Below are 54001 nucleotides of genomic sequence, written 5' to 3' on the forward strand. Positions count from 1 at the left end.
GACCCGGGCACTGAGTGACGCCCTGCTGGGCTGTCTTCGCGTTGTTCTGTCCATCGCCCCACCGGTTCAGTGGTCACCAGGGGGCGCGTGGGGAGCCGGGCAGGGCCCGGAGCAGGGTCAACTCGCGCAGCAGGGGCGGCGGATCGAGGCGTGCGAGCGAGCCGGCCAGGCCGTCGAGGAAGACGACGCGCCCCTGGTTGTTGTGCACGTAGATCAGGTTCCCGCTGATCTCGTGGCCTCGGAGCCGGCGGCGCACCCACACGACCTCCCGGGTGCCGGGCCCCGGCTCCGCGACCGCCCCGACCACGTCGTCCCAGTCGGTCACGTCGACCGGCTCGAACTCCGGGAAGTAGCGCCGCCCGAGCCGCTCCCACCAGCCGGGGGCCTCGTGGAAGGCGCGCCAGGGCAGGGCCGAGACCGGTGTGCCGTCGATCCCGCAGTGCACGGCCACGAGACAGCCCCGCGCGTGCAGGTGCTGTCCCCTGATCCGCTGGGCGGTCACGGCCGGCGGTATCGGCCCCAGATCGGCGAGGGGGTCGCTGGGAGAGGGGTGGAACGGGGTGCCGCCGTCCTTCGGCACCACGACCGAGGCCGCGAGCATGGGCGTGTCGGAGAAGCCGGGCTGGGGGACCGTCCAGCACGGCATCAGCCAGGCGGTGGCCGTCTCGTACACGGGCGTCCGGCTCGGCCCGGCCAGTTCCACCAGACCGCCGTAGGTGCTCCGCAGCCACGCCTCGGCGCGCTCGCGCGTCTCGTCGGGCTCCGGTACGCCCCACGTTCCCGCGGCCCGCTGCGCCAGGTACTGCTCGGCCGGCAGGTACGTGGGCGACCAGTGGGCCCCGGTACCGTCGTGCGGCACGACGACGAGGGCGCTGAACGGGGCCTGCGCCCGATCCCCGGTTTCCAGGTGCTCCCGGAAGTCGAAACAGACCGTCCAGGCGTACGGGTACCACGTGGCCGTCTCCGGCCGCATGACGACGGACTCGGCGCGCTCCGGGTACATCTTCGTCCGCAGCCACCGTTCGGCCGCCGCCACGGCTTCCTCTCGGGTCCCCATCAGGCCCCCTCCTCTACGATGCGGCGTCATGTCCATACCCAATACCTGGGGCACACCGTACGGCGGCCACGCCGCCCCGCCCCCCGCGAAGGATCTACGGCCCCGGCGTATCTGGTACGTCGTGGCGGCACTGCTCGGCGTCGTCCTGGCCGGCGCCGGCATCACCTTCATCGCGCTGACGGTCAAGAACACGGTGCACGCGGTCGACAGGGCGCACACGTTCTCCAGCGGCGAGCAGCGCACGTTCGACTTCACCCAGGGCAGGACCCGCGCGATCTACGTCTCCCAGTCCGTACCGGGCCACGTCGACTGCCGCGTCCCGCGGGCGCTCGCCGACTCCCTGACCCGGCCGCCCGGCACCTTCCGCGTCACCCTCGGCACCCGCTCCTGGGAACGTGTCTTCGAGTTCACCCCGAAGACCACCGGCGACTACCCCGTCAGCTGCACCTCGGACATCCCGGCAGCCGACTTCGCCCTCGGCGACAAGCCGCAGGTGCGGAACATGGCCGTCGGCATCCTCGCGGCCGTCGGCTGCTTCCTCACGGCGGCGGTCGCGGTCCCGGGCATCTGCGTCATCACGGCGGTCCGCCGCGGCCGATGCCGCCGCCGGCTCATGGCCCCGCCGACGCCACCGGCGTGGGGACCGCCGCCGATGGGGCCACCGCCGATGGGCCCGCGGGCCTGAGCGCGCGGGCGAGTCAGTCACCCATCGGGACGGTGATCTCGGCCCACACGGTCTTGCGCGGTACGACGTCCGACGACACGCCCCACCGGTCGGCCAGCGTTTCCACGATGACCAGTCCGCGCCCCGACTCCGCCTCCGTGCCGGGATGTTGAGCCTTGGGCAGGCGTTCACGGCAGGTGTCGGTCACCTCGATGCGGAGCGTGCTGCCGACGACGTTCAGCGTGAGCTGGAAGTTCCGGCCCGGCACTCGGCCATGGGTCGCGGCGTTCGCCGCCAGTTCGGCGATCACGTGCGTGGCCGCGTCCGAGAGGATTCCCCAGCTGCGCAGCTGCTCCGTGGCGAGCAGCCGGGCGAGCCGGGCGCCGCGGGGGGTGGGGGACAGGAGCAGCATGAAGTCGCGGGTGGTGGCGACGGTTTCTTGGTTCACATCACTCAGCGTGGCGGGAGGTGGTTCGCTGAGTAAGCGACAGTGTCCGTACGTACGGTGACCGTCTCGGCTTTGTCTCGGCTGTCTCGGCTGTCTCGGGCGTTGTTCACGAGTACGAGCGAGCGCGCGCCGGAGGAGGAGCTGTGAGCGAAGGTGTGGACGAGACGGGTTGGGACGTCGAGCCGGGCGACGAGATCGAGTCGATCGTGCAGGCGGTGGGGCGCTTGCTCAAAGTCTGCCGGGAAGCAGCCGGGATGACCGTACCCGAGCTGGCCGTGGCCATGGGGTACGGCGAGGACATGATCCGCAAGATCGAGCGGGGAGCACGCATCCCTCGGCCGGAGTTCCTCGACAAGGTAGACACGCTCCTGAAGGCGCAGGGGCATCTTCGGGCCTTCATGGAGGACATGAAGAGGGCTCGGTACCCGAAGAAGGTCCGGGAGCTGGCGGAGTTGGAGGGGCGGGCGGTGGAGATGTCCCTGTACAGCAACCACAACATCCACGGCCTGTTGCAGACAGAGGAGTACGCGCGAGCGCTCCTGCGCACTTGGCGTCCCGCCTACTCGCCCGACCAGCTGGAGCGCATGGTGGCGGCACGAATGGCCCGGAAGTCCGTCTTCGAGCGGGCACCTTCGCCGGAGTTCAGCTTCGTCCAGGAGGAGGTGACGCTGCGCCGCCCGATCGGGGACACAATGGTGCTGCGCCGACAGCTCGAACACATGCTGGAGGTAGCCAAGTTGCCGTTCGTGGAGCTTCAGGTCATGCCGACCGACCGGGCGAATCACCCCGGGACGGGCGGTCGGATTCAGGTGATCAAGTTTGCCGATGGTACGGGAATGGGGCGTACCGACGGTGACTTCTCGGGCCGCCCGGTCTCAAGCCCCAGGCAACTCCGGTTCCTCGACCTGCGCTATGGCATCATCCGGGCTCAGGCGCTCACGCCAGAGGAGTCTCTGGCCTTCATCGAGCAAGCGCTGGGAGAACTATGAGCACCCCGGAACTCCATTGGTTCAAGAGCAGTTACAGCGACAGCAGTAACGGCAACGACTGCGTCGAGTTTGCCCCCACCCTCACCACCATCCACATCCGCGACTCCAAGAACACCGAGGGCCCCTGCCTCACTGTCGCCCCCACGACGTGGACCGCCTTCATCGGGTACGCCGCGGAGGCCTGACGGACGGCCGCCGACTTCACCATCCTGTGAGCTTGTTGTTAGCGTGACGGCTGGCATACAAGATCATTGAACGGGGGGTTGGACGTGTCGGGAAGCAGTGGGCCGGACCTCGCGCACTCAGCCGCTGACAAGCAGAGCGCCGCGAACGCCCTGAGCACGGACATCGGGCCGCACACGACCGACGCGGGGCGCTGGGCGGACGACGAGACCGGCGCCGTGGTCAAGGCGTTCGACGCGAAGGACGGGCACGGCTGGCTCACGTCCGGTGCCGTGAGCAAGGCGCACAAGACCTGGGGCGAACAGGTCCAGAACCTGGTGAGCAGGCTGGGGAACGACGAGTCGGCCATCCGGGACAGCAGCACTCTGCTGACTGGCAGGGACGTCGGAGCGGGTGCCGGTGTGCGCAGGGTGTCGATCTTCGACGCGTACTCACCGCCAGCTGATCACTGACCGACTTCACGGGGGAGCCATGCCGACGTACCACGAGATCCTGACGACCGACCTGTCCACGCTCACCACGGCCGCCGAACGCTGGGACGGCATGGCGAAGGAGATGGGCAAGCAGGAGACCGCGTACCGGAAAGGCGTCCACGGCGTCACTCTGCGTCCGACCTGGGCGGGGGCACCAGCAGGCCGCCAACGCGCGCTTCGGCGTGAGGCTCACGGAGTACCAGAGCGCCCAGGCCGAGGCCAAGGCGATCGCCTCACTCCTGCGTGACGCGCACACGCAGTTCGTGGACCTGCGCAAGAAGGTGGAGTCGGCCCGGGACGACGCGGTCGCCAAGGGCATGAAGGTGTCGGACCAGGGCGTGGTCTCCTTCGACACCGAGAAGCTGAGCCAGGGTGCGCGGATGGCCTACGTGCACGACCCCTCCTACCAGGACAGCATCCGCAAGGACGTCGCTTCCTGGCAGGCCCGCATAGACCGGTGCGTGAAGGACGTGGACGACGCCGACAAGGGCGTCGAGGTCGCCTTCGCCGCCGTCGTGAAGGGCCCCGACATGGGCGACAGCACGGTTCCCGGCTTCAACGGCAAGGCCCAGGGCGACATCGAGAAGTACGAGGCCCAGGAAGCGGACGACATCGCCCGGCGGGTCGCCAAGGGCGAGAAGGTCTCCGCCGCCGACCTCGCCGAACTGCGGCGCGCTTTCCGGGACAACAAGGGCGACAAGGCGTTCGACCAGACGTTCCTGAACGGACTGGGGCCGGACGGCACGCTCAAGTTCACGAACAGGCTCGATGACCTGGCGTACTTCGACGACACCAAGAACAAGAGCACGTACCTCGAGATCAACGGCGGCCTCGCGGACTCCCTGGCGGTCGCCACAGGGGTGCCGGATTTCAAGGACTCCGACGGCAGACATCTGCGCTTCGGGAGCGACGCGTACAACCAGGCGTTCCAGGCATGGACGAAGACCGACGACGCCCGGTTCTACAACAAGTGGCGCGCGGGACTTCGTCAGCACGGCGGGGACGAATACGACCTCGAAGCGGTCGGGAACAAGATTGCCGTCGGGTACGGGCACGGTCAGAAGGCCCGCGGCTACCAGAGCCTCGCCACGCTCATGCAGCAGGGACACGGCTACTCGCCCCAGTTCGTCGCCGACGTGACCGACGACATGATCGCCATGGAGAAGAAGAACCCGGATGTCTGGGACCTCTACGGCAAGTTCGGCGAGAAGGACGGTGACGGCTGGTTCGCGAACGATCCCGTCGACGGTGCGCTCGAAGTCATGTCACGCGATCCGGAAGGCGCGGCCGGCTACCTCGACCCCGGCACGTCCGCCGGAAAGGAGCGCTCCGACTACCTCCTCGGCCACGGGCACGGCAGCCGGGACTGGAACGTCGTCAACACGACGAACGAGGGTGCCAAGACCGACTATGTCGGCCCCGATGCGCTGGACCCTGACGATCGCAAGGGGCTGGGCGACGCCCTGGCCGCGGCAGCCACGGGCGTCGACCCGAACGGTCCCCGTCCAGGGGCGCCGACGAAGCACACGGACGCCAACAACCGGGTGTTCGTGCATGCGTTGGACGTCCTGTCCGGCCAGGGCGATGACATGCCGGCCTCCCTGCGCGACGACATGGCGAAGATCATGACCAACCACGGTCATGAGACGTATGTGGCGATGAGTGACCTGACCGGTGCTCGGCGCCCCGAAGTCGGCCCGGACCTGGACCGTGGCCAGGTGCTGGAGATGACGAAGCAGATATCCCGAAGTGAGGGGTCCTACAACATGCTGCACACAGGGATGAACTACGCCATCATGGACGATATTCATGACCCTTCGCGTCCTCCGGCAGACACCCTCCACTCGGCTGGCGCTGCGGTCGGTTTCATGGAGCGAGGCCGGTATCTGGCACTTAAGGACGAGCAGCACGACTACACGTGGGACAAGGCATGGAGCTACCACCTCTCCGGTGGGATGCTGAACTTCGTCCCCGTCTACGGCGACGCCGTGCAGCGCGGAGCCGACGTGATCACCAGTGCCTGGATCATGGACGAACAGAAGCATCAGGCGGACAAGCTGACGAGCGACAGCAAGGTGACCTTCGTCCATCGCCAGGAGCAGCTCAACACCATTGCCAAGCAATGGGCCGCGGCCAACCCCCACTGGCACAACGACGACTACTCGCACAGCCAGGGCATGTACGAGCAGATCAACATTGCGGCCAATACCGGCAATGCGCTGGCCAGCGGCATTGCGGGAGCTCAGTGATGACAACGAGACGCCTGGCGGCCGCCCTGCTGTGCACCGCCGTCATGGCAGTGACGGCGGGTTGCAGCACGCCCGCCACCGTTCCTGCGGACTTCTGCAAGGTCCCGGTGTCGAAGACGGCCCTGGCACCACTCATTCCGCACGACGGACCCGTGAGGCAGACGTACTACGCCACCGAGGGTCAGCCGGGTGCGGGCTGCGCCTTGAGTGCAGGCGGTCACCGGGTGCTGTTCGTCGCCTTCGCGACGTGGGACCATGACCCGGACCCGGGAGCCTGGAAGGGCTCGGCGGCACCGTACAAGTACGCCGCCGAGCGGCCCGTGTCCTTCCCGGGGCGTGCGGCGATCGGAAGCAATGGCGCCTCGGTTCGGGCCCTCTGCACCTCTCCAGACACATACATGACTTTCGGAATATATTTCTTCGGTGACCGCGTCGAGAACACTCCCAACGGCTACAAAAAGCTGCGGCCGTTCATCGACGATTTCGTGCCGAAGGAAACCAAGAAATTCGGCTGCACCCGTTGACCGCGCCTGAAACGCCCTCCCGCCGCCCGCGGCGGCGGCATCTCGTCGCCGTCGTCGTCTGCGCGGCGGCCGCCGGCCTCACAGCCTGGCTGCTTCCCGACTCCGGCCGGCAGACGGGTACATGCGAGGACCTGCTCGGTGACAAGCGCGTGCGCACGGCGCTGGGCGGCGGCTACCGGTCAGGGATGAGCTGTTCCGCACTGGGGTCGGCCGTCGTCAAGGCCACCGTGGATGCCGCCCCGCACCAGCACTCGCTCCAGCAGGCGCAGTCGATGAAGACCGTTCTGGTGGCCGTCGGCGAAAGCCTGGCCAGGACGGGCGGGCGCATCGACACCCCGCTCCGGACGCCCCTGGCCGACGCCCTCGCCGACTACACGCCGGACACCGCGTCGGTGCTGGGTATCGCCGACGCCGAATACGTCGTGCACGCTGTGCCGGCCAAGCCGGCCTGGAAGGACAAGGACGGGGTCCACATGGCGGTGACGCGCGGCACACTGCTCCGCGTCCTGCGGGGCGTCTCGCGGGACCCGGCCGCCTACGCCACGGTCCGGGCGGCCTCGACCCGGTACACAGCCGAGCAGCTCGCCGCGGTGCCGCGCGGCGCGACGGGATACGCACTGACCGTTGCGCCCGCTCGGGTCTCGCGGCTGCTCGGCTCCCTGGACGCCGTCGCCGACGGTGTCCGCCGTGACCTCGGCGACGCGCGGACGAAGGAATGGGAGCGAGACGTCTTCGCCCAGGAGACGAAGCGTGCGGCCACGCCGCCCTCGTACACGAAGGACCCGGTCGAGCACCTTGTCGGCACATGGTCGAGCACCCTGCGCGCGGGTGGTTTCCCGGGCGGCTCGGACGCACTCGAACAGCAGAGCGGCGAGATGGTGGATGAGTGGGCCAAAGCTCTGGGAGTCACCGCCGGAGTCCGGAGCACGTTGCGTGAAAACGCGCTGAACGATTCGTCCGGCGCACGTGGCGACGCGCTGCGCGATCTTTCCTGAAGGCTCCACCGGGCCGACACTGCCAGAAGGTATTCGATGTCTCACGAGCAAGAAGAAGGAAGTCGCCCTCCTCGCAGAGGCACGGCCCTGCGGGGCCGGCTGGGACTCGGCAGCCGTCGCGGTCTGATCAGCGCGCTCGCGCTGGCGGTCAGCGGTGTCCTCCTCGGCGCGGGCGTCGTCGCCTGGCAGAGCGGTACGTGGCCCTTCTCCGGATCTCCCTGCTGGGGTTCCATGCCCAGTCAGGATCTCGACGCGCTCTTCGGCGACGGGCACACCGACGCGTCGGAGATACGGCCGTCATGGACTCCGAACGGGGCCAAGGGCCAGGGGTCGCTGGACGGCCGTTGCCGCATCATGAGCGGGACCGGGCCGTACGGCCGTCAGGTCGACATACACGTCCACCGGCTCGCCGGCGATGTACGGACGGACAACGTCCCCTGGTCCGACGAGTTCCTGTCCGCGGCGCTGACCCCGCTCGGCGGCGGTGTACTGGGCATGGCCTCCGACACCCGGGCGTGGGCGGCGTTGCCCTCCACCTGCGTCGACCCCGTTACGTCCGGGGGCTACGCCGTCGTCGATGTCCGCATGGGCTACGACGGGTTCTGGAAGAACGACTCGCTGACCAGGAGGAACGCGCGTCAGAAGGCGCTCTCCCGTACCGTCGTCCATGTCGTGAACGGCACCATGGCGGCGCTCGGCTGTTCCGGGACGCTGCGGGAGCCCGGTTCGCCGGAGGCCATGCCGGTTCCCCGGCCGGTGCACGCCGGCGGCCCGGTGTGCGGGGTGCCGGGGGTCCGGCTGCCCGATGAGACGGGGTCCGATCCCCAGGCCAGGGTGTCCGTCGGGGACGAGCGCCCTGCGCGCACCTGCGACATCCTCACGGGCGTGGGCGACCACCCGCAGTACCGGCTCCAGACGGTCCAGGACCCGAATCTCGCCCAGGCCGTCGGTGCCGGTGTCCACACAGGTCCCGGCATCACGAGGAAAGGCGGGCGAGAGGCGATCGGGACCTATTCGCCGGCCATCGCCGACGTGTCCACCAAGTGCCGCGGCCGTACCGTCCTCTTCCTCGCCCAGCAGACCTACGGTCTCTACGGCTACACCTTCATCCGCCGCGCCTTCCCCGCCTACGTCACGGCGGAGGCGAAGCGGCTGGACTGCGGCCCGCTGGAAATCCGGATCCCGGACTGACCCCCTCCCGGTTCCCCTTGGACCGCCCTCGTCGCGTACGCACGCCGAGAACCGGCCATGCCTACCCGACTCGGCCCGGACGCGCATGAGTTCAGGTACTCAGCCGCCATGGTTCCTGCAACGGAACTGGCGGCAGTGACGTCCTGTTAACTTAAGAGATTCATATGGGATTCATACCTCGCACGCGGGCACGCCGTTGGTGAGACGGCCGGAAAGCGGGCGACGGGGCACGGGGGAGGACGACGGGCATGTCCTGGGACGAATGGGAACAGCTGAAGGCCGATGCGGCCGCGCGTTCCGGTTCCACTCGAATGCGGTTGAACCACCTGCCGGACGCCGGCGGCGGCGGCGGTTCGTCCGACGGCGGCCCGGACCCCCTGAAGTCGGACCGGAAGGTCTGGTCGACCGCCGGCGGCGACGTCGCGGGCCTGCGGACCGACGTGAGCACGGCACTGGGGAAGCTGGACCACGGGCAGTCCGGGCTGGGGGACGGCGCCGGGTGCGAGTCGGCCGCGGCGCAGAAGGAACTCTTCGACTCCTGGAAGAAGTACGTCGGTGACGTGAGCGGCCGCTGCGGGAAGTTGGGCGGTCTGCTGGAGCGCGCGGGGCGCGATCTGTCGATGACCGACCAAGACGTCCGGGACGGGCTGAACAAGATCAAGACGGAGTACCAGGACACCGAGGCCGTCGGCGGCCAGGCGAAGGGCAAGTGAGCAGGTCATGGATCTTGCCGCGCTGAAGGCCATCAAGCCGTCCGAGTACCAGGAGGCCGCGGACGGCTACCGCGCCACGAGCGAGATGGCCGGCAAGGCCAGGGAAGCGATCGACAACCGGATCTCGGCGGGGATACGCAACCAGCTCTCCGGGGAGACCGCCAAGGCCGCCCTGCGCGAACTGAAGGAACTGTCCAAGGACTTCCACTACGCCGAGACCGAGTGCGCGCTGGCCGGCACCGCCCTCAACGGCTTCGCCTTCGACATGGCCGCGGCCAAGCGGAAGCTGGAGGCGGCGATGGAGGACGCGAAGGCAGCCGGCTGCACGGTCGGCGCCGACGGATCGGTGACGTTCCCGGCCGGGGGCAAGGAAGTCGACGGCAAGGTGCCGGAGGGCGGGACGGTGCAGGTGAGCACCAGCCCGACGGACCCGACGGCGGCCGCTCTGGAGCGGCAGGCCGCCAACATCCACCCCAATCCGAACTTCGGCAAGGCCATCGGCTTCGCCGACCGCATCGGTGACGCCCTGAAGGAAGCGACGGACGCGGACACCAAGTGGGCCCCGAAGCTGCGCGCTCTGAAGGCCGACGACGACCTGGTGGTCTCCGACAAGGACTGGACCGACGTCAAGTCGGACACGGACGGCGTGCGCGACGCGGGCAAGAGCTATCTCGACTCCCTGCCCCAGCCTCCCCGGCACGGCAGCCCGAAGGACAACGCCGCCTGGTGGAAAGGCCTGACCGACGAGCAGCGGTCGGACTACCTGGCCGTGCACCCCGACGCGGTCGGCGCGCTCGACGGGCTTCCCGCCACGGCGCGGGACCAGGCCAACCGAGTGGTGCTCGACGAGGCCCGGGCGAAGGCCCGACTGGACTACGACGACTGGCTGAAGAAGCATCCGGAGCCCAAGCGGTTCCAGCCCTACATCGACCCGTACACCGGGGCCATGCCGAAGGGTCTCAACGTCGAGAGCCAGGAGTGGAAGGACTGGGACGAGGCGCGGCGGAACGCCCGCAAGTCCCTCGACGGCATGAACGCGATCCAGACGCGCTTCGACGCGACGGGTGTGAACGGGCTGCCGGAGGCCTACCTCCTGGGATTCGGCACAGAAGGGGACGGTCGCGCGATCATCGCCAACGGCAACCCGGACACCGCGGACCACCAAGCGGTCTACGTGCCGGGTACGACGTCGGAGCTGGGGAACATCGGTGGAAACATCGACCGGATGACCAAGGTCTGGCACGCGGCCAACGACGAGGCCGACGGGAAATCCGTCTCCACGATCACCTGGCTCGGCTACGACGCGCCGGACAGCGTCTGGAAGGACGCGCCGTTCGAGCACTACGCGTACGACGGGGCACCGGCGTTCAACAAGTTCCTGGACGGGCTCGACACCTCCCACACCGGTGACACGGATCCGCACCGCACGGTCATCGCCCACTCGTACGGGACGACGCTCGTCGGCGCCGCGGCCCAGAAGGGGCATGTCAGTGCCGACGACCTCGTCTTCGCCGGCAGTCCCGGGGTCAAGGTCTCCGGCGCCGACGAGCTGGACGTGCCCAAGGGGCACGTGTGGAACGAGGAGGCCGACGGAGACGTGGTCCCCGACATCGGCCGATGGGGCCACGGCGGGGACGGCTTCATCATTCCCAGCGATCCGGATTTCGGCGCCAACCAGATGACCACGGACACCGAAGGACACAGCGGCTACTGGGACGAGACGTCTCATGGGCCCTCGCAGAGCCTGAAGAACCAGGCCCTGGTCGTCGTCGGGAAGGGCGATGATGTGGCACTGAAGCCGCCGCCCGATCCGTGGGCACATGTCAAGTAGCTGCGACGACGTAAGGCTCACCGACGTGAAGACCAGACTGGGCGCCTGTGTGCTCGCCCTGCCTCTTGTACTGACCACCATCACTGGATGCGGCATGACTGAGAAAGACTCCGACACGACTCCGTCCGCCGGCACGAGCACCTCGCGTGACGCCTCCGACGCGATGGAAAGGCTGTCCAGCGGCATCTACGACCTGATCGGCGTCAAGGGGAAGACGTCCGACAGCCGTCCGTTCGTCGCGGAATGCCCGGGCAAGGACACGAAGACCTACTTCCGGATCTTCCACTGGTGGAGCTTCTACCCGGCGTCGGCGAAGGACCTCGACGTGGCGATGGAACGGCTCAAGACCGAGCTGCCCAGGCACGGATGGAAGATCGTCACGTACGGGCCGGACACCAGCAAGAACAGGAACATCAACCTGACCGCCGACAACGACCAGCAGAAGGCCGGCGTCAACATCGTCCGGATGGCCAAGAACGACCCGCCGAAACTGAGCCTCCATGTCGTCTCCGGTTGCTACAAGGTCCCGGACGGCCAGGAGGTCGAACACTTCTGAGCGGCGGTCCAGGAACCCCGCGAGACGGGCGTCCGCGACCCCGAGAACACCGAAATGAGCACGATGCAGACGAAATCCGGGTTCCGACGTGTGCACGCCGGCTGGTACGCAGGGGCGTGCCTGCTGGTTCTGGCGCTGGTGGGAGCGGTGCTCTACGGCAGCGGTGCCTTCGGTTCCCGGGGCGGCGAGGAGTCGCTGGACCGGGCGTGCGGCGGCTCGCCGGCACAGGGCGGGTTGAGCGAGGCTCTGCATGCGTCGGACTTCAGGGCCGAGGAGGAGGGCGACGACGACTACCTGGCCGCCTGCCTGGTCCGCAACCAGGAGTCCGGGCCGCAGGGCAGTGACCTGGAGCTGAAGCTGCGCTGGAGCACCGCGAAGGCCCCGTCCGCCACGCTCACCTGGTACGACGCGGACTACGACGGAGTGCGGGAGCAGGCGGCACCCCTCGGCCACGGCTGGTCCGGTGTCCTCAGGTACGAGGGCGGCACCTACCAGGTCATGGCCGCGCTGGACTGCGTCAACCAGAAGGACAAGGCCTTGGTCGCCTACGGTGACCTGCTCGGCACGTCGAACAGCACGACCCTGACCGGTCTCGGCCGGGTGACCACCGAGACCGCCGAGAAGGCGGCCGAGAAGCACGGCTGCCAGGTGAAGGCGGGCGAGCGGCTCACCGGCCTGTCCCCCGCACGGCTGGGTGCGTCCGGAACGGCGAAGCCGCTGGCGCGGGCCCAGGGCTCCTGCGCCGCGCTGCGCGGAACGGACGCGGCGGCGGCAGACACGCCCGAGGCCATGGAGTACCCGGCGGACCCGAATGCCCCGCAGACCAACTGCTACCTGGTCACGAAGGCGAAGAAGCCCGGCTACGGCCTCTACGCCTATTACGGCGCCGCCGCCAAGGACTTCCTGACCAGCGAGGGCGACCAGTTGGAGAAGGGCTACGGCCCCGCCCACGGCGACCGCGACTACGCCTGGGCCACCGCGACCTGCCCGCAATCGGCGCAGCAGGCGGTGTTCGTGCTGTACCACCTGCACGACAGGGACACCGACACCTACCCGGTCCCGCACTACTCCGCCTCGTTCGCCCGCGACGCCCTGCGCGCCTTCGCCGACCACGAGGCGAAGCAGCGCGGCTGCACCGGCGTACGGATGGCCGCCAGGCCCTGAGACCGGTCGCGGCGGGCTCCGCCCCCGGTTTGACCTACGTCACTCCCGGGGTAATCTCTTCGGCCCGATTGGCGGAGCCCCCCGCCCGTATGGCAGACTGTCCGAGTTGCTCGGTCGAGTGTTGATGCTGCGCGCCTCCCGCCGGGAGGACCGGAAGCGAGTCCCACAGTACTCGTCGCCCTAACTGCCCTCGGGCAGCACTGGGGCGGACGTACGGGAATCTTCCGGGAAGTGTGGGCGCGACACCGGCCAGGCGCCCGGTGGGCCCGAGGTCCCCGGTCCGCGGTTTCCGGAAGGGCCGTGTGCATTCCCCGCAGGGATGTTCGAACAAGGGACATTCTTGTCAGCGGGAGCGCGACACGCCCGACCGCGTGGGTCGGAGAAAGCGGGTACCGGAAACCACCGGGTCCCAGAGCGTTAGAAGAGACAGGACTACTGAGTAGCCATGGCGGGACAGAAGATCCGCATCCGGCTCAAGGCCTACGACCACGAGGTCATCGACTCCTCGGCGAAGAAGATCGTCGAGACGGTGACCCGCACTGGTGCGTCGGTCGCGGGCCCGGTGCCGCTGCCCACTGAGAAGAACGTGTACTGCGTCATCAAGTCGCCGCACAAGTACAAGGACTCGCGCGAGCACTTCGAGATGCGCACGCACAAGCGCCTGATCGACATCCTCGACCCGACCCCCAAGACCGTTGACTCTCTGATGCGACTCGACCTCCCGGCCGGTGTCGACATCGAGATCAAGCTCTGAGGGCTGGTGATCTGAGAATGGCTAAGCAGATCAAGGGCATCCTGGGCGAGAAGCTCGGCATGACGCAGGTGTGGGACGAGAACAACCGTGTTGTTCCGGTCACCGTCGTCAAGGCCGGCCCCAACGTCGTCACCCAGGTCCGTACGAACGACGTCGACGGCTACGAGTCCGTCCAGATCGCGTTCGGCGAGATCGACCCGCGCAAGGTGAACAAGCCCCTCAAGGGCCACTTCGCCAAGGCCGACGTCACCCCCCGCCGCCACCTCGTCGAGATCCGCACCGCGGACGCCTCCGAGTACACGCTGGGCCAGGAGATCTCCGCTGAGGTCTTCGAGGCGGGCGTCAAGGTGGACGTGACCGGCAAGAGCAAGGGCAAGGGCTTCGCCGGTGTCATGAAGCGTCACAACTTCAAGGGCCTCGGCGCCGGACACGGCACCCAGCGCAAGCACCGCTCGCCCGGTTCCATCGGTGGCTGCGCCACCCCGGGCCGCGTGTTCAAGGGCCTCCGCATGGCGGGTCGCATGGGCAACGAGCGGGTCACCACCCAGAACCTGACCGTCCACGCCGTTGACGCGGAGAAGGGTCTGCTGCTCATCAAGGGCGCGGTTCCCGGTCCGAACGGCGGCCTCGTCCTGGTCCGCACCGCGGCCAAGGGGGCCTGAGGTAACCGATGAGCACTGTTGACATCCTTTCGCCGGCGGGCGAGAAGGCCGGTTCCGTCGAGCTCCCCGCGGAGATCTTCGACGCCAAGGTCAGCGTTCCGCTGATCCACCAGGTCGTCGTCGCGCAGCTGGCCGCGGCCCGTCAGGGCACGCACAAGACCAAGACGCGTGGCGAGGTCCGCGGTGGTGGCAAGAAGCCGTACCGCCAGAAGGGCACCGGTCGCGCCCGCCAGGGTTCGACCCGCGCGCCGCAGTTCGCCGGTGGTGGCGTCGTGCACGGTCCCGTGCCGCGTGACTACTCGCAGCGCACCCCGAAGAAGATGAAGGCCGCCGCCCTGCGCGGTGCCCTCACCGACCGGGCGCGTCACAACCGCATCCACGTCGTCGCCGGCGTGGTCGAGGGCCAGGTCTCCACCAAGGCCGCGAAGAGCCTGTTCGGCAAGATCTCGGAGCGCAAGAACCTGCTCCTGGTCGCCGACCGCTCCGACGAGGCCGCGTGGCTGTCCGCCCGCAACCTGCCCCAGGTCCACATCCTGGAGCCGGGCCAGCTGAACACGTACGACGTTCTCGTCTCGGACGACGTGGTCTTCACCCAGGCCGCTTTCGAGTCCTTCGTGTCTGGCCCCAAGGCCGCTGACACCGAAGGGAGCGAGGCCTGATGGCTATCCGTCACCCCGCTATTGCCTCGAAGGCCGCCAAGGCCGCCAAGGCCGCGCGCGTCGCCAAGGCGCGTCGCCACGCCGCCGAGGGCAAGAACACCGTCGAGACGCCGCTGAGCAAGTCGTACACGGACCCCCGTGACGTCCTGCTGAAGCCGGTCGTCTCGGAGAAGAGCTACGCGCTCCTCGACGAGAACAAGTACACGTTCATCGTCGACCCGAACGCCAACAAGACCCAGATCAAGCAGGCCGTCCAGGCGGTCTTCGACGTCAAGGTCACCGGGGTCAACACGATCAACCGCCAGGGCAAGCGCAAGCGCACGAAGACCGGCTTCGGTCAGCGTGCCGCCACCAAGCGCGCGATCGTGACCCTCGCCGAGGGCGACCGTATCGACATCTTCGGCGGTCCGACCGCCTAAGGGCGGTCCGGATCGTCCGATATCGGACGAGGACTGAGAAATGGGAATCCGCAAGTACAAGCCGACTACGCCGGGCCGTCGTGGCGCCAGCGTCGCCGACTTCGTCGAGGTCACGCGGTCCACGCCGGAGAAGTCGCTGGTCCGTCCCCTGCACAGCAAGGGCGGCCGTAACAACGCCGGTCGTGTGACCGTTCGCCACCAGGGTGGCGGACACAAGCGCGCCTACCGAGTGATCGACTTCCGTCGTCACGACAAGGACGGCGTGCCGGCGAAGGTCGCGCACATCGAGTACGACCCCAACCGCACCGCGCGCATCGCGCTGCTGCACTACGCCGACGGCGAGAAGCGCTACATCCTCGCCCCGCGCAACCTGCAGCAGGGTGACCGCGTCGAGAACGGTCCCGGGGCCGACATCAAGCCGGGCAACAACCTGGCCCTCCGCAACATCCCGGTCGGTACCACGATCCACGCGATCGAGCTCCGTCCCGGTGGCGGTGCCAAGTTCGCCCGCTCCGCCGGTGCCTCCGTGCAGCTGCTCGCGAAGGAGGGCTCCATGGCCCACCTGCGCATGCCGTCCGGCGAGATCCGCCTGGTCGACGTCCGCTGCCGCGCCACCGTCGGTGAGGTCGGCAACGCCGAGCAGAGCAACATCAACTGGGGCAAGGCCGGCCGTAAGCGGTGGCTGGGCGTTCGCCCGACCGTCCGTGGTGTCGTCATGAACCCGGTCGACCACCCGCACGGTGGTGGTGAGGGCCGGACCTCCGGTGGCCGCCACCCCGTGTCCCCGTGGGGCAAGAAGGAAGGCCGTACTCGTTCGCCCAAGAAGGCGTCGAACAAGTACATCGTCCGCCGCCGCAAGACGAACAAGAAGCGCTAAGGACGGGTTGAGATGCCTCGTAGCTTGAAGAAGGGGCCCTTCGTCGACGACCACCTGATCAAGAAGGTGGACTCGCAGAACGAAGCCGGCACCAAGAACGTCATCAAGACCTGGTCCCGTCGCTCGATGATCGTCCCGGCCATGCTCGGCCACACGATCGCGGTGCACAACGGCAAGACCCACATCCCGGTGTTCGTCACCGAGTCGATGGTCGGCCACAAGCTCGGCGAGTTCTCGCCGACGCGCACCTTCCGCGGCCACGTCAAGGACGACCGGAAGTCGAAGCGCCGCTAATCGCGGATCGCATTCAGACAAGTAAGAAACTCTGAAGGGACAACCATGGAAGCCAGGGCCCAGGCGCGGTACATCCGCGTCACGCCCATGAAGGCCCGCCGTGTGGTGGACCTCATCCGTGGCATGGACGCCACGGAGGCCCAGGCTGTTCTGCGATTCGCCCCGCAGGCAGCCTCGGTTCCGGTGGGCAAGGTGCTGGACAGCGCCATTGCCAACGCCGCGCACAACTACGACCACACCGATGTCGACAGCCTGGTCATCTCCGAGGCCTACGTCGACGAGGGCCCGACCCTGAAGCGGTTCCGTCCGCGTGCCCAGGGCCGTGCCTACCGGATCCGCAAGCGGACCAGCCACATCACCGTGGTCGTCAGCAGCAAGGAAGGAACCCGGTAATGGGCCAGAAGGTTAACCCGCATGGGTTCCGGCTCGGTGTCACGACCGACTTCAAGTCGCGTTGGTACGCCGACAAGCTGTACAAGGACTACGTCAAGGAAGACGTCGCCATCCGTCGGATGATGACGTCCGGCATGGAGCGCGCCGGCATCTCGAAGGTTGAGATCGAGCGCACCCGTGACCGTGTCCGCGTGGACATCCACACCGCTCGTCCGGGCATCGTCATCGGCCGCCGCGGCGCCGAGGCCGACCGCATCCGCGGTGACCTGGAGAAGCTGACCGGCAAGCAGGTCCAGCTCAACATCCTCGAGGTCAAGAACCCGGAGACGGACGCTCAGCTGGTGGCCCAGGCCGTCGCCGAGCAGCTCTCCTCCCGCGTCTCCTTCCGCCGTGCCATGCGCAAGAGCATGCAGTCGGCGATGAAGGCCGGCGCCAAGGGCATCAAGATCCAGTGCGGTGGCCGCCTCGGTGGCGCCGAGATGTCCCGCTCGGAGTTCTACCGCGAGGGCCGCGTGCCCCTGCACACGCTCCGCGCGAACGTGGACTACGGCTTCTTCGAGGCCAAGACGACCTTCGGCCGCATCGGCGTGAAGGTCTGGATCTACAAGGGCGACGTCAAGAACATCGCCGAGGTCCGCGCCGAGAACGCTGCGGCCCGTGCGGGTAACCGCCCGGCCCGTGGCGGTGCCGACCGCCCGGCCCGTGGTGGCCGTGGTGGCGAGCGGCGCGGTCGCAAGCCGCAGCAGGCTGCCGGCGCCGAGGCCCCCAAGGCCGAGGCTCCCGCCGCCGCTCCGGCTGAGAGCACCGGAACGGAGGCCTGACCGAAATGCTGATCCCCCGTAGGGTCAAGCACCGCAAGCAGCACCACCCGAAGCGCGACGGTATGTCCAAGGGTGGCACGCAGGTTGCGTTCGGCGAGTACGGCATCCAGGCGCTGACCCCGGCCTACGTCACGAACCGCCAGATCGAGGCGGCTCGTATCGCGATGACCCGCCACATCAAGCGTGGCGGCAAGGTCTGGATCAACATCTACCCGGACCGTCCGCTCACCAAGAAGCCCGCCGAGACCCGCATGGGTTCCGGTAAGGGTTCTCCGGAGTGGTGGATCGCCAACGTCAAGCCCGGACGCGTCATGTTCGAGCTGTCGTACCCCAACGAGAAGATCGCCCGTGAGGCGCTGACCCGTGCGGCCCACAAGCTGCCGATGAAGTGCCGGATCGTCAAGCGCGAGGCAGGTGAAGCGTGATGTCGGCCGGTACCAAGGCGTCCGAGCTGCGCGAGCTGGGCAACGAGGAGCTTCTGGCGAAGCTCCGCGAGGCCAAGGAAGAACTGTTCAACCTCCGCTTCCAGGCGGCGACCGGACAGCTCGAGAACCATGGCCGTCTGAAGGCGGTCCGCAAGGACATCGCGCGGATCTACACCCTGATGCGCGAGCGTGAGCTGGGCATCGAAACGGTGGAGAACGCCTGATGAGCGAGAAGAACGTGACTGAGAACGCAGAGGCCCGCGGCTTCCGCAAGACCCGTGAGGGTCTCGTCGTCAGCGACAAGATGGACAAGACCGTCGTCGTCGCTGTCGAGGACCGCGTGAAGCACGCGCTGTACGGCAAGGTCATCCGCCGTACGAACAAGCTCAAGGCGCACGACGAGCAGAACGCCGCGGGTGTCGGCGACCGCGTCCTCCTCATGGAGACCCGGCCGCTGTCCGCGACGAAGCGCTGGCGCGTCGTCGAGATCCTCGAGAAGGCCAAGTAATTCTCCTGCGGGGCGCCCCTCGCAGGACAGTTCCGCCAGGCTCCGGGGGCCGCTCGGTTGAGCGGCCCCCGGGGAACCGGCAGACAAACAGGAGATAGACGTGATCCAGCAGGAGTCGCGACTGCGTGTCGCCGACAACACTGGTGCGAAGGAGATCCTTTGCATCCGTGTGCTCGGTGGCTCCGGTCGCCGCTACGCGGGCATCGGTGACGTCATCGTCGCCACCGTCAAGGACGCGATCCCCGGTGGCAACGTGAAGAAGGGTGACGTCGTCAAGGCGGTCATCGTTCGCACCGTCAAGGAGCGTCGCCGTCCGGACGGCTCGTACATCCGCTTCGACGAGAACGCCGCCGTCATTCTGAAGAACGACGGCGACCCTCGCGGCACCCGTATCTTCGGCCCGGTCGGCCGTGAGCTGCGCGAGAAGAAGTTCATGAAGATCATCTCGCTCGCGCCGGAGGTGCTGTAAGCATGAAGATCAAGAAGGGCGACCTGGTCCAGGTCATCACCGGTAAGGACAAGGGCAAGCAGGGCAAGGTCATTGCCGCTTACCCGCGCGACGAGCGTGTCCTGGTCGAGGGTGTCAACCGGGTCAAGAAGCACACGAAGGCCGGTCCGACCGCCAGTGGCTCGCAGGCCGGCGGCATCGTGACCACCGAGGCGCCGATCCACGTCTCCAACGTCCAGCTGGTCGTGGAGAAGGACGGCGAGAAGGTCGTCACGCGTGTCGGCTACCGCTTCGACGAAGAGGGCAACAAGATCCGCGTTGCCAAGCGGACGGGTGAGGACATCTGATGGCTACCACCACCACTCCGCGTCTGAAGCAGAAGTACCGCGACGAGATCGCCGGCAAGCTGCGTGACGAGTTCAAGTACGAGAACGTCATGCAGATCCCCGGCCTCGTCAAGATCGTGGTCAACATGGGTGTGGGCGACGCCGCCCGCGACTCCAAGCTGATCGAGGGCGCCATCCGCGACCTCACCACGATCACCGGTCAGAAGCCGGCCGTCACCAAGGCCCGCAAGTCCATCGCGCAGTTCAAGCTGCGTGAGGGTCAGCCGATCGGTGCCCACGTCACGCTCCGTGGCGACCGCATGTGGGAGTTCCTGGACCGCACCCTGTCGCTCGCGCTCCCGCGCATCCGCGACTTCCGCGGCCTGTCCCCCAAGCAGTTCGACGGCCGTGGCAACTACACCTTCGGTCTCACGGAGCAGGTCATGTTCCACGAGATCGACCAGGACAAGATCGACCGCGTCCGGGGTATGGACATCACCGTGGTCACCACGGCGACCAACGACGCTGAGGGCCGTGCGCTCCTTCGTCACCTCGGCTTCCCGTTCAAGGAGGCGTGAGCGAGATGGCGAAGAAGGCTCTGATCGCTAAGGCTGCTCGCAAGCCCAAGTTCGGTGTGCGTGGCTACACCCGCTGCCAGCGCTGCGGCCGCCCGCACTCCGTCTACCGCAAGTTCGGCCTGTGCCGCGTGTGCCTTCGTGAGATGGCTCACCGTGGCGAGCTGCCGGGCGTGACCAAGAGCTCCTGGTAATCCCCACTTTCAGGGATTCCTGGACCTCTCGGTAAGCAACCGGGACGGCAGGGGTGCCGACTCTCATGGCTTAGGCTAGGAGGGTTGGGCCTCTGCCGCCCTGACGACTTACTACGCCGTAGGTCCCCGCGCCGCACCCGTCCCGTCCCTGTACGGGGAGAGGGATGGCGCATATAGGAAACCCCGGCGAGAAAGGCCACAGGCCAATTCATGACCATGACTGATCCGATCGCAGACATGCTTACGCGTCTGCGGAACGCGAACTCGGCTTACCACGACTCGGTGTCGATGCCGCACTCCAAGATCAAGTCCCACATCGCGGAGATCCTCCAGCAGGAGGGCTTCATCACGGGCTGGAAGACCGAGGACGCCGAGGTCGGCAAGAACCTCGTCCTCGAGCTGAAGTTCGGCCCGAACCGTGAGCGCTCCATCGCGGGCATCAAGCGGATCTCCAAGCCCGGTCTCCGGGTGTACGCGAAGTCCACCAACCTGCCCAAGGTGCTGGGTGGCCTCGGCGTGGCGATCATCTCCACGTCGCACGGGCTCCTCACCGACAAGCAGGCCGGCAAGAAGGGCGTGGGTGGGGAAGTCCTCGCCTACGTCTGGTAGCAGAAGGGAACGGAGGAAACAGCTATGTCGCGTATCGGCAAGCTCCCCATCGCGGTTCCCGCCGGCGTGGACGTCACCATCGACGGCCGCACGGTCAAGGTCAAGGGCCCCAAGGGCGAGCTGACCCACACCGTCGTGGCACCGATCGACATCGCCAAGGGCGAGGACGGCACCCTGCAGGTGACCCGCCCCAACGACGAGCGTCAGAACAAGGCCCTGCACGGCCTGTCCCGCACGCTGGTGGCGAACATGATCACCGGCGTGACCCAGGGTTACGTGAAGAAGCTCGAGATCAGCGGTGTCGGTTACCGAGTCACCGCGAAGGGTTCCAACCTGGAGTTCGCTCTCGGTTACAGCCACCCGATCCTGGTCGAGGCGCCTGAAGGCATCGCCTTCAAGGTGGAGACCCCGACCCGTTTCTCGGTCGAGGGCATCGACAAGCAGAAGGTCGGCGAGGTTGCGGCCAACATCCGCAAGCTGCGCAAGCCTGACCCGTACAAGGCCAAGGGCGTCAAGTACGAGGGCGAAGTCATCCGCCGCAAGGTCGGAAAGGCGGGTAAGTAAGCCATGGCATACGGGCAGAAGATCCTCAAGGGCGACGCCTACAAGCGCGCCGCGATCAAGCGCCGTCACATCCGGATCCGCAAGCGGATCGCCGGTACGGCGGAGCGCCCCCGTCTGGTCGTGACCCGCTCCAACCGCCACATCGTGGCGCAGGTGATCGACGACCTGAAGGGTCACACCCTCGCGTCGGCGTCCACGCTGGACACCTCGATCCGCGGTGGCGAGGGCGACAAGTCCGCGCAGGCCAAGCAGGTCGGCGCCCTGGTCGCCGAGCGTGCCAAGGCTGCCGGTGTCGAGGCCGTCGTGTTCGACCGTGGTGGTAACCAGTACGCCGGCCGCATCGCGGCTCTGGCGGACGCCGCCCGCGAGGCCGGGCTCAAGTTCTGAGCCGGTTCCGTAGCTAGCGGAAAAAGAGAGAGGTAATTCCAATGGCTGGACCCCAGCGCCGCGGTGGCGGTGCCGGTGGCGGCGAGCGGCGGGACCGGAAGGGCCGTGACGGCGGCGCTGCTGCCGCCGAGAAGACCGCGTACGTCGAGCGCGTCGTCGCGATCAACCGAGTCGCCAAGGTTGTGAAGGGTGGTCGTCGCTTCAGCTTCACCGCGCTGGTCGTGGTGGGCGACGGTGACGGCACCGTGGGTGTCGGTTACGGCAAGGCCAAGGAGGTGCCGGCCGCCATCGCCAAGGGTGTTGAGGAGGCCAAGAAGCACTTCTTCAAGGTCCCCCGTATCCAGGGCACCATCCCGCACCCCATCCAGGGTGAGAAGGCTGCCGGCGTCGTGCTGCTCAAGCCCGCGTCCCCGGGTACCGGTGTTATCGCCGGTGGTCCGGTGCGCGCCGTGCTCGAGTGCGCCGGTATCCACGACGTGCTGTCGAAGTCGCTCGGCTCCGACAACGCGATCAACATCGTGCACGCGACCGTGGCGGCCCTGAAGGGTCTGCAGCGTCCCGAGGAGATCGCGGCTCGCCGTGGTCTGCCCCTCGAGGACGTCGCTCCCGCCGCTCTGCTGCGTGCCCGTGCCGGGGCGGGTGCGTGATGGCTCAGCTCAAGATCACGCAGGTCAAGTCCTACATCGGCAGCAAGCAGAACCACCGCGACACCCTGCGCTCCCTTGGTCTCAAGGGCATCAACACGCAGGTGGTCAAGGAGGACCGCCCCGAGTTCCGCGGCATGGTGCACACCGTCCGCCACCTCGTGACGGTCGAGGAGGTCGACTGATCATGGCGGAGCAGAACCCGCTCAAGATCCACAACCTCCGTCCCGCCCCGGGCGCCAAGACCGCCAAGACCCGTGTCGGTCGTGGTGAGGCGTCGAAGGGTAAGACGGCCGGTCGTGGCACCAAGGGCACCAAGGCCCGTTACCAGGTTCCGGAGCGCTTCGAGGGTGGCCAGATGCCCCTCCACATGCGTCTCCCGAAGCTCAAGGGCTTCAAGAACCCGTTCAAGACCGAGTACCAGGTCGTGAACCTGGACAAGCTGGCCGCGCTCTACCCGCAGGGTGGAGAGGTCACCGTCCAGGACCTCGTCGACAAGGGTGCCGTTCGCAAGAACAGCCTCGTCAAGGTCCTCGGCCAGGGCGAGATCTCCGTGGCGCTGCAGGTGACGGTCGACGCCGTCTCCGGCTCCGCCAAGGAGAAGATCACCGCCGCCGGCGGTACGGTCACCGAGCTCGTCTGAGTCCTTCGGACGACGCCTCGATGACGTAAACGATCCCGACCGGGGATACCTCACAATGAGGTATCCCCGGTTGGTCGTTCCAAGGGGGGCACGGTCGCCGGTAAGGTGGCCAACACTGTTCTCTTTCGTATTCGTCGAACCTCAGACCGTCACCCTTGACGCAGTTGCGCGGGGGTCGCAGGAGGCACCGTGCTCACCGCGTTCGCCCGGGCGTTCAAGACGCCCGACCTGCGCAAGAAGCTGCTCTTCACGCTGGGCATCATCGTGGTGTACCGGGTCGGTACCCACATCCCGATCCCCGGCGTCAACTACAAGGCCGTCCAGCAGTGTGTGAGTGAGGCCGGGGCCAACCAGGGCCTGTTCGGCCTCGTGAACATGTTCAGCGGCGGTGCGCTGCTGCAGATCACGGTCTTCGCGCTCGGCATCATGCCGTACATCACGGCCAGCATCATCCTTCAGCTGCTGACCGTGGTCATCCCGCGCCTCGAAGCCCTCAAGAAGGAGGGCCAGGCCGGCACCGCCAAGATCACGCAGTACACCCGTTACCTCACTCTCGCCCTCGCGATCCTCCAGGGCACCGGCCTCGTCGCCACGGCCCGCAGCGGCGCGCTGTTCAGCGGCTGCTCGGTGGCCGGCAGCATCGTCCCGAACCAGGCGATCTTCACGACCATCACCATGGTCATCTGCATGACCGCCGGTACCTGTGTCGTCATGTGGCTCGGCGAGCTGATCACGGACCGCGGTATCGGCAACGGCATGTCGATCCTGATGTTCATCTCGATCGCCGCGACGTTCCCGTCCGCGCTGTGGGCCATCAAGAAGCAGGGCACCCTGGCCGGCGGCTGGATCGAGTTCGGCACCGTGATCCTGGTCGGCCTGGTCATGGTCGCCCTGGTGGTCTTCGTCGAGCAGGCCCAGCGCCGCATCCCGGTCCAGTACGCGAAGCGGATGATCGGCCGCCGGTCCTACGGCGGTACGTCCACCTACATCCCGCTCAAGGTGAACCAGGCTGGTGTGATCCCGGTCATCTTCGCCTCGTCCCTCCTGTACATCCCGGCTCTCGTGGCGCAGTTCGCGGGGGGCAACTCGGGCTGGAAGCAGTGGGTGCAGACGAATCTCACCAAGGGTGACCACCCGATCTACATCACCCTGTACTTCCTGCTCATCGTTTTCTTCGCGTTCTTCTACGTGGCGATCTCCTTCAACCCCGAAGAAGTCGCCGACAACATGAAGAAGTATGGTGGCTTCATCCCGGGCATCCGGGCTGGCCGACCGACCGCTGAGTACCTGTCCTACGTGCTCAACCGGATCACCTGGCCGGGTTCGCTGTATCTGGGTCTGATCGCTCTCGTACCGACAATGGCGTTGGTCGGCTTCGGAGCAAGCCAGAACTTCCCCTTCGGCGGCACCAGCATCCTCATCATCGTGGGTGTGGGTCTCGAGACGGTGAAGCAGATCGAGAGCCAGCTCCAGCAGCGCAATTACGAAGGGTTCCTCCGCTGATGCGTATCGTCCTCGTCGGGCCGCCCGGTGCCGGTAAGGGAACGCAGGCTGTCCGGCTCGCAGAGAAGCTGGCCGTCCCGCACATCTCCACGGGCGACCTGTTCCGGGCCAACATCAGCCGGCAGACCGAGCTGGGCAAGCTCGCGAAGTCCTACATGGACGCCGGCAACCTCGTACCCGACGAGGTCACCATCGCCATGGCCAAGGACCGCATGGAGCAGCCGGACGCCGAGAACGGCTTCCTGCTCGACGGCTTCCCGCGGAACGTCGCACAGGCCGAGGCGCTGGACGAGCTGCTGCGTACCGAGCGGATGACGCTGGACGCGGTGCTGGACCTGGAGGCCCCCGAGGACGAGGTGGTCAAGCGCATCGCCGGCCGCCGGATCTGCCGCAAGGACTCCTCGCACGTCTTCCACGTGGCGTACAACGTCCCGAAGCAGGAGGGCGTCTGCGACGTCTGCGGCGGCGAGCTGTACCAGCGCGCGGACGACTCCGAGGAGACGGTGCGCACGCGCCTGGAGGTCTACCACACGCAGACCGAGCCCATCATCGACTACTACAAATCGCAGGGCCTGGTCCGTACGATCTCCGCGATGGGCCCGGTGGACGAGGTCACCGAGCGCGCGCTGGACGCGCTGAAGAGCGAGCGGGCCGAGAACCACTGAGTCCGGCCGCCTTCCGGCCGCGGTGCCCTCACGGGGGCGCCGCGGCCGTAGTGTTGTACAGGTAAACCCAGCCGACGTGAGTGATGGAGAGCGCAGGCCCCATGGTGCAGATCAAGACGCCCGAGCAGATCGCCAGGATGCGTGCGGCGGGCCTGGTCGTCGCCGCCATCCACGCGGCCACCCGTGAGGCCGCGGTGCCCGGTGCCTCCACGAAGGACCTGGACGAGGTCGCGCGCAAGGTGCTCGCCGAGCACGGCGCCAAGTCGAACTTCCTGGGTTACGGCGGCTTCCCCGCGACCATCTGCACCTCCGTGAACGACGTGGTCGTGCACGGCATCCCGTCCGAGGACGTCGTCCTCAAGGACGGCGACATCATCTCCATCGACTGCGGCGCGATCGTGGACGGCTGGCACGGCGACGCGGCGTACACCGCCTTCGTCGGCTCCGGTCACGCCCCGGAGCTGGTCGAGTTGTCCCGGGTGACCGAGGGCTCCATGTGGGCCGGCATCGCCGCGATGAAGCTGGGCAACCGGCTGGTCGACATCTCCCGGGCCATCGAGACGTACATCCGCCGGCAGCCCAAGCCGGGCGGCGGCCGGTACGGGATCATCGAGGACTACGGCGGCCACGGCATCGGCACCGAGATGCACATGGACCCGCACCTGCTGAACTACGTCGAGCGGCGCCGGGGCAAGGGCCCGAAGCTGGTCCCCGGTTTCTGCCTGGCCATCGAGCCCATGGTTTCCCTCGGCACCCCGCGCACCGAGGTCCTGGAGGACGACTGGACGGTCATCACGACCGACGGCACCTGGTCCTCCCACTGGGAGCACTCCGTCGCGCTGACCGAGGAGGGCCCGCTGGTGCTCACCGCGGTCGACGGCGGCAAGGCGAAGCTTGCGGAGTTCGGCGTCACGACCGCCCCCGACCCCCTGGGCTGACCGAACAGAGCTCGCATGGTGGTCGCTCTTGTGGGGAAGACTCCATCGATTCGCGTTTCGGGGTCCTCCGACGTAGACTGACTCGTCGGCTCTCGTGCACCCGCATGTCCGCATGCGCCCGTAAGGGGAAAGCAGGGGAGTCGATCAAGGTAGTCGATTCGAAGGGCGAAGCGTGGCCAAGAAGCAAGGTGCCATCGAGATCGAGGGCACTGTCGTCGAGTCTCTGCCGAACGCCATGTTCAGGGTCGAGCTCCAGAACGGCCACCAGGTCCTGGCACACATCAGCGGCAAGATGCGTATGCACTACATCCGCATCCTCCCTGACGACCGGGTCGTGGTGGAGCTGTCTCCGTACGACCTGACGCGTGGCCGGATCGTCTACCGGTACAAGTAGATCTTGCCCGCGCCCCGGGCCCGCCCGGTGCGATGGCACTGACCCGGAGAACCTCACCCCATGAAGGTCAAGCCGAGCGTCAAGAAGATCTGCGACAAGTGCAGGGTGATCCGCCGTCACGGTCGGGTCATGGTCATTTGCGAGAACCCGCGCCACAAGCAGCGCCAGGGCTGACGCACGACCACCCTCTCTGCACCTCTATCGCAGAGTCTTCGCGCGACGCGAGCTGAATTGTTCATACGCAGAACCCGAGCCCAGCGGCTCGACACCCCCGGCTCGGAGGCCGGGGACCCGGTTCGTACCTCGTACGGCGGCCGGGAGCCGGTTCTGCGGAAGACCTCCGAAGATTCACCAGGAGCCATTGAATGGCACGCGTTTCCGGTGTTGACATCCCGCGCGAAAAGCGCGTGGAGGTCGCCCTCACCTACGTGTTCGGCATCGGCCGGACCCTCTCGAAGGAGACGCTGGCTGCGACCGGCGTCGACCCGAACACCCGTGTTCGTGACCTGAGCGAAGAGCAGCTGGTCGCGATCCGCGAGTACGTCGACAGCAACATCAAGACCGAGGGTGACCTCCGTCGCGAGATCCAGGCCGACATCCGCCGCAAGGTCGAGATCGGTTGCTACCAGGGTCTCCGTCACCGTCGCGGTCTGCCCGTCCGCGGTCAGCGCACCAGCACCAACGCCCGCACCCGCAAGGGCCCGCGTCGCGCCATCGCCGGCAAGAAGAAGCCGGGCAAGAAGTAGTCCGCAGCGGACCACATTCCACGGTCTTCGCTGTAGGACCGACCACCTCCCTCTAGGAGTTTGTAGATGCCCCCCAAGGGTCGTCAGGGCGCTGCCAAGAAGGTGCGCCGCAAGGAAAAGAAGAACGTCGCTCACGGCCACGCGCACATCAAGAGCACGTTCAACAACACGATCGTCTCGATCACGGACCCCTCGGGCAACGTGATCTCCTGGGCCTCCGCCGGCCACGTCGGCTTCAAGGGCTCCCGGAAGTCCACGCCGTTCGCCGCGCAGATGGCCGCCGAGTCGGCTGCCCGCCGCGCCCAGGAGCACGGCATGCGCAAGGTCGACGTGTTCGTCAAGGGCCCGGGTTCCGGCCGTGAGACCGCGATCCGCTCCCTGCAGGCCACGGGCCTCGAGGTCGGCTCCATCCAGGACGTCACCCCGACCCCGCACAACGGCTGCCGCCCGCCGAAGCGCCGCCGCGTCTGACGCGCAGCGCTCCGCTGGTTTCGCGGTTCCGGGCGGTACGGCCTCTGTGAGGAAGCCGTACCGCCCGTACCCTTGCAGTACAGAGTCGGGCGTCAAATAGCGGGCGCCCCTGACTGAAGGATTCATTCCATGCTGATCGCTCAGCGTCCCTCGTTGACCGAAGAGGTCGTCGACGAGTTCCGCTCCCGGTTCGTGATCGAGCCGCTGGAGCCGGGCTTCGGCTACACCCTCGGCAACTCCCTCCGCCGTACCCTCCTGTCCTCGATCCCCGGTGCCGCCGTCACCAGCATCCGGATCGACGGCGTCCTGCACGAGTTCACCACCGTGCCGGGCGTCAAGGAGGACGTCACCGACCTGATCCTCAACATCAAGCAGCTGGTCGTCTCCTCGGAGCACGACGAGCCGGTCGTGATGTACCTGCGCAAGCAGGGCCCGGGTCTGGTCACCGCCGCCGACATCGCGCCCCCGGCCGGTGTCGAGGTGCACAACCCCGACCTCGTCCTCGCCACGCTCAACGGCAAGGGCAAGCTGGAGATGGAGCTGACCGTCGAGCGCGGTCGCGGCTACGTCTCCGCCGTGCAGAACAAGCAGGTGGGCCAGGAGATCGGCCGTATCCCGGTCGACTCCATCTACTCGCCGGTTCTCAAGGTCACGTACAAGGTCGAGGCCACGCGTGTCGAGCAGCGCACCGACTTCGACAAGCTGATCGTGGACGTCGAGACCAAGCAGGCGATGCGTCCGCGTGACGCCATGGCCTCCGCCGGTAAGACCCTGGTCGAGCTGTTCGGTCTCGCGCGCGAGCTGAACATCGACGCCGAGGGCATCGACATGGGTCCGTCCCCGACGGACGCGGCGCTCGCGGCGGACCTCGCTCTGCCGATCGAGGAGCTGGAGCTCACGGTCCGCTCCTACAACTGCCTCAAGCGTGAGGGCATCCACTCCGTGGGTGAGCTCGTGGCGCGCTCCGAGGCGGACCTGCTGGACATCCGCAACTTCGGTGCGAAGTCCATCGACGAGGTCAAGGCGAAGCTGGCCGGCATGGGCCTGGCGCTCAAGGACAGCCCGCCCGGATTCGACCCCACCGCCGCGGCGGACGCGTTCGGCGCGGACGACGACGCGGACGCGGGCTTCGTCGAGACCGAGCAGTACTGAGCGCTCCGCGAGGAGGCCGTACTGTGACCGCGGGTCGGCTGCGGCCGGCCGCGCGGTTCCCCGCGCCCCTTCGGGAGCGCGGGCCCTCCGGGAGTCCGCGAGGACTCCCGGATCTCCGACGAGCAACCGCTCGCTCGGATACTGACTTCGGTACCTGACACGGCCGGGGCAGACACACAGGAGAAGAACTATGCCGAAGCCCACCAAGGGTGCCCGTCTGGGCGGCAGCGCCGCGCACGAGAAGCTGCTCCTCGCGAACCTCGCGAAGAGCCTCTTCGAGCACGGCCGCATCACCACCACCGAGGCGAAGGCCCGCCGCCTGCGCCCGTACGCCGAGCGTCTGGTCACCAAGGCGAAGAAGGGCGACCTTCACAACCGCCGTCAGGTGCTCCAGGTCATCACGGACAAGAGCATCGTGCACACGCTCTTCACCGAGATCGGCCCGCGGTACGAGAACCGTCCCGGTGGCTACACCCGCATCACCAAGATCGGTAACCGTCGTGGCGACAACGCGCCCATGGCTGTCATCGAGCTGGTCGAGGCGCTGACGGTGCAGCAGAAGGCTGTGGGCGAGGCCGAGGCCGCGACCAAGCGTGCCGTCAAGGAGGCCGACGAGGCCCCGGCTACCGAGGCTGCCGCCGAGGAGTCGAAGGACGCGTAAGCGTTCTGCCCTTCGGGGTGCCGTGGGCCCGTCCCTTTCCGGGGGCGGGCCCGCTTTTTTGTACCTGAGAGGATCTGTGTGTGAGTGACGAAGCGCTGCCCGGACACGTACGCATCCGCCTCGACCTCTCCTACGACGGCACCGACTTCCATGGCTGGGCCAAGCAGGCCGGCGGGAAGCGGACCGTGCAGGGGGAGATCGAGGACGCGCTGCGGACGGTGACGCGGTCCAAGGAGACGTACGAGCTGACCGTGGCCGGGCGTACCGATGCCGGGGTGCACGCGCGCGGGCAGGTGGCGCACGTCGATCTGCCGGCCGAGCTGTGGGCGGAGCACCGCGAGAAGCTGCTCAAGCGGCTCGCCGGACGCCTCTCCAAGGACGTGCGGATCTGGCGGCTGACCGAGGCGCCGGCGGGGTTCAACGCCCGGTTCTCGGCGGTCTGGCGCCGGTACGCGTACCGGGTCACCGACCACCCCGGCGGTGTGGACCCGCTGCTGCGCGGCCATGTGCTCTGGCACGACTGGCCGCTCGACGTGGACGCCATGAACGAGGCCGCTCGGGCGCTGCTCGGCGAGCACGACTTCGCGGCGTACTGCAAGAAGCGGGAGGGCGCGACCACCATCCGCACGCTCCAGGACCTGAGCCTGGTGCGGGGCGCGGACGGGGTCGTCACGGCGACCGTGCGGGCCGACGCCTTCTGCCACAACATGGTGCGCTCGCTGATCGGCGCGCTGCTGTTCGTCGGCGACGGGCACCGGGACCCGCAGTGGCCCGGGAAGGTGCTGGCCGCCGGGGTGCGCGACTCCGCCGTCCATGTCGTACGGCCGCACGGCCTGACCCTGGAGGAGGTCGGCTACCCCGCCGACGAGCTGCTGGCCGCCCGTAACAAGGAGGCCCGCAACAAGCGCTCGCTGCCGTCGGCGGGGTGCTGCTGAGCTACCGGTTCGCCGCCGCCGACGCCTGGGCCAGGCCGCGGCGGTGGATCTGCTGGAAGGTGAACTCCGCCACGTCGTCGCCGGCGCGGAAGACCGCGGTGTCCTTGGTGGTGACGTTCTTGCCGTTGGTGAAGCCGGCGAGGGTGAAGTACGCGTAGCGGCCGTAGGCGTTGCGGGTCGAGCGGCAGGTCGCGCCGTCGCAGAACGAGGCGACGCCCTTGCCGGGCAGCGCGCGCACGATGCTGTGGTCGTCGGTCCGCTTGCGGGCCTTCGTGGCCTCGGCCTCGTTGTCGAACAGGGCGACGCCGACGGTGACCGCGATGTCACCGTTCGTGTACGTGGCGCGCATCACCCGGGTGCAGCCGTCGGCGGTGAGGATGCCGGGCAGCGAGCCGCCGGCCGCCGCCGCGCAGTCGGTGGTGTCGCCGGTGGCGCCCTTCTTGTAGACCGTGCTGCCCATGGTGAGCCGCGCGCCCGGGAAGAGGGTGGCGGGGCTCAGCGGGGCGGTGTCCTTCTTCGCGCTGGATATGAAGACCTTCGGGTCCAGCGGCGGCGGGGCGCTGGTGGGCGCGAAGGACGGCGCGGTGGGGGAGCCGTCGGGCAGCGAGGCGCTCGGCACCTGGGTGGGGTGTCCGGAGGCGTCGTCGTGGCCGTTGGCCGAGACGACGGCCAGGGCGACCGCGGCGCCGATGGCGACCGTGGCGAGCGCGCCGCCGGCGATGAACAGCAGCTTGCGCCGTTTGCCGCGGGTCTCCGAGGCCTCGGCGAGCGCGGCCCAGTCGGGTGTCCCCTCGTCTCCGCCGCCGCTCCAGGACTCCTGAGGCTGCTGGGACTGCTGGGGCTGCTGTGATTGCGGTTTCCAGGGATCCCACTGAGACTGGGGTCCCCCCTGCCCGTAACTCATGGGGCGCATCTTAGACGCGGGGCGATCGCGGGGAGTACCGCGCGGCGGCCCGCCGGGCGGCCTGCCTCGTTTTGACCCGTCCGGGGGCCGCCGGGTAACCTGCTTCTTCGTTGTGTATTGGCTTGCTCATTCTCACGGGACGGGCCCTTACACCGGTCCACCGGGCCGATGACCAGCGATCAGCACGCGGTTTGCGTCACCGCGGTGCGGTCGAGGCTGTCGTGATCGTTTCGGTGACCTGTTCAGGACCATTCACTCGAAGCGAAGGCTACGAACCGTGCGTACGTACAGCCCCAAGCCCGGCGATGTGACGCGCCAGTGGCACGTCATCGACGCTCAGGACGTCGTCCTGGGTCGTCTCGCCACCACCGCAGCGTCCCTTCTCCGGGGCAAGCACAAGGCGATCTACGCGCCTCACGTCGACACCGGTGACTTCGTCGTCATCATCAACGCCGACAAGGTGCACCTGTCCGGCAACAAGCGGACCCAGAAGATGGCGTACCGCCACTCCGGCTACCCGGGTGGTCTGCGCGCGGTCCGCTACGACGACCTGCTGGCGAACAACCCCGAGAAGGCCGTCGAGAAGGCCGTCAAGGGCATGCTCCCCAAGAACTCCCTGGGCCGTCAGATGCTCTCGAAGCTGAAGGTCTACAAGGGTGACCAGCACCCGCACGCTGCGCAGCAGCCGGTGCCGTTCGAGATCACCCAGGTCGCGCAGTAATTCCGGCCACCCCCAAAGCTGAAGAGAATCTGAGGAGAATCGTGGCCGAGACCACTGCCGAGCAGCCGCTCGAAGAGCTTGACATCGACAGCTACACCACCGAGTCCGAGGTCCCCGTCGAGGGTGAGTACACCTCGGAGTCCATGGCCTCCCGCTTCGGCGAGCCCCAGCCGGCCGCCGGCCTGGGCCGTCGCAAGAACGCCATTGCCCGCGTCCGGATCGTTCCGGGCACCGGCAAGTGGAAGATCAACGGCCGCACCCTCGAGGACTACTTCCCGAACAAGGTGCACCAGCAGGAGGTCAACGAGCCCTTCAAGGTGCTCGAGCTCGAGGGCCGTTACGACGTCATCGCCCGCATCGCGGGTGGCGGCGTCTCCGGTCAGGCCGGTGCGCTCCGTCTCGGTGTCGCCCGTGCGCTGAACGAGGCGGACGTCGACAACAACCGTGGTGCCCTGAAGAAGGCCGGCTTCCTGCGCCGCGACGACCGCGCGGTCGAGCGGAAGAAGGCCGGTCTGAAGAAGGCCCGCAAGGCTCCGCAGTACAGCAAGCGCTAAACAGCGGGAGCTGCTGCTCGTACTCCGAACGCCCCGGCGGCACGCCACATGTGCCGTCGGGGCGTTCGTTTATCTCAGCCAAGGGCGTATAACGACACAAGACGCTCAGAGGCTTGTGTGATCGGATGGCGAGGCGCCCCCATCTGCGCGGCGCCCGTCCGCTTACGCCATCGACGTTTCCTCAGGAGGACAAGTGGGACGACTCTTCGGCACGGACGGCGTGCGCGGTGTCGCCAACGCGGATCTGACCGCGGAGATGGCCCTCGGCCTCTCCGTGGCCGCGGCGCATGTGCTGGCCGAGGCGGGTACCTTCGCGGGCCACCGGCCGAAGGCCGTGGTCGGCCGCGACCCGCGTGCGTCCGGGGAGTTCCTGGAGGCCGCGGTGGCCGCGGGCCTGGCGAGCGCGGGCGTGGACGTCCTGATGGTCGGGGTGCTGCCGACGCCGGCGGTGGCCCATCTCACCGGCGCGCTCGGCGCCGACCTCGGCGTGATGCTCTCCGCGAGCCACAACGCCATGCCGGACAACGGCATCAAGTTCTTCGCCCGCGGTGGTCACAAGCTCGCCGACGAGCTGGAGGACCGGATCGAGGCGGTCTACGAGTCCCACCGGCACGGCGAGCCCTGGGAGCGCCCGACGGGCGCCGGGGTGGGTCGCCTGCGGCCGTACGACGAGGGCTTCGAGCAGTACGTCGGCCATCTGCTGTCGGTGCTGCCCAACCGGCTCGACGGGCTGAAGATCGTCCTGGACGAGGCGCACGGCGCGGCCTCGGGAGTCTCGCCGGAGGCGTTCACCCGGGCCGGTGCCCAGGTCGTCACGATCGGCGCGGAGCCGGACGGCCTCAACATCAACGACGGCTGCGGCTCGACCCATCTCGGTCGGCTGAAGGCGGCCGTGGTGGAGCACGGCGCGGATCTCGGTATCGCGCACGACGGCGACGCCGACCGGTGCCTCGCGGTGGACCACACCGGCGAGGAGGTCGACGGCGACCAGATCCTCGCGGTGCTGGCGCTGGCGATGCGGGAGCGTTCCGAGCTGCGGGCCGACACCGTGGTGGCGACCGTGATGTCCAACCTCGGCTTCAAGCTGGCGATGGAGAAGGCCGGCATCCACCTGGTGCAGACGGCGGTCGGGGACCGTTACGTGCTGGAGGAGATGAAGCAGCACGGGTTCGCGCTCGGCGGCGAGCAGTCCGGGCATGTGATCATCCTCGACCACGCGACGACGGGAGACGGGACGCTGACGGGACTGCTGCTGGCGGCGCGGGTGGCGCAGAGCGGTCGCAGCCTGCGTGAACTGGCCTCCGTGATGGAGCGGTTGCCGCAGGTCCTCGTCAACGTGCCGGACGTGGACAAGTCGCGGGTGCGGACGTCCGCGGATCTCGCCGCCGCGGTCTCCGAGGCCGAGCGGGAACTCGGTTCCACGGGGCGGGTGTTGCTGCGGCCCTCCGGGACCGAGCCGTTGGTCCGGGTGATGGTCGAGGCGGCGGACATCGAACAGGCGCGGTCGGTCGCCGGCCGGCTCGCGGACGCGGTGAAGTCGGCGCTGGGATAGTCCGGGTCCGGGGCGGGCGGGGCCGTGCGCCGCGGGCCGCGGTTCGTCGCGGCCGGTCGTGCCCCCGCGCGGCGGAGCCGTGACCGCCTCGTGCGCCGCGCCCCTAAGGGCGTTGCTGTTGCCGCTTCCAGAGAACTTTCTGCGCCGACAGCGTCAGGGTGCCCGCCAGGACGATGCCCGACAGGTTCAGCAGGAGCTGCTCGGTCGAGCCCACGGTCTGGGGCGTGTCGCCGTAGGCCAGGGCGACCGCCGCGTTGGCGGCGGCCGGGACCGTGGTGACCGAGATGGCCACGCCCACCAGGGCGCCGGACTTGGCGGAGGTCAGGGAGAGGGTGCCGGCCACGCCCGCCAGCAGCGCCACGATGAACGAGAAGGCGTCGGGGGCGTAGACGAAGCCGGTGTTGGGGCGCGGGCCCACCAGGGCGGAGCGGTGGAACAGGCCGGTGACGTCCATGAACAGGGTGAAGCAGACCGTCACCGCCATCGCCGCCGCGAAGCCCACGAGCAGCGCGTTCACCGAGCGCAGCGCGAGCCGCGGCCGGCGCCGGACCACGGCCGTGCAGATACCGGCCAGCGGGCCGAACTCCGGTCCCACGGCCATCGCGCCGACGATCAGTACGGCGTTGTCCAGCACCACTCCGCAGGCCGCGATCATCGTGGCCAGCGTGATGAAGGCGACGTAGGTGACCGACAGGGTCGACTCCTCGTGGGTGGCCTCGGTCAGCTCCTCCCACAGCACCGCGTCCGCGGCCTCGCCCGGGGCGTCCCGCTCCGCCTTGTCGGCGCGCCGGGACAGCGTCAGGTCGATGCTGTCCACGGAGATGGAGCCGGTGTCGTCCAGGCCCAGGTGCCGGAGCGAGGTGATGAGCGTGTCGCCCGCCTCGCGCGCGACATCGCACATCACCAGGTCACCGGCCGGTTCGCGGGCGGCCCCCGCTATCACCGCGAGGTGTGTGGTGCCGACCGTGCCTTCGATCAGCCGCACCACCTCGTCGGTCCGTTCGGCGGGGGAGATCAGGCGCAGATGCAGCATGGCGCCTTTGTAGCAGGTACGCCGGGCCCTACAGCTTGCGCAGGCGCAGCCGCTGGACCTTGTGGTCCGGGCCCTTGCGGACGATCAGGGTGGCGCGGCCCCTGGTCGGGGCGATGTTCTCGGTCAGGTTGGGCTGGTTGATCGTGCGCCACTGGGCGCGGGCGTAGTCCAGGGCCTCGTCCTCGGAGACCTGGGTGTACTTGCGGAAGTACGAGTCGGGGTCCTGGAAGGCGGTCTGGCGCAGTTTGCGGAAGCGGTTGAGGTACCAGCGCTCGATGTCCTCGCCGCTCGCGTCGACGTACACGCTGAAGTCGAAGTAGTCGGCGAGGCCCACCCGGGTGCGGCCGTCCTTGCCGGGCAGGGCGGGCTGGAGGACGTTCAGGCCCTCCACGATCAGGATGTCGGGGCGGCGGACCGTGAGCTTCTGGTCCTGGACGATGTCGTAGATGAGGTGCGAGTAGACCGGGGCCGTCACCTCGCCCTTGCCGGCCTTGATGTCGGCGACGAAGCGGGTCAGCGCGCGGCGGTCGTAGGACTCGGGGAAGCCCTTGCGCGACATCAGGCCGCGGGCCTCCAGTTCCCGGGTGGGCAGCAGGAAGCCGTCGGTGGTGACCAGTTCCACGCGCGGATGCTCGGGCCAGCGGGACAGCAGGGCCTGGAGGAGACGGGCGACGGTGGACTTGCCGACGGCGACGGAGCCGGCGACGCCTATCACGAACGGCGTGCCGGACTGGGAGCCCTGCTCACCGAGGAAGGTGTTCAGGGCGCCCCTGAGTCCGTCGGTCGCGCCGACGTAGAGGTTCAGCAGGCGCGACAGCGGAAGGTAGATGTCGCGCACCTCGTCCAGGTCGATCACATCGCCCAGACCGCGCAGCTTCTCCACCTCCTCGGCGGTGAGCGGCAGCGGCGTCTTGTCGCGCAGCGCGCTCCACTCGGCGCGGGTGAGGTCGACGTAGGGAGTCGCCTCCGGCCTGTGCCGGTGGGCGCTCCGGGGCATCGAGGGGACCGGTGAGATCACATTCCATTGTTAACGGAGTTCGAACGGGGCGGCGGGGTGGGGTACGTCACGCCTTCGGTGGCGTGCGTCACGCGGACGTCCCCACCCCGCGCCGGCCGGTGCCTCGGCCGCCGGTCAGGTGTTGATCAGGGACACCTGGCGGGAGTTCTGGAGGATGCTGCCGAACTGCGGGATGGCGTTGAGGATCTCCATCCCGACCTGACCGGGCTTGAACAGCCGGGCCCCGGTCGTGCCGATCCGCCGCTGACCGTCCGCCGCGATGCCGGAGGGCAGCACGGTGACGGTGCCGTCGCCGTTGTCCGCCCACGGGGTGCCGGCGATCAGGTCCGCGCCGCCGTCGTGGTCGAGGTCGGTGAGCAGCACGGCCGTACCGAAGTTGCCTCGCGGCTCGCCGGGGACGTCGTGGTTGCCCTGGTAGAAGTACTGCGGCGCGGCGCTGGTGTCGACGCCCGACTTCGAGCCGTACAGCACGGTGACGGTGCCCATGTCGTAGTACATGTGCCCCCACAGGCGCATGTTCTCCTGCGGGGCGCCGATGGCGAGGTCGAGCAGGCCGTCGCCGTTGATGTCGCCGAGGGCGACCGACTGGCCGAACTTGTCCCAGCTCTCGGAGTCGCCGGGGATGGTGCCCGATTCCTGGGTGATGGTCTGGACCCGGTTGGACGGGCCCGAGGCGGAGCCGTAGGTGACGACGACCTTGCCGCCGATGGGGCCGTCGGCGGTGTTCCGGCCCCAGTAGACGCCGGTGACGATGTCGCCGCGGCCGTCGCCGTCGAGGTCGCCGATGGCGCCGGCGACGCCGCCGGGCATCTTCTTGGCGCTGGTGGCCGAGGGGCCGGTGGCGGTGCCCGGCACGAAGTAGTTGACGTTGTAGTACGTGCCGTCGGCGCCCTTGGTGCGGTTCAGGCCGTTGACCATCAGGTCGGCACGGCCGTCGCCGGTGACGTCCCCGGCGGTCAGGTTGATGATCCCGGCCTCCGGCGCGGCGCGCAGCGGCAGGGAGCGGGTGGCGAGGGCGCCGGCCTTGCCGCTGCGGGAGATGCCCTTGCGGAAGGTGTACAGAGTGGACCCGTTGGTGCCGACGGCCAGGTCGGTGCGGCCGTCGCCGTCGAAGTCGCCGGCCGCGAGCGAGGCGCCGAAGCGGTCGTGCGCGGCGGGGGCCGGGTCGGGGATCGTGGTGGCCGAGGTCAGGCCCTTCGCGGAGCCCCACATGATCTGCACCAGGCCGCCGTTGACGTCCTTGCCCACGTCCTCCAGCGGGGTGCCGACGGCGAGGTCGGTGTACCCGTCGTGGTCGAAGTCGCCGGCGGTGGTCGCGGCGCCGAACAGGTCGCCGTTCTCGGCCGCGCCCGGCACCCAGGACGCGTCCTGGGTGATGGTGGTGTGCCGGCCGGCCGAGGCGCCCTGGGCGGAGCCGTAGAAGACGGTGACCGCGCCCACCCGCCACTTGCCGTTCAGCCGGGCGGCCGGAGCGGTGACGGCGAAGTCGCCGTACCCGTCGCCGTCGAAGTCGGTCTTCGGCTGCTTCGCGGCCGTCACGCCCGGTCCGGCCGCGGCGGCGGGCCCGGTCAGTCCTGCGGACAGGGCCCCGGCCAGCGTCGTGACGACGGCCGTGGCCAGGACGGTGCGATGTCTGCGCTTCACCTGTGTGTCTCCCGGTGTTCGCTTGCGGCGTTCAGCCGGTAGACCTCCGAACCGGTCGCACGGTTGTGCGGGTGGCCCGAATGCGTCGCGGGTGTGCTCTGAACGGGCCGGAGATTTCCGAATTCGGGCACGCGGCGCCACTTTTGGCGGCCGATCGGCCCGTAGGCTGCGCCTCATGTGCGGAATCGTGGGATACGTAGGGTCGCAGTCGGCGCTCGATGTCGTGATGGCCGGGCTGAAGCGACTGGAATACCGGGGTTACGACTCGGCGGGCGTCGCCCTGCCGGCGGACGGCGGTCTGGCCGCCGCGAAGAAGGCCGGGAAACTGGTCAACCTGGAGAAGGAGCTGGTCGAACGGCCGCTGCCGGCCGGCTCGACGGGCATCGGACACACCCGCTGGGCCACCCATGGCGGTCCCACGGACGGCAACGCGCACCCGCACCTGGACAACGCGGGCCGGGTCGCCGTCGTCCACAACGGCATCATCGAGAACTTCGCGCTGCTCCGTGCCGAACTCGCCGAGCGCGGCCATGAGCTGAACTCCGAGACGGACACCGAGGTCGTCGCCCATCTGCTGGCCGAGGAGTACTCGGTGACCGGCGATCCAGCGGAGTCGATGCGGCTGGTGTGCCGGCGCCTGGAAGGCGCGTTCACCCTGGTCGCGGTGCACGCGGACGCCCCGGACGTGGTGGTCGGCGCGCGCCGCAACTCCCCGCTGGTGGTCGGCGTCGGCGAGGGCGAGGCGTTCCTGGCCTCCGACGTCGCCGCGTTCATCGCCCACACCCGCTCGGCGATCGAGCTGGGCCAGGACCAGGTGGTGGAGCTGCGCCGCGACGGCGTGACCGTGACCGGCTTCGACGGCCTGCCCGCCGAGGTGCACTCGTACCACGTGGACTGGGACGCCTCGGCCGCCGAGAAGGACGGCTACGACTACTTCATGCTCAAGGAGATCGCCGAGCAGCCCAAGGCGGTCGCCGACACCCTGCTCGGCCGGATCGACCCGTCCGGCTCGCTCACCCTGGACGAGCTGCGGATCACCCCCGCCGATCTGCGCCAGATCGACAAGGTCGTGATCGTGGCGTGCGGTACGGCCTTCCACGCCGGGCTGATCGCCAAGTACGCCATCGAGCACTGGACGCGGATTCCCTGCGAGGTGGAGCTGGCCAGCGAGTTCCGCTACCGGGACCCGATCCTGGGCGGCCGCTCCCTGGTGATCGCGATCTCCCAGTCCGGGGAGACCATGGACACCCTGATGGCGCTGCGGCACGCCCGCGAGCAGGGCTCCAAGGTGCTGGCCATCTGCAACACCAACGGCTCCACCATCCCGCGCGAGTCGGACGCGGTGCTGTACACGCACGCCGGGCCCGAGGTCGCGGTCGCCTCCACCAAGGCGTTCCTGACCCAGTTGGTCGCCTGCTACCTGGTCGCCCTGTACCTGTGCCAGGTGCGCGGCACCAAGTGGGGCGACGAGATCCAGGCGGTGATCAAGGACCTGTCCAGGATCTCGGACGAGGTCGAGCGCGTTCTGGAGACCATGGAGCCGGTACGGGCGCTGGCCCGCACCCTGGCCGGCAAGGACACCGTGCTCTTCCTGGGCCGGCACGTCGGCTACCCGGTCGCCCTCGAAGGCGCGCTCAAGCTCAAGGAGCTCGCCTACATGCACGCCGAGGGCTTCGCGGCGGGCGAGCTGAAGCACGGGCCGATCGCGCTGATCGAGGAGGACATGCCGGTCGTGGTCGTCGTACCGTCGCCGAGCAACCGCTCCCTGCTGCACGACAAGATCGTCTCCAACATCCAGGAGATCCGGGCGCGCGGGGCGCGCACCATCGTGATCGCGGAGGAGGGGGACGAGGCGGTCGTGCCGTACGCCGACCACCTGATCCGCATTCCGGTCACGCCGACCCTGCTCCAGCCGGTGGTGGCCACGGTGCCGCTCCAGGTCTTCGCCTGCGAGCTGGCCGCGGCCCGGGGCAACGAGGTGGACCAGCCGCGGAACCTGGCGAAGTCGGTGACCGTGGAGTAGCGCCCCGGTCGGCTAGTGGACCGAGAAGCCCCCGTCGACGCGGATCGACTGGCCCGTGACGTAGGCGGAGGCGCGGCTCGCGAGGAAGACGGCGGCGCCCGCGAAGTCCTCCGCGAGGCCGTTGCGCCCGGTCAGGGTGCGCGCGGCCAGTGCCGCGACCTTCTCCGGGTCGGCGGACAGCCGCGCGTTCAGCGGGGTCATCACGAAGCCCGGCACCAGGGTGTTGCAGGTGACCCCGTACGGCGACCACGCCTCCGCCTGCGAGCGGGCGAGCGACTCCAGCGCGCCCTTGGAGACGCCGTACGCGCCGCTGCTCACGAAGGCCCGGTGCGCCTGCTGGGAGCTGATGTGGATGATCCGGCCGAAGCCGCGCTCCGCCATGCCGGGCCCGAACCGCTGTCCCAGCAGGAACGGCGCCTCCAGGTTCACGGCCATGGTGGCGTCCCAGACGTCCTCGGCCAGTTCGTCCATCGGGGGCCGCAGGTTGATCCCGGCCGAGTTCACCAGGATGTCCGGCTCCCCGAACACCTCCGCCGCCGCCTCGGCCGCCCCCCGGACGCCCGCCCGGCTGCCGAGGTCCCCGGCGATCCCGGCCGCCCGGCACCCGTCCGCCGTCAGCTCCTCGACGGTGGCCGTCCTCTGCTCCTCGCCCCGGGCCACGACCACCACGCTCGCCCCGGCCCGCGCCAGCGCCCCGGCGACCGCCCGGCCGATGCCGGAACTGCCCCCGGTCACCACTGCCACGCGGCCGTCCAGCGAGAACAGGTCAGTGAGATAGCCCTGTTGGGGCGCGGCGCTCGTCATGCCAAAAGCGTAGAGGGGGTGCGCGGGGCGCCGTCCCCCTAGGGTGCTGCCCATGAGCATCATCGGAGTCGGGATCGACGTGGCGGAGATCGACCGCTTCCGGGCGTCCCTGGAGCGGACCCCGCAGCTGGCCGACCGGCTGTTCGTGGCGGCGGAGTTGCTGCTGCCCAGCGGGGAGCGGCGCGGTATCGCCTCGCTGGCGGCCCGGTTCGCGGCGAAGGAGGCGCTGGCCAAGGCGCTCGGGGCACCGCCGGGACTGCTGTGGACGGACGCCGAGGTGTACGTCGAGGACAGCGGGCGGCCGCGGCTGCGGGTGCGGGGCACGGTCGCCGCGCGCGCCGCCGAGCTGGGGGTGCGCGGCTGGCACATCTCCCTCAGCCACGACGCGGGCGTCGCCTCGGCCGTGGTGGTCGCCGAGGGCTGACCGGCTCCGGCGGGCCCGTCCGGGGCCGACCGGCCGGGCCCGGGTGTGGGCGGTGGGGGGTTCGGGGCAGACTCGGTGCCATGCGGAGTGCGTACAGCGTGGAGACGGTGCGGGCGGCCGAGCGGGCCCTGATGGCGCGGCTGCCCGAGGGGGCGCTGATGCAGCGGGCGGCCGCCGGACTGGGCGCCGCCTGCGCCGAACTGCTGGGGCGGGTGTACGGCAGCCGGGTGGTCCTGCTCGTCGGCAGCGGCGACAACGGCGGCGACGCCCTGTACGCCGGCGCCCGGCTGGCGCGCCGGGGGGCCGGGGTGACGGCCGTGCTCCTGTCGCCCGAGCGGGCGCACGCCCGGGGACTGGACGCGCTGTGGCGGGCCGGGGGCGTGAGCCTCGTGCCCGAGGCGGCCGGCGACGCGATCGGGCGGGCCGACCTCGTGGTGGACGGCATCGTCGGGATCGGCGGCAGGGGCGGACTGCGGCCCGACGCCGAGCGACTGGTGGCGGCCGTCGAGCGGACCCGGGCCGCGGTGGTCGCGGTGGACCTGCCCAGCGGGGTCGAGGCGGACAGCGGGGAGGTGCGGGGCGCGGCCGTACGGGCGGACCTCACCGTCACCTTCGGCACGTACAAGCCCGGACTGCTGGTGGACCCGGCGCGGGAGTACGCCGGGGTCGTACGGCTGGTCGACATCGGCCTGGAACTGCCCGCCGAGCCGGAACTGGAGTCGCTGCAACACGCGGACGTGGCAGGGTTGTTGCCGCATCCGGCCGCCGAGAGCGACAAGTACCGGCGGGGCGTGGTCGGCATCGCGGCCGGCTCGGCGCGCTACCCGGGCGCCGCGGTGCTCGCCGTCTCCGGGGCGCTGCGCGGCGGCGCGGGGGCGGTGCGCTACGTCGGCCCGGCCGCGGAGGCGGTCATCGCCCGCTTCCCCGAGACCCTGGTCTCCGACCGGGGCCCGGCGAAGGCGGGCCGGGTGCAGGCGTGGGTCACCGGTCCCGGCGCGGGCGACGACGCGGCGACCGTCGCCGAGGTGCTGGCCGCCGAGGTGCCGGTACTGCTGGACGCGGACGGGCTGCGCCTCGCCGAACGGGACACCGTACGAGGGCGTACCGCGCCCACCCTGATGACACCGCACGCGGGCGAGGCCGCGGCGCTGCTCGGTGTGGCGCGCGAGGAGGTCGAGGGCGCCCGGCTGGCCGCGGTACGCGAACTGGCCGCGGTGTACCGGGCGACGGTGCTGCTCAAGGGCTCGACCACGCTGGTCGCGGACGCGGCGGGCGGCGCGGTACGGGTGAACGCCACCGGCACCCCCTGGCTGGCCACCGCGGGCAGCGGCGACGTGCTGTCCGGGCTCGGCGGCTCGCTGCTGGCCGCGGGCCTGTCCGCCCTGGACGCGGGCAGCGTCGCCGCGTATCTGCACGGCCTGGCGGGCCGGTTCGCGGCGCGGGGCGCGCCGGCCGGGGCGCATGACGTGGCGGAGTGCGTACCCCGGGCGTGGCGGGACGTGCGGGACTGAGGGCGCGGTCCGCCGCCGGGCCCGCGGCCGGCCCCGGTGAACCGCCCCGCCCGCACGGCCCCGGTCCGGCTGCCGCTCACCGCCGGCCGCGCGGAGCCGTGCGGCGGCGGCAGCGGCAGTTGGCGGCCGCTCGGGGAGCGGGGTCCGCCCCCGCACCCGTGCGACGGGCCGGTCCCGGCACCGCGCCGGGGCCCGGCGGCGCGCTCTGAGAGACTGGGGGCGCCATGACTGAGACTCCAGCTGTGCCGACCGCCCCCCTGCGTGCCCGTGCCGAGATCGATCTGGGCGCGCTGCGCGCCAATGTGCGGACCCTGCGTGCCCGCGTGGGGGACGCGGCCGTGATGGCCGTCGTCAAGGCCGACGGATACGGCCACGGCGCCCTGCCCTGCGCCCGTGCGGCCGTCGAGGCCGGGGCCACCTGGCTCGGCACCGCCACGCCCGAGGAGGCCCTCGCGCTGCGCGCGGCCGGGCTGACCCAGCGTGTCCTGTGCTGGCTGTGGGTGCCCGGCGGACCCTGGCGGCAGGCGATCGAGGCCGACATCGACGTGTCCCTCAGCGGGATGTGGGCACTGCGGGAGGTCACCGAGGCCGCCCGCGCCGCCGGGCGGACCGCGCGCGTCCAGCTCAAGGCCGACACCGGGCTCGGCCGCAACGGCTGCCAGCCCGGCGCCGACTGGGAGGAACTGGTCTCCGCCGCCCGGCGCGCCGAGGCCGAAGGACTGGTCCGGGTGACCGGCCTGTGGTCGCACTTGGCCTGCGCCGACGAGCCGGGCCACCCCTCCATCGGCGCCCAGCTCACCCGCTTCCGGGAGATGGTGGCGTACGCCGAGGGGCAGGGGGTGCGCCCCGAGGTGCGGCACATCGCCAACTCGCCCGCCACGCTCACCCTTCCCGAGACCTACTTCGACCTGGTCCGTCCCGGCGTCGCCATGTACGGCCTGTCGCCCAGTCCCGAGGTCGGCACCCCGGGGGACTTCGGACTGCGCCCGGTGATGACGCTGAGCGCCTCGCTGGCCCTGGTCAAGCGGGTGCCGGGCGGGCACGGGGTCAGTTACGGCCACCACTACGTCACCCCCGGCGGCACCACCCTCGGCCTCGTCCCGCTCGGCTACGGCGACGGCATCCCGCGGCACGCCTCCGGCGCCGGGCCCGTGCTGGTCGACGGCAAGTGGCGGACGGCCGCCGGGCGGGTCGCCATGGACCAGTTCGTGGTGGACCTCGGCGGTGACGAACCGCCCGTCGGCGCCGAGGCCGTGCTCTTCGGCCCCGGCGACCGCGGCGAGCCCACCGCCGAGGACTGGGCGACGGCCTGCGGCACGATCGTGTACGAGATCGTCACCCGCATCGGAACCCGGGTGCCGCGCGTCTACGTCGATGACGTCGACGAGGGCGCGCGCGGGTAACACGTCCGGAGACGACCGGGCCCGGCTGCTCCGAATCACGTGTAACAACGGTCACATCCGCACACCTGGGCGCACCTGTCTCGGCGAACATCGGTACGGCGAACCGGCACGCGCTCCGGTACGCGATCTCGGCAGGGCGGTCCGGCACGGCGAGGAGGAGCGGCACGTGAGCGACAGCAGGGCGGATGCGATGACGAACGCCGTCGCCTCGGCGGCCGCCTCCGCCGCGGGCGCGGCCGGGAACTGGCGCAGGGCGACCGGCATCGCCGGTGCCGCGATAGGTGTCCTCGCCGCGGGCGCGGCGGCCGGCGTCGCCGTCGAGCGGATGACGGTGGGCCGCACGGTCCGCCGCAAGGCACGTCTCGCCCTGGACTCCACGGGGCCCTATGGCACCCTGCGCGGCACCCCGGGCAAGGCGTACGCCGACGACGGCACCGAGTTGTACTACGAGGTCGACGAGGTGGAGCCGGACGCGGGCGCGCCGCCCTCCGCGCGCCGGCGCAGGCTCTTCGGCCGCAAGGCGCCCGCCCCGGTCACCGTCGTCTTCTGTCACGGCTACTGCCTCAACCAGGACTCCTGGCACTTCCAGCGGGCGGCCCTGCGCGGGGTCGTGCGCACCGTGCACTGGGACCAGCGCAGCCACGGCCGCTCCGGGCGGGGCGTGGCGCAGAACCGGGACCGGGAGCCGCTCACCATCGACCGGCTGGGCCGCGATCTCAAGGCGGTCGTCGACGCCGCCGCGCCCGAGGGGCCGATCGTGCTGGTCGGTCATTCGATGGGCGGGATGACCGTGATGGCGCTCGCCGCCGAGTACCCGGAGCTGATCGCGGAGCGGGTGGTCGCCACCGCGTTCGTGGGCACGTCCTCGGGGCGGCTCGGCGAGGTGAACTTCGGGCTGCCGGTGGCCGGCGTCAACGCGATACGCCGGATCCTGCCGGGCGTGCTCAGGGCGCTCGGGCAGCAGGCGGAGCTGGTGGAGAAGGGGCGCCGGGCGACGGCGGAGCTGTTCGCCGGGATCATCAAGCGGTACTCGTTCGCCGGCCGGGACATCGACCCGGCGGTGGAGCGGTTCGCCGAGCGGATGATCGAGTCCACGCCGATCGACGTGGTCGCCGAGTTCTACCCGGCCTTCACCGAGCACGACAAGACGGGCGCGCTGGCCCGCTTCCGGCAGATGCCGGTACTGGTGCTGGCGGGCGTGCAGGACCTGGTGACACCGAGCGGACACAGCGAGGCCATAGCCGACGAGCTGCCCGACGCCGAGCTGGTGCTCGTTCCGGAAGCCGGGCATCTGGTGATGCTGGAGCACCCGGAGGTGGTCATAGACCGCCTCGCCGATCTGCTCACCCGTGCGGGAGCGGTGCCCGCAGCGGCTACCGTAAGTTCCTATGGAACGTCCAGCAGCAGCACCGCACGACCCCGCTGAGCCCGACCGGGCCGGGACCCGGCTGACGATCACCTCGCCCGAGCAGATGCGCGAGCTGGGCCGGCGCCTCGCCAAGCTGCTGCGCGCCGGGGACCTGGTGATGCTCTCCGGGGAACTGGGCGCCGGCAAGACCACGCTGACCCGGGGCCTGGGGGAGGGGCTCGGGGTGCGGGGCGCGGTCACCTCGCCGACCTTCGTGATCGCCCGGGTGCATCCGTCCCTGAGTGACGGGCCGCCGCTCGTGCACGTGGACGCCTACCGGCTCGCGGGCGGTCTGGACGAGATGGAGGACCTGGACCTCGACGTCTCGCTCCCCGACTCGGTGATCGTCGTGGAGTGGGGCGAGGGCAGGGTCGAGGAGCTGACCGAGGACCGGCTCCAGCTCGTCATCCACCGCGCGGTCGGCGACACCACGGACGAGGTGCGGCACGTGACCCTCACGGGGCTCGGCACGCGCTGGGCCGAGGCGGGCCTGGCGACCCTCACCGCCTGAACCCGGCCGGCTTTCCGACAGGCCGTCGGCAAGATGTTGCGCGGCCCGTCCTGGCGTGATGCCATGGTGTCCAGCCCGTGGCCCGGCATGCCCGGTCACGCCGCCGCACCTCAGGAGGCGCCCGTGTCCGCCCCCCGCCCCCCGAAGGCCCCCGCCCCGGTTCCCATGCGCACCCTCCTGGCCGCCTGCGCCGCCGCGGCGGCGGTCTCCAGCCCGCCGCGTCCCGAGCGGCCCCGGATTCCTCGGCGGACGGACGGCCCGGTACGGGCGGCGTGAGCCCGCGGCGGCCGGGCGGTGCTCCCTCCGCCGGGTGAGGCCGTCCGGCCGGACCCGCGGCGTCGCCCTGCGGGCAAGGGTTCGAAGACCGGCTTCGGCGGAGCGCCGGGGGGTCACCCGTGTCCGGTCGGCCGGGCGGGGCCTGTGAAGCTCCGGCCCCGCCGGCCGTCGTTCCCCGCCGTGCCCCTCAGCGGATCACCATGACCCGCTCGCCGATCGTCGCGAATTCCCACATGGCCTCGCCGTCCGCGCGTGTCTCGCGGATACCGCCCGTCCTGGTGCCCGCGTCGGGTGCCGGGACGGCGTCGGGAGAGACGGGGGCGGAGAAGCCGATGGTGACGCCGTCGACCGTGGTGAAGCGGACCACGTGTTCGACGGGGATGCCGTCCGTGCCGGTGACGGCGTGGGAGCGGGAGGTGACCCAGTACGTGCCGGTGGGCGGGTCCACCGTGCCGGGACGGACGCGGAAGGTGCGCAGCACCCGGTTGCCGGCGCCGACCAGCCAGACGCGGTCGTCGTCCACCGAGTACACCACCCGTTCACCCTTGCCGGAACCGCTCGGCAGGGCGGTCGGGTGACGCCGGTCCCGGGGCGCCTTCGCGGCCCGGCCGCCGGGCGAGCCGTTCGCCGCGGGACGGGCGCCCAGCCCCGCCGGCACCGTCGCGTACGCCTCGTAGGCCAGGAAGCCGACCACGCCGACGGCCGCCGCGGTGAGGCCGGCCACGATTCCCGAGCTGGTCCCTGGCACCTGCGTCCACCTCCGCCGTGCGCGATATGTCGTACTTCGTACAGACCGTAGCAGCCGGTGACGGTCCGCCCCGGGCGGCCGTGCGCGAGGCGCGGGCGCCGTAGGCTGTTCGCGTGCTCTTGCTCGCTCTGGATACCGCAACGCCCGCCGTCACCGTCGCCCTGCACGACGGCACGGACGTCATCGCCTCGTCTAAGCAGGTGGACGCGCGCCGGCACGGGGAACTGCTGCTGCCGGCCGTCGACCGGGTCCTCACCGAGGCCGGCCTCAAGCTGGAGGCGGTCACCGGGATCGTCGCCGGCACCGGACCCGGCCCCTACACCGGGCTGCGCGTCGGCCTGATGACCGCCGACACCTTCGGCCTGGCGCTCGGCGTCCCCGTCCACGGCGTGTGCACCCTGGACGGCCTCGCCTACGCCGCCGACATCGACAAGGGCCCCTTCGTCGTGGCGACCGACGCCCGGCGCAAGGAGGTCTACTGGGCGACGTACGCCGACTCCCGCACCCGGCTGACCGGCCCGGCCGTCGACCGCCCGGCCGACATCGCCGAGCGGGTCGCCGGGCTCCCGGCGGTCGGCGCGGGCGCCCTGCTCTACCCGGACACGTTCCCGGTCGCCCGTGAACCCGAGCACGTGTCCGCCGCCGCGCTGGCCGCGCTCGCCGCCGAGCGGCTGGCCGCCGGGGAGGAACTGCCCCCGCCGAGGCCGCTGTACCTGCGCCGCCCGGACGCCCAGGTCCCCAAGAACTACAAGGTGGTCACCCCGAAGTGACCGTCGAACTGCGCGAGATGCGCTGGTGGGACATCGACCCGGTCCTGGAGCTTGAGCGGGACCTGTTCCCGGAGGACACCTGGTCCCGGGGCATGTTCTGGTCCGAGCTGGCCCACTCCCGGGGCGCCGCCGCCACCCGCCGCTACGTCGTGGCCCAGGACGGCACCGGCCGGGTCGTCGGCTACGCGGGCCTCGCCGCGTCCGGCGACCTCGCCGACATCCAGACCATCGCCGTCTCCCGGGACCTCCAGGGCTCGGGGCTCGGCGGACGGCTGCTGACCGATCTGCTGCGGGCGGCGACCGCGTTCGAGTGCCACGAGGTGATGCTCGAATGCCGGGTGGACAACATTCGCGCGCAGAAGCTGTACGAGCGCTTCGGCTTCGCCCCCATCGGGTTCCGGCGCGGCTACTACCAGCCGGGGAACGTGGATGCCCTGGTGATGCGCCTGACCGACCCTTCCGCATCTGTTCAAGGAACCGAGATCAATGGCTGACGAACCCCTCGTCCTCGGCATCGAGACCTCCTGCGACGAGACCGGCGTCGGCATCGTGCGCGGCACCACCCTGCTGGCCGACGCCGTCGCCTCCAGCGTGGACGAGCACGCCCGCTTCGGCGGCGTCGTCCCCGAGGTGGCCTCCCGGGCCCACCTGGAGGCGATGGTCCCGACCATCGACCGCGCCCTGAAGGACGCCGGGGTCAGCGCCAAGGACCTCGACGGCATCTCGGTGACCGCGGGTCCCGGCCTCGCGGGCGCCCTCCTCGTCGGTGTCTCCGCCGCCAAGGCGTACGCCTACGCCCTCGGCAAGCCCCTCTACGGCGTCAACCACCTCGCCTCGCACATCTGCGTGGACCAGCTGGAGCACGGCCCGCTGCCCGAGCCGACGATGGCGCTGCTGGTCTCCGGCGGCCACTCCTCGCTGCTGCTCTCCTCGGACATCACCTCCGACGTACGGCCGATGGGCGCGACCATCGACGACGCGGCCGGCGAGGCCTTCGACAAGATCGCCCGCGTGCTGAACCTGGGTTTCCCCGGCGGCCCGGTCATCGACCGGTACGCCAGGGAGGGCGACCCGGGCGCGATCAGCTTCCCGCGCGGTCTGACCGGCCCGCGCGACCCGGCGTACGACTTCTCCTTCTCGGGCCTCAAGACCGCCGTGGCCCGCTGGATCGAGGCGAAGCGCGCGGCCGGCGAGGAGGTCCCGGTGCGCGACGTGGCCGCCTCCTTCCAGGAGGCCGTGGTGGACGTGCTCACCCGCAAGGCCGTGCGCGCCTGCAAGGACGAGGGTGTCGACCACCTGATGATCGGCGGCGGTGTGGCGGCCAACTCCCGGCTGCGCGTCCTCGCCCAGGAGCGCTGCGAGGCGGCCGGCATCCGGCTGCGCGTGCCGCGTCCCAAGCTGTGCACGGACAACGGCGCGATGGTGGCCGCCCTCGGCGCCGAGATGGTCGCCCGGGGCCGGGCCGCCTCCGGCTGGGACCTGTCGGCCGACTCCTCCCTGCCGGTCACCGATCCGCACGTGCCGGGCCACGACCATGTGCACGAGGTCAGCAAGGAGAACCTCTACTCATGACGGTCGCGCTGATGTGGGAGGCGCGCGCGGCCGAGGGCCGGGGCGGGGAACTCCTCGCCTGGGCCCGCGAACAGCGGCTCGACCGGGAGCCGTTGCGCCGCGAGACCTTCCGCGCGCCGCGGGACCGGGTCCTGGTCATCACGTGGTGGGCGGAGCCGTACGACGCGGTGGTGCCCGAACTCCCGGAGCCGGAACCCGGGTTGGTCACCAGGGCCGTGCACCGCTGGCGTTTCGAGGCGGTCGCGTCCGAGTAGGGGCGGGCCGAGTCCCGTTCGATCCGGGCGAGTTTGCGGAAGGTACGCCGATCGGTCTATGATCATCACACAGCGAACGGCCGGAAATCCGGTACGAACGCGGTGCGTTGGTGGTCCAAGGAAAGACGTCCCGCTTCCTGCGGGGAGATGCAGGTGCAAGGCCTGCCCGGCGCTCCACTCACACCCCGTCTCCGGTGTCCCGGAGGCGGGGTGTCCGCGTTGCCTGCTGGTACGCCATCAGCCCGAACAGCACCATGAGCAGCACCGCCGAGGCGCCGGCCGTGCCCAGGTCGAGCCCGCCCTTGGCGACCGGCTTGGTCAGCAGGTCACCGGCCGTGGCGCCCAGCGGGCGGGTCAGTACGAAGGCGATCCAGAACAGCAGCACGTTCGGCACGGCCGGCACCCGCACCAGTGCGACCAGGACCAGGAGAAGAGCGGTCACCAGGGCGGCGCCGCCCAGATAGCCGAGGCCCGAGCTGTCCGAGAGGAAGTCGCCCATCGAGGTGCCGAGCGTGTTGGAGACGAGGATCGCCGTCCAGAACAGCGCCTCGCCCCGGAAGGAGACGATCTCGGTGATCCGGAAGGTCGTTCCGCTGAGCTTCCAGCCGAGGAAGACCAGCAGCAGGAGCGAGACGAGGATCGCGGCGCCCTCCGGATAACCGAGGCCGAGCCCCTGCGGGCCCCAGCCCAGGCTCGTCCGCCCGGCCGGCAGGTACCGCGGATCGGCCTCGCGGTTCATGAAGTCGGACAGGGTGGTGCCGGCCATGGAGGTCGACAGGATCACCGTCCAGTAGCAGAACGGCTGGTAGTGCGCCGAGCGCAGCTGGATCACCAGCGTCACCACGAAGAGCGTGAACAGGGCGACGGTGGTGAGGAAGTAGCCGAGGCCCAGGGTCTGGGAGAACAGGTCGCCCGCGGTCTCGCCCAGGGTCGTCGCAGCGATCTTCATGATCCAGAACGCGAGTGTGACCTCGGGCAGCTTCCTCGTGAGGGACTGCGTCGTCGTCAAAGCGGTGCTCCTGTGGCGGTGCCGGGTGAGCGACGACCGTCCCAGGACTCACCCGGACACCGTCGAAGGCGCGGCGAGCGGGACCCGATCTTTGCCGGGGGTTCGAGCCCCGGCGGGGACCGGGCCCGGCAGGTCAGACCTCCGCCACCTCGCACCGCAGCCGCCGCTCGGTGCCCACCGGACGCGCCGGCCCGGTCAGCCGCAGCCGCGCCCGGTGCCGTACGTCCGCGCTCGACGCGGCCAGGCGCAGCTCCAGTTCGCCGGGCTCCACGATCCGGGTGCCCGTGCGGTCCGGGAAGGAGGAGAGGTCGGTGTGGAAGCGGAAGGTGAGGCGGCGGGACTCGCCGGGGGACAGCTCCACCCGCCGGTAGCCGATCAGACGGACCTCCGGGCGGGTCACCGAGGCCACCGGGTCGTGCAGATACAGCTGGACCACCTCGGCGCCCGCGCGCCCACCCGTGTTGCGGACCGTCACCGAGAGGTCGTACCCGCCGTCCGTCGGGATCTCCGCCGCGGACCCCTCGAAGTCCGCCCAGGCGAAAGTGGTGTACGAACCGCCGTGCCCGAACGGGTACAGCGGGGTGGGGTCCAGGTTGCTGACCTCGCCGGCCAGGCCGAGCGGGGGCTGGAGGTAGGTCCAGGGCTGTCCGCCGGGCCGGCGCGGCACGCTCACCGGGAGCCGCCCGGAGGGGTTCACCCGGCCCGACAGCACCCCGGCGAGCGCCGGACCGCCCTCCTCGCCGGGGAAGAACGCCTGGACGACCGCGGCGAGCCGGCCCCGCCAGCGGCCCAGGGCGTACGGCCGCCCGGTCAGCAGGACGAGCACCACCGGGACGCCGGTCGCGACCAGCGCGTCCAGCAGCGCGGCCTGGGCGCCGGGCAGTCGCAGGTCCTCCGCGTCGCAGCCCTCGCCCGAGGTGCCGCGCCCGAACAGCCCGGCCCGGTCGCCGAGGACCGCCACGCACACGTCGGAACCGGACGTCCGCGCCACCGCCTCGGCGAAGCCCGAGGTGTCCGGGTCCACGACGTCGCAGCCCGCCGCGAACGCGACCTCGGCGCCCGGGAGTTCGGCCCGCAGGGCGTCCAGCACGGTCGGGATGCCGATGCCCGGCGGCACCTCGGGGTGGTGGGTGAGCACATGGGACGGGAAGGAGTAGCAGCCCAGCATCGCCAGCGCGTCCGCCGCGCGGGGCCCGACGACCGCGATCCGCGCGTCCGGGGCCAGTGGCAGCACCCCCTCGGGGTTGTCCAGCAACACCACCGACGCCTCGGCGAGCCGACGGGCCAGCGCTCGGTTGCCGGCCGAGTCCAGGTCGATCTCCGCACCGGTGCTCGGCGTCCAGCCGGGGTCCAGCAGGCCCAGCTCGCACTTCTGGCGCAGCACCCGGCGCGCGGCCCGGTCCACCAGTGCCTCGGGGACCCGCCCGTCGCGCACGGCCTCCACCAGCGGCCTGCCGTAGCAGCTCAGCGTGGGCAGCTCGACGTCGATGCCCGCCTCCAGCGCGATGCGCGCGGCCTCGGCGGGGTCCGCGGCCACCCGGTGCAGCGACTGGAGGAAGCCGATGCCGAAGTAGTCGGCGACGACCGTGCCGGTGAACCCCCATTCCTCGCGCAGGAGTCCGGTCAGCAGCCCGGGATCGGCCGAGGCCGGGACGCCGTCCGTCTCGGTGTAGGCCGCCATCACCGAGCGGGCGCCGCCCTCGCGCAGCGCCATCTCGAACGGCGGCAGCGTCACCTCCGCCAGCTCGCGGACGCCCGCCCGCACCGGTGCGAGGTTGCGGGCGCCCGCCGAGGACGCGTATCCGGCGAAGTGCTTGAGCGTGGCGATGATCCCGGCCGACTCCAGGCCCCGCACGTACGCCGTGCCGATGGTGGCGACGAGGTACGGGTCCTCGCCGATGGTCTCCTCCACCCGGCCCCAGCGCAGATCCCGCACCACGTCCAGGACGGGCGCGAGGCCCTGGTGGACGCCGGCCGCGCGCAGATCGCCGCCGATGCGTCCGCCCAGCTCCTCCACGAGCGCGGGGTCGAAGGTCGCGCCCCAGGCCAGTGGCACCGGGTACGCGGTCGCCTGCCACGCGGTGAAGCCCGCCAGGCACTCCTCGTGGGCGACGGCCGGGATGCCGAAGCGGCCGGCCTCGGCGATCCGGCGCTGGGCGCGGGCCAGTGCCCGCGCGCCCAGCGCCGGGTCCACGGGGGCGGTGCCGAAGGAGCGGGTCAACTGGCCGAGGCCGAGGGTGATCAGCTCGTCCCAGTCGTGGTCCGCGGTCATCTCGCGCTGGAGCGGGGCGACCCCGTCGCCGTCCGTGGCCGCGCCCACCCATATGCCGTACAGCTGGGCGGTCTTCTCCTCCAGAGTCATCCGGGCCAGGAGGTCGTCGACGCGGACGGCGGCGGGCAGGGCGGGGTCGCGCCAGGGGGCGGCGCCGGGGGCGGTGCTCATGAAACTCCTGTCGGGAAGGGGGGCGCGGGCGGCGGTCACTTGCCGCCCACACCCATCAGGCCGCCCACCAGGGCGCGACGGGCCACCAGGTACACGGCGAAGATCGGGATGCCGGAGAGGACGACCGAGGCGAGCAGGGCGGGGATGTCCACACCGAACTGGCTCACGTAGTTGAAGAGCCCGAGGGTCAGTACGCGCGGCCCCTCGGACTGGGTGAAGATCAGCGGGAAGAGGAAGCCGTTCCACGCCTGGAGCGCCGAGTAGATCCCGACGGTGCTGATGCCGCCCTTGGACATCGGGATGACCAGCTGGAACAGCATCCGCAGCGGCGAGGCGCCGTCCAGGGCCATCGCCTCGTACACCTCCTCGGAGATGTCCCTGATGCTGCCGGTGAGCACCAGGATGGCCACCGGCATGGCGAACGCGGCCGTCGGCAGGATGATCGCGAGCAGGCTGTCGTAGAGGTTCAGCTTGGCGATCATCAGGTACAGCGGTACGACGACGGCCTGCGCCGGGATGGCGACACCGAGCAGGAACAGCCGGAAGGCCGCCCCGGACCAGAAGCCCCGGGTGCGCACGGCCACGTAGGCGAGCGGCACGCACAGCACCAGCACGATCGCCACGACGGCCACCGCCGCCAGCACGGTGTTCCACAGATAGTGGAAGAACCCGCTGTGCAGCACGGTGCTGTAGTTGGCCAGTGTCGGACGGGCGG

67 protein-coding genes (1 of these 67 running past the window's edge) are annotated in these 54001 nt (G+C 70.0%); 56 read left to right on the plus strand and 11 right to left on the minus strand.

The genetic code is table 11. The features are described from left to right. Positions 1–73 precede the first annotated feature (73 nt). A complete protein-coding gene (locus VT52_RS19390; RefSeq protein ID WP_063888337.1) occupies positions 74–1057 on the minus strand; it encodes a toxin glutamine deamidase domain-containing protein in 984 nt (327 codons plus the stop codon). A 28-nt stretch (positions 1058–1085) separates the two neighbouring features. On the opposite strand from VT52_RS19390, the gene VT52_RS19395 reads away from it, so the two are divergent. After that, positions 1086–1742 carry a hypothetical protein gene (locus tag VT52_RS19395; RefSeq protein ID WP_046417978.1) on the plus strand — a complete coding sequence of 219 codons (657 nt, stop codon included), beginning with the start codon at positions 1086–1088 and terminating at the stop codon, positions 1740–1742. A 13-nt stretch (positions 1743–1755) separates the two neighbouring features. Here the strand turns inward: VT52_RS19395 and VT52_RS19400 are convergent, their stop codons facing one another. Then, positions 1756–2133, minus strand: coding sequence for an ATP-binding protein (locus VT52_RS19400; protein ID WP_046418098.1), 378 nt, complete (start codon positions 2131–2133; stop codon positions 1756–1758). Positions 2134–2312: 179 nt separating this feature from the next. Here VT52_RS19400 and VT52_RS19405 point away from each other — a divergent pair, with 179 nt between their 5' ends. The 42 genes from VT52_RS19405 to truA all read left to right on the plus strand — a co-directional run bounded on the left by VT52_RS19405 (position 2313) and on the right by truA (position 30704). Next, positions 2313–3158, plus strand: a complete 846-nt coding sequence (locus tag VT52_RS19405) for a helix-turn-helix domain-containing protein (RefSeq protein ID WP_046417979.1) — start codon at positions 2313–2315, stop codon at positions 3156–3158. Then, positions 3155–3343, plus strand: a complete 189-nt coding sequence (locus tag VT52_RS35795) for a DUF397 domain-containing protein (protein ID WP_079175130.1) — start codon at positions 3155–3157, stop codon at positions 3341–3343. The genes VT52_RS19405 and VT52_RS35795 overlap by 4 nt, the downstream gene beginning before the upstream one ends. 84 nt (positions 3344–3427) lie before the next feature. Next, positions 3428–3793 (plus strand): hypothetical protein, encoded by a 366-nt coding sequence (locus tag VT52_RS19410; RefSeq protein WP_240509817.1) that lies wholly within the window; start codon positions 3428–3430, stop codon positions 3791–3793. 284 nt (positions 3794–4077) lie between these two features. Beyond that, the gene (locus VT52_RS19415; RefSeq protein WP_143070892.1) at positions 4078–6063 is read left to right on the plus strand and encodes a hypothetical protein; all 1986 of its coding nucleotides are present in this window, start codon (positions 4078–4080) and stop codon (positions 6061–6063) included. Next, positions 6063–6587: a hypothetical protein gene (locus VT52_RS19420; protein ID WP_046417982.1), complete on the plus strand. Its 525-nt coding sequence runs from the start codon at positions 6063–6065 to the stop codon at positions 6585–6587. The genes VT52_RS19415 and VT52_RS19420 overlap by 1 nt, the downstream gene beginning before the upstream one ends. Beyond that, a complete protein-coding gene (locus tag VT52_RS19425) occupies positions 6584–7582 on the plus strand; it encodes a hypothetical protein (protein ID WP_046417985.1) in 999 nt (332 codons plus the stop codon). The genes VT52_RS19420 and VT52_RS19425 overlap by 4 nt, the downstream gene beginning before the upstream one ends. Positions 7583–7618: 36 nt before the next feature. Continuing rightward, positions 7619–8773, plus strand: a complete 1155-nt coding sequence (locus VT52_RS19430; RefSeq protein WP_143070893.1) for a hypothetical protein — start codon at positions 7619–7621, stop codon at positions 8771–8773. Between the two features lie 248 nt (positions 8774–9021). Next, positions 9022–9486: a hypothetical protein gene (locus VT52_RS19435; RefSeq protein ID WP_046417987.1), complete on the plus strand. Its 465-nt coding sequence runs from the start codon at positions 9022–9024 to the stop codon at positions 9484–9486. A 7-nt stretch (positions 9487–9493) separates the two neighbouring features. Next, positions 9494–11317 (plus strand): alpha/beta hydrolase, encoded by a 1824-nt coding sequence (locus VT52_RS19440; RefSeq protein ID WP_046417988.1) that lies wholly within the window; start codon positions 9494–9496, stop codon positions 11315–11317. 94 nt (positions 11318–11411) lie between these two features. Next, positions 11412–11873, plus strand: coding sequence for a hypothetical protein (locus tag VT52_RS19445; protein WP_240509818.1), 462 nt, complete (start codon positions 11412–11414; stop codon positions 11871–11873). Between the two features lie 54 nt (positions 11874–11927). Further along, on the plus strand, positions 11928–13037 hold the full coding sequence (locus tag VT52_RS19450; RefSeq protein ID WP_167377712.1) for a hypothetical protein: 1110 nt from the start codon (positions 11928–11930) through the stop codon (positions 13035–13037). Between the two features lie 445 nt (positions 13038–13482). Next, the gene (rpsJ, locus tag VT52_RS19455; RefSeq protein WP_003948644.1) at positions 13483–13791 is read left to right on the plus strand and encodes a 30S ribosomal protein S10; all 309 of its coding nucleotides are present in this window, start codon (positions 13483–13485) and stop codon (positions 13789–13791) included. A gap of 17 nt (positions 13792–13808) precedes the next feature. Then, positions 13809–14453 carry a 50S ribosomal protein L3 gene (gene rplC, locus VT52_RS19460; RefSeq protein WP_005481233.1) on the plus strand — a complete coding sequence of 215 codons (645 nt, stop codon included), beginning with the start codon at positions 13809–13811 and terminating at the stop codon, positions 14451–14453. A gap of 8 nt (positions 14454–14461) precedes the next feature. Further along, positions 14462–15112 (plus strand): 50S ribosomal protein L4, encoded by a 651-nt coding sequence (gene rplD, locus VT52_RS19465; protein WP_046418000.1) that lies wholly within the window; start codon positions 14462–14464, stop codon positions 15110–15112. Next, entirely contained in the window at positions 15112–15531 is a 420-nt protein-coding gene (rplW, locus tag VT52_RS19470; protein WP_046418001.1) for a 50S ribosomal protein L23, read from the plus strand. The genes rplD and rplW overlap by 1 nt, the downstream gene beginning before the upstream one ends. Before the next feature lie 40 nt (positions 15532–15571). Beyond that, entirely contained in the window at positions 15572–16408 is an 837-nt protein-coding gene (rplB, locus tag VT52_RS19475; RefSeq protein WP_030811669.1) for a 50S ribosomal protein L2, read from the plus strand. Positions 16409–16420: 12 nt separating this feature from the next. Beyond that, complete coding sequence (gene rpsS / locus VT52_RS19480; RefSeq protein WP_031076666.1) at positions 16421–16702, plus strand: 30S ribosomal protein S19; 282 nt, start codon at positions 16421–16423, stop codon at positions 16700–16702. A gap of 45 nt (positions 16703–16747) precedes the next feature. Beyond that, complete coding sequence (gene rplV / locus VT52_RS19485) at positions 16748–17095, plus strand: 50S ribosomal protein L22 (protein WP_026252021.1); 348 nt, start codon at positions 16748–16750, stop codon at positions 17093–17095. Next, positions 17095–17916, plus strand: coding sequence for a 30S ribosomal protein S3 (gene rpsC / locus VT52_RS19490; RefSeq protein WP_014674374.1), 822 nt, complete (start codon positions 17095–17097; stop codon positions 17914–17916). The genes rplV and rpsC overlap by 1 nt, the downstream gene beginning before the upstream one ends. A 5-nt stretch (positions 17917–17921) precedes the next feature. Further along, positions 17922–18341 carry a 50S ribosomal protein L16 gene (gene rplP, locus VT52_RS19495; RefSeq protein WP_046418010.1) on the plus strand — a complete coding sequence of 140 codons (420 nt, stop codon included), beginning with the start codon at positions 17922–17924 and terminating at the stop codon, positions 18339–18341. Beyond that, positions 18341–18565, plus strand: coding sequence for a 50S ribosomal protein L29 (gene rpmC, locus VT52_RS19500; protein ID WP_007494763.1), 225 nt, complete (start codon positions 18341–18343; stop codon positions 18563–18565). The genes rplP and rpmC overlap by 1 nt, the downstream gene beginning before the upstream one ends. Next, positions 18565–18849, plus strand: coding sequence for a 30S ribosomal protein S17 (gene rpsQ / locus VT52_RS19505; RefSeq protein WP_018543912.1), 285 nt, complete (start codon positions 18565–18567; stop codon positions 18847–18849). Before rpmC ends, rpsQ begins: the two co-directional genes overlap by 1 nt. 100 nt (positions 18850–18949) lie before the next feature. Beyond that, on the plus strand, positions 18950–19318 hold the full coding sequence (gene rplN, locus VT52_RS19510; protein WP_003998823.1) for a 50S ribosomal protein L14: 369 nt from the start codon (positions 18950–18952) through the stop codon (positions 19316–19318). 2 nt (positions 19319–19320) lie between these two features. Beyond that, positions 19321–19644 carry a 50S ribosomal protein L24 gene (rplX, locus tag VT52_RS19515; protein ID WP_037657560.1) on the plus strand — a complete coding sequence of 108 codons (324 nt, stop codon included), beginning with the start codon at positions 19321–19323 and terminating at the stop codon, positions 19642–19644. Further along, positions 19644–20201 (plus strand): 50S ribosomal protein L5, encoded by a 558-nt coding sequence (gene rplE, locus VT52_RS19520; RefSeq protein ID WP_037657562.1) that lies wholly within the window; start codon positions 19644–19646, stop codon positions 20199–20201. Before rplX ends, rplE begins: the two co-directional genes overlap by 1 nt. A gap of 5 nt (positions 20202–20206) precedes the next feature. After that, positions 20207–20392: a type Z 30S ribosomal protein S14 gene (locus VT52_RS19525; protein ID WP_003948630.1), complete on the plus strand. Its 186-nt coding sequence runs from the start codon at positions 20207–20209 to the stop codon at positions 20390–20392. Positions 20393–20602: 210 nt separating this feature from the next. Next, the gene (gene rpsH, locus VT52_RS19530; RefSeq protein WP_037657563.1) at positions 20603–21001 is read left to right on the plus strand and encodes a 30S ribosomal protein S8; all 399 of its coding nucleotides are present in this window, start codon (positions 20603–20605) and stop codon (positions 20999–21001) included. A gap of 24 nt (positions 21002–21025) precedes the next feature. Next, positions 21026–21565 (plus strand): 50S ribosomal protein L6, encoded by a 540-nt coding sequence (gene rplF / locus VT52_RS19535; RefSeq protein ID WP_046418025.1) that lies wholly within the window; start codon positions 21026–21028, stop codon positions 21563–21565. Positions 21566–21568: 3 nt separating this feature from the next. After that, entirely contained in the window at positions 21569–21952 is a 384-nt protein-coding gene (gene rplR, locus VT52_RS19540) for a 50S ribosomal protein L18 (RefSeq protein WP_030174556.1), read from the plus strand. A gap of 41 nt (positions 21953–21993) precedes the next feature. Further along, a complete protein-coding gene (gene rpsE / locus VT52_RS19545; RefSeq protein ID WP_003992370.1) occupies positions 21994–22599 on the plus strand; it encodes a 30S ribosomal protein S5 in 606 nt (201 codons plus the stop codon). Beyond that, positions 22599–22781, plus strand: a complete 183-nt coding sequence (gene rpmD, locus VT52_RS19550) for a 50S ribosomal protein L30 (RefSeq protein WP_003974250.1) — start codon at positions 22599–22601, stop codon at positions 22779–22781. The genes rpsE and rpmD overlap by 1 nt, the downstream gene beginning before the upstream one ends. Positions 22782–22783: 2 nt before the next feature. Further along, complete coding sequence (rplO, locus tag VT52_RS19555; protein WP_037657572.1) at positions 22784–23239, plus strand: 50S ribosomal protein L15; 456 nt, start codon at positions 22784–22786, stop codon at positions 23237–23239. A 189-nt stretch (positions 23240–23428) separates the two neighbouring features. Then, positions 23429–24742, plus strand: coding sequence for a preprotein translocase subunit SecY (gene secY / locus VT52_RS19560; RefSeq protein ID WP_046418032.1), 1314 nt, complete (start codon positions 23429–23431; stop codon positions 24740–24742). Then, positions 24742–25407, plus strand: a complete 666-nt coding sequence (locus VT52_RS19565) for an adenylate kinase (RefSeq protein ID WP_046418035.1) — start codon at positions 24742–24744, stop codon at positions 25405–25407. Before secY ends, VT52_RS19565 begins: the two co-directional genes overlap by 1 nt. A gap of 101 nt (positions 25408–25508) precedes the next feature. Beyond that, positions 25509–26345 carry a type I methionyl aminopeptidase gene (gene map / locus VT52_RS19570; protein WP_046418037.1) on the plus strand — a complete coding sequence of 279 codons (837 nt, stop codon included), beginning with the start codon at positions 25509–25511 and terminating at the stop codon, positions 26343–26345. Positions 26346–26517: 172 nt separating this feature from the next. Then, positions 26518–26739 (plus strand): translation initiation factor IF-1, encoded by a 222-nt coding sequence (infA, locus tag VT52_RS19575; protein WP_004927214.1) that lies wholly within the window; start codon positions 26518–26520, stop codon positions 26737–26739. A 60-nt stretch (positions 26740–26799) separates the two neighbouring features. Beyond that, on the plus strand, positions 26800–26913 hold the full coding sequence (gene rpmJ / locus VT52_RS19580) for a 50S ribosomal protein L36 (RefSeq protein ID WP_003998809.1): 114 nt from the start codon (positions 26800–26802) through the stop codon (positions 26911–26913). A 191-nt stretch (positions 26914–27104) separates the two neighbouring features. Further along, a complete protein-coding gene (gene rpsM, locus VT52_RS19585; protein ID WP_037657579.1) occupies positions 27105–27485 on the plus strand; it encodes a 30S ribosomal protein S13 in 381 nt (126 codons plus the stop codon). A 66-nt stretch (positions 27486–27551) separates the two neighbouring features. Further along, entirely contained in the window at positions 27552–27956 is a 405-nt protein-coding gene (rpsK, locus tag VT52_RS19590) for a 30S ribosomal protein S11 (protein ID WP_003956432.1), read from the plus strand. Between the two features lie 129 nt (positions 27957–28085). Beyond that, a complete protein-coding gene (locus VT52_RS19595) occupies positions 28086–29108 on the plus strand; it encodes a DNA-directed RNA polymerase subunit alpha (protein WP_003966937.1) in 1023 nt (340 codons plus the stop codon). 190 nt (positions 29109–29298) lie between these two features. Next, complete coding sequence (rplQ, locus tag VT52_RS19600; protein WP_046418053.1) at positions 29299–29769, plus strand: 50S ribosomal protein L17; 471 nt, start codon at positions 29299–29301, stop codon at positions 29767–29769. An 80-nt stretch (positions 29770–29849) separates the two neighbouring features. Beyond that, positions 29850–30704 (plus strand): tRNA pseudouridine(38-40) synthase TruA, encoded by an 855-nt coding sequence (truA, locus tag VT52_RS19605; protein WP_046418055.1) that lies wholly within the window; start codon positions 29850–29852, stop codon positions 30702–30704. 1 nt (position 30705) lies between these two features. Here truA and VT52_RS19610 read toward each other — a convergent pair whose 3' ends face one another. Further along, entirely contained in the window at positions 30706–31608 is a 903-nt protein-coding gene (locus VT52_RS19610; protein ID WP_046418059.1) for a hypothetical protein, read from the minus strand. A 277-nt stretch (positions 31609–31885) separates the two neighbouring features. Between VT52_RS19610 and rplM the strand changes: the two genes are divergently transcribed. The 3 genes from rplM to glmM all read left to right on the plus strand — a co-directional run bounded on the left by rplM (position 31886) and on the right by glmM (position 34435). Further along, positions 31886–32329: a 50S ribosomal protein L13 gene (gene rplM, locus VT52_RS19615; protein ID WP_046418061.1), complete on the plus strand. Its 444-nt coding sequence runs from the start codon at positions 31886–31888 to the stop codon at positions 32327–32329. A gap of 41 nt (positions 32330–32370) precedes the next feature. Further along, complete coding sequence (gene rpsI / locus VT52_RS19620; RefSeq protein WP_010036632.1) at positions 32371–32883, plus strand: 30S ribosomal protein S9; 513 nt, start codon at positions 32371–32373, stop codon at positions 32881–32883. A gap of 193 nt (positions 32884–33076) precedes the next feature. Continuing rightward, positions 33077–34435: a phosphoglucosamine mutase gene (gene glmM / locus VT52_RS19625; protein ID WP_046418064.1), complete on the plus strand. Its 1359-nt coding sequence runs from the start codon at positions 33077–33079 to the stop codon at positions 34433–34435. Between the two features lie 103 nt (positions 34436–34538). Here glmM and VT52_RS19630 read toward each other — a convergent pair whose 3' ends face one another. From VT52_RS19630 to VT52_RS19640, 3 genes are all read right to left on the minus strand, one after another. Beyond that, entirely contained in the window at positions 34539–35468 is a 930-nt protein-coding gene (locus tag VT52_RS19630) for a DUF389 domain-containing protein (protein ID WP_046418067.1), read from the minus strand. A gap of 28 nt (positions 35469–35496) precedes the next feature. Then, positions 35497–36465, minus strand: coding sequence for a type I pantothenate kinase (coaA, locus tag VT52_RS19635; RefSeq protein ID WP_046418068.1), 969 nt, complete (start codon positions 36463–36465; stop codon positions 35497–35499). Positions 36466–36600: 135 nt separating this feature from the next. Next, a complete protein-coding gene (locus VT52_RS19640) occupies positions 36601–38130 on the minus strand; it encodes an FG-GAP-like repeat-containing protein (protein WP_053055438.1) in 1530 nt (509 codons plus the stop codon). A 175-nt stretch (positions 38131–38305) separates the two neighbouring features. On the opposite strand from VT52_RS19640, the gene glmS reads away from it, so the two are divergent. Further along, positions 38306–40153 (plus strand): glutamine--fructose-6-phosphate transaminase (isomerizing), encoded by a 1848-nt coding sequence (gene glmS, locus VT52_RS19645; protein WP_079175131.1) that lies wholly within the window; start codon positions 38306–38308, stop codon positions 40151–40153. A 12-nt stretch (positions 40154–40165) separates the two neighbouring features. Here the strand turns inward: glmS and VT52_RS19650 are convergent, their stop codons facing one another. Continuing rightward, positions 40166–40957 carry an SDR family NAD(P)-dependent oxidoreductase gene (locus tag VT52_RS19650; RefSeq protein WP_046418073.1) on the minus strand — a complete coding sequence of 264 codons (792 nt, stop codon included), beginning with the start codon at positions 40955–40957 and terminating at the stop codon, positions 40166–40168. Positions 40958–41009: 52 nt separating this feature from the next. On the opposite strand from VT52_RS19650, the gene VT52_RS19655 reads away from it, so the two are divergent. The 5 genes from VT52_RS19655 to tsaE all read left to right on the plus strand — a co-directional run bounded on the left by VT52_RS19655 (position 41010) and on the right by tsaE (position 46214). Next, positions 41010–41381, plus strand: coding sequence for a holo-ACP synthase (locus VT52_RS19655; RefSeq protein WP_046418076.1), 372 nt, complete (start codon positions 41010–41012; stop codon positions 41379–41381). 80 nt (positions 41382–41461) lie between these two features. Next, positions 41462–42892: an NAD(P)H-hydrate dehydratase gene (locus tag VT52_RS19660; RefSeq protein WP_206306562.1), complete on the plus strand. Its 1431-nt coding sequence runs from the start codon at positions 41462–41464 to the stop codon at positions 42890–42892. Positions 42893–43116: 224 nt separating this feature from the next. After that, entirely contained in the window at positions 43117–44295 is a 1179-nt protein-coding gene (alr, locus tag VT52_RS19665) for an alanine racemase (protein WP_046418079.1), read from the plus strand. Positions 44296–44485: 190 nt separating this feature from the next. Further along, a complete protein-coding gene (locus VT52_RS19670; protein ID WP_107481381.1) occupies positions 44486–45721 on the plus strand; it encodes an alpha/beta fold hydrolase in 1236 nt (411 codons plus the stop codon). Beyond that, on the plus strand, positions 45684–46214 hold the full coding sequence (gene tsaE / locus VT52_RS19675; protein ID WP_046418081.1) for a tRNA (adenosine(37)-N6)-threonylcarbamoyltransferase complex ATPase subunit type 1 TsaE: 531 nt from the start codon (positions 45684–45686) through the stop codon (positions 46212–46214). The genes VT52_RS19670 and tsaE overlap by 38 nt, the downstream gene beginning before the upstream one ends. Positions 46215–46677: 463 nt before the next feature. On the opposite strand, the gene VT52_RS19680 is transcribed toward tsaE, so the two are convergent. Continuing rightward, positions 46678–47238: a hypothetical protein gene (locus tag VT52_RS19680; protein WP_046426834.1), complete on the minus strand. Its 561-nt coding sequence runs from the start codon at positions 47236–47238 to the stop codon at positions 46678–46680. 113 nt (positions 47239–47351) lie between these two features. Here VT52_RS19680 and tsaB point away from each other — a divergent pair, with 113 nt between their 5' ends. Genes tsaB through VT52_RS19700 form a run of 4 tightly spaced genes read left to right on the plus strand, consistent with a single transcriptional unit; the run spans position 47352 to position 49834 of the window. Further along, on the plus strand, positions 47352–48008 hold the full coding sequence (tsaB, locus tag VT52_RS19685; RefSeq protein WP_046426833.1) for a tRNA (adenosine(37)-N6)-threonylcarbamoyltransferase complex dimerization subunit type 1 TsaB: 657 nt from the start codon (positions 47352–47354) through the stop codon (positions 48006–48008). A gap of 17 nt (positions 48009–48025) precedes the next feature. Next, a complete protein-coding gene (gene rimI, locus VT52_RS19690) occupies positions 48026–48502 on the plus strand; it encodes a ribosomal protein S18-alanine N-acetyltransferase (protein ID WP_046426851.1) in 477 nt (158 codons plus the stop codon). After that, positions 48495–49580 (plus strand): tRNA (adenosine(37)-N6)-threonylcarbamoyltransferase complex transferase subunit TsaD, encoded by a 1086-nt coding sequence (tsaD, locus tag VT52_RS19695; RefSeq protein WP_046426832.1) that lies wholly within the window; start codon positions 48495–48497, stop codon positions 49578–49580. Before rimI ends, tsaD begins: the two co-directional genes overlap by 8 nt. After that, positions 49577–49834, plus strand: a complete 258-nt coding sequence (locus tag VT52_RS19700; RefSeq protein ID WP_046426831.1) for a hypothetical protein — start codon at positions 49577–49579, stop codon at positions 49832–49834. Before tsaD ends, VT52_RS19700 begins: the two co-directional genes overlap by 4 nt. 178 nt (positions 49835–50012) lie before the next feature. Here VT52_RS19700 and VT52_RS19710 read toward each other — a convergent pair whose 3' ends face one another. From VT52_RS19710 to VT52_RS19720, 3 genes are all read right to left on the minus strand, one after another. Further along, positions 50013–50843, minus strand: a complete 831-nt coding sequence (locus VT52_RS19710) for a COG4705 family protein (RefSeq protein WP_046426829.1) — start codon at positions 50841–50843, stop codon at positions 50013–50015. Between the two features lie 133 nt (positions 50844–50976). Further along, positions 50977–53286 (minus strand): beta-xylosidase/alpha-l-arabinosidase, encoded by a 2310-nt coding sequence (locus VT52_RS19715; RefSeq protein WP_046426828.1) that lies wholly within the window; start codon positions 53284–53286, stop codon positions 50977–50979. A 35-nt stretch (positions 53287–53321) separates the two neighbouring features. Then, positions 53322–54001, minus strand: the 3' portion of a protein-coding gene (locus tag VT52_RS19720) for a carbohydrate ABC transporter permease (protein ID WP_079175132.1). The gene runs 220 nt beyond the window's last position; the window shows 680 of its 900 coding nt (coding positions 221–900); its start codon lies off the right edge, out of view; the stop codon is at positions 53322–53324.

Origin of the sequence: Streptomyces malaysiense, assembly GCF_000980885.2 — a bacterium.
Taxonomy (GTDB): domain Bacteria; phylum Actinomycetota; class Actinomycetes; order Streptomycetales; family Streptomycetaceae; genus Streptomyces; species Streptomyces malaysiense.

Excerpts from the sequence above, each read along its gene's own strand:
- VT52_RS19390 (WP_063888337.1), bottom strand. The coding sequence starts at position 1,057 with ATGGGGACCCGAGAGGAAGCCGTGGCGGCGGCCGAACGGTGGCTGCGG.
- VT52_RS19395 (WP_046417978.1), top strand. The coding sequence starts at position 1,086 with ATGTCCATACCCAATACCTGGGGCACACCGTACGGCGGCCACGCCGCC.
- VT52_RS19400 (WP_046418098.1), bottom strand. The coding sequence starts at position 2,133 with ATGCTGCTCCTGTCCCCCACCCCCCGCGGCGCCCGGCTCGCCCGGCTG.
- VT52_RS35795 (WP_079175130.1), top strand. The coding sequence starts at position 3,155 with ATGAGCACCCCGGAACTCCATTGGTTCAAGAGCAGTTACAGCGACAGC.
- VT52_RS19420 (WP_046417982.1), top strand. The coding sequence starts at position 6,063 with ATGACAACGAGACGCCTGGCGGCCGCCCTGCTGTGCACCGCCGTCATG.
- VT52_RS19430 (WP_143070893.1), top strand. The coding sequence starts at position 7,619 with ATGTCTCACGAGCAAGAAGAAGGAAGTCGCCCTCCTCGCAGAGGCACG.
- VT52_RS19435 (WP_046417987.1), top strand. The coding sequence starts at position 9,022 with ATGTCCTGGGACGAATGGGAACAGCTGAAGGCCGATGCGGCCGCGCGT.
- VT52_RS19440 (WP_046417988.1), top strand. The coding sequence starts at position 9,494 with ATGGATCTTGCCGCGCTGAAGGCCATCAAGCCGTCCGAGTACCAGGAG.
- VT52_RS19445 (WP_240509818.1), top strand. The coding sequence starts at position 11,412 with ATGACTGAGAAAGACTCCGACACGACTCCGTCCGCCGGCACGAGCACC.
- VT52_RS19450 (WP_167377712.1), top strand. The coding sequence starts at position 11,928 with ATGAGCACGATGCAGACGAAATCCGGGTTCCGACGTGTGCACGCCGGC.
- rpsJ (WP_003948644.1), top strand. The coding sequence starts at position 13,483 with ATGGCGGGACAGAAGATCCGCATCCGGCTCAAGGCCTACGACCACGAG.
- rplC (WP_005481233.1), top strand. The coding sequence starts at position 13,809 with ATGGCTAAGCAGATCAAGGGCATCCTGGGCGAGAAGCTCGGCATGACG.
- rplD (WP_046418000.1), top strand. The coding sequence starts at position 14,462 with ATGAGCACTGTTGACATCCTTTCGCCGGCGGGCGAGAAGGCCGGTTCC.
- rplW (WP_046418001.1), top strand. The coding sequence starts at position 15,112 with ATGGCTATCCGTCACCCCGCTATTGCCTCGAAGGCCGCCAAGGCCGCC.
- rplB (WP_030811669.1), top strand. The coding sequence starts at position 15,572 with ATGGGAATCCGCAAGTACAAGCCGACTACGCCGGGCCGTCGTGGCGCC.
- rpsS (WP_031076666.1), top strand. The coding sequence starts at position 16,421 with ATGCCTCGTAGCTTGAAGAAGGGGCCCTTCGTCGACGACCACCTGATC.
- rplV (WP_026252021.1), top strand. The coding sequence starts at position 16,748 with ATGGAAGCCAGGGCCCAGGCGCGGTACATCCGCGTCACGCCCATGAAG.
- rpsC (WP_014674374.1), top strand. The coding sequence starts at position 17,095 with ATGGGCCAGAAGGTTAACCCGCATGGGTTCCGGCTCGGTGTCACGACC.
- rplP (WP_046418010.1), top strand. The coding sequence starts at position 17,922 with ATGCTGATCCCCCGTAGGGTCAAGCACCGCAAGCAGCACCACCCGAAG.
- rpmC (WP_007494763.1), top strand. The coding sequence starts at position 18,341 with ATGTCGGCCGGTACCAAGGCGTCCGAGCTGCGCGAGCTGGGCAACGAG.
- rpsQ (WP_018543912.1), top strand. The coding sequence starts at position 18,565 with ATGAGCGAGAAGAACGTGACTGAGAACGCAGAGGCCCGCGGCTTCCGC.
- rplX (WP_037657560.1), top strand. The coding sequence starts at position 19,321 with ATGAAGATCAAGAAGGGCGACCTGGTCCAGGTCATCACCGGTAAGGAC.
- rplE (WP_037657562.1), top strand. The coding sequence starts at position 19,644 with ATGGCTACCACCACCACTCCGCGTCTGAAGCAGAAGTACCGCGACGAG.
- VT52_RS19525 (WP_003948630.1), top strand. The coding sequence starts at position 20,207 with ATGGCGAAGAAGGCTCTGATCGCTAAGGCTGCTCGCAAGCCCAAGTTC.
- rpsH (WP_037657563.1), top strand. The coding sequence starts at position 20,603 with ATGACCATGACTGATCCGATCGCAGACATGCTTACGCGTCTGCGGAAC.
- rplF (WP_046418025.1), top strand. The coding sequence starts at position 21,026 with ATGTCGCGTATCGGCAAGCTCCCCATCGCGGTTCCCGCCGGCGTGGAC.
- rplR (WP_030174556.1), top strand. The coding sequence starts at position 21,569 with ATGGCATACGGGCAGAAGATCCTCAAGGGCGACGCCTACAAGCGCGCC.
- rpsE (WP_003992370.1), top strand. The coding sequence starts at position 21,994 with ATGGCTGGACCCCAGCGCCGCGGTGGCGGTGCCGGTGGCGGCGAGCGG.
- rpmD (WP_003974250.1), top strand. The coding sequence starts at position 22,599 with ATGGCTCAGCTCAAGATCACGCAGGTCAAGTCCTACATCGGCAGCAAG.
- rplO (WP_037657572.1), top strand. The coding sequence starts at position 22,784 with ATGGCGGAGCAGAACCCGCTCAAGATCCACAACCTCCGTCCCGCCCCG.
- VT52_RS19565 (WP_046418035.1), top strand. The coding sequence starts at position 24,742 with ATGCGTATCGTCCTCGTCGGGCCGCCCGGTGCCGGTAAGGGAACGCAG.
- map (WP_046418037.1), top strand. The coding sequence starts at position 25,509 with ATGGTGCAGATCAAGACGCCCGAGCAGATCGCCAGGATGCGTGCGGCG.
- rpmJ (WP_003998809.1), top strand. The coding sequence starts at position 26,800 with ATGAAGGTCAAGCCGAGCGTCAAGAAGATCTGCGACAAGTGCAGGGTG.
- rpsM (WP_037657579.1), top strand. The coding sequence starts at position 27,105 with ATGGCACGCGTTTCCGGTGTTGACATCCCGCGCGAAAAGCGCGTGGAG.
- rpsK (WP_003956432.1), top strand. The coding sequence starts at position 27,552 with ATGCCCCCCAAGGGTCGTCAGGGCGCTGCCAAGAAGGTGCGCCGCAAG.
- VT52_RS19595 (WP_003966937.1), top strand. The coding sequence starts at position 28,086 with ATGCTGATCGCTCAGCGTCCCTCGTTGACCGAAGAGGTCGTCGACGAG.
- rplQ (WP_046418053.1), top strand. The coding sequence starts at position 29,299 with ATGCCGAAGCCCACCAAGGGTGCCCGTCTGGGCGGCAGCGCCGCGCAC.
- VT52_RS19610 (WP_046418059.1), bottom strand. The coding sequence starts at position 31,608 with ATGAGTTACGGGCAGGGGGGACCCCAGTCTCAGTGGGATCCCTGGAAA.
- VT52_RS19630 (WP_046418067.1), bottom strand. The coding sequence starts at position 35,468 with ATGCTGCATCTGCGCCTGATCTCCCCCGCCGAACGGACCGACGAGGTG.
- coaA (WP_046418068.1), bottom strand. The coding sequence starts at position 36,465 with ATGCCCCGGAGCGCCCACCGGCACAGGCCGGAGGCGACTCCCTACGTC.
- glmS (WP_079175131.1), top strand. The coding sequence starts at position 38,306 with ATGTGCGGAATCGTGGGATACGTAGGGTCGCAGTCGGCGCTCGATGTC.
- VT52_RS19650 (WP_046418073.1), bottom strand. The coding sequence starts at position 40,957 with ATGACGAGCGCCGCGCCCCAACAGGGCTATCTCACTGACCTGTTCTCG.
- VT52_RS19655 (WP_046418076.1), top strand. The coding sequence starts at position 41,010 with ATGAGCATCATCGGAGTCGGGATCGACGTGGCGGAGATCGACCGCTTC.
- VT52_RS19660 (WP_206306562.1), top strand. The coding sequence starts at position 41,462 with ATGCGGAGTGCGTACAGCGTGGAGACGGTGCGGGCGGCCGAGCGGGCC.
- alr (WP_046418079.1), top strand. The coding sequence starts at position 43,117 with ATGACTGAGACTCCAGCTGTGCCGACCGCCCCCCTGCGTGCCCGTGCC.
- VT52_RS19670 (WP_107481381.1), top strand. The coding sequence starts at position 44,486 with ATGACGAACGCCGTCGCCTCGGCGGCCGCCTCCGCCGCGGGCGCGGCC.
- tsaE (WP_046418081.1), top strand. The coding sequence starts at position 45,684 with ATGGAACGTCCAGCAGCAGCACCGCACGACCCCGCTGAGCCCGACCGG.
- rimI (WP_046426851.1), top strand. The coding sequence starts at position 48,026 with ATGCGCTGGTGGGACATCGACCCGGTCCTGGAGCTTGAGCGGGACCTG.
- tsaD (WP_046426832.1), top strand. The coding sequence starts at position 48,495 with ATGGCTGACGAACCCCTCGTCCTCGGCATCGAGACCTCCTGCGACGAG.
- VT52_RS19700 (WP_046426831.1), top strand. The coding sequence starts at position 49,577 with ATGACGGTCGCGCTGATGTGGGAGGCGCGCGCGGCCGAGGGCCGGGGC.
- VT52_RS19715 (WP_046426828.1), bottom strand. The coding sequence starts at position 53,286 with ATGAGCACCGCCCCCGGCGCCGCCCCCTGGCGCGACCCCGCCCTGCCC.